This is a genomic window from Streptococcus marmotae (assembly GCF_001623565.1).
GTDB lineage: Bacteria > Bacillota > Bacilli > Lactobacillales > Streptococcaceae > Streptococcus > Streptococcus marmotae.
On sequence record NZ_CP015196.1, the window covers coordinates 1,714,214 to 1,771,884 of the forward strand.

Sequence of the window (57,671 nt, forward strand, 5' to 3'; positions counted from 1 at the left end):
GTAGCGGGTTTGAGTTTGGCAGCGTGTGGTGGTGCTAGCAAGGATACAGGAAAGGACTCTTTAGAAAAAATCAAAGAAAAAGGCACCTTGGTAGTGGCGACCAGTCCAGACTATGCACCGTTTGAGTTCCAAACTTTAGTTGAAGGGAAAAATAAGGTTGTTGGAGCGGATATTCTGTTGGCAGAAAAATTGGCAGAACAATTAGGAGTGAAATTGGAAGTTTCATCAATGAACTTTGATAATGTCCTAAATAGTGTGCAAAATGGCAAGGCTGATATTGCTATTGCAGGACTATCTGTGTCTGAAGAACGTTTGAAGGTATTTGACTTTTCAGAAGCCTATTACAAGGTAAAGGACATGCTCTTGGTAAAACAAGATGCTGTTAAGAGTTTTGGATCGATAGAGAGTTTAGCGGGTAAAAAAATAGCTGTTCAAAAAGGAACAACCCAAGAAATTTATGCAAAAGAGCAATTGAAAGATTCAAGCATCATCTCGCTTACTCAAATGGGAGAAGCTATTAATGAGTTGAAATCTGGTCAAGTTGATGCTGTTTTATTGGATTCTCCAGTCGCATTGGGCTACACCTCTCAAAATAAGGATCTTGCTACTGCAGATATTGCATTTCCAGAGACTGAAGCGAATACAAAGGCTATTGCCATGTCAAAAGATAGTGGCGAATTAAAGACAGAAATCGATAAGATTATTAAAGGGCTTGTGGAGAGTGGTGAGTATGAAACTTACTTGAAAGAAGTTGCCAAATATACAGCAGTTGAATAAACAAAGCCCCCAATCCAGAAGGTGGATTGGGGGTATGTGTGTCTAGCAAAGATACAGAGGTCTCACTCCCTCAGCTAACCTCCGTTACCCCTGCGATTTTTAAGGGGCGAGTTGTGCTCGTTCTATTTCCAGCCTTCCACAATTCTCAATTGTGGAAGCTAGTCAGATGTTGATTTTTATAGAGTGTCAAATATAGTTGCAAGAAAGTTACGATATTGAGCGTTTCTAATCTGGCTATTAAAGAGGAGTGAATCTTAGCGGTTATTATACGTCTTATTTTTTAGTTCCTAGTTCGCTGATTCGCTCGAGGTAATAGGTGGTCAGGCGTGGTATAGTGATACGTGATCCATTTTCATCTGCTTTAATGGTGAATCCTTCTGTTGGAATGGTGTTGGAAGAAAAAAACTAGTCGGTACTCAGCTCCTTCTGGGAGATCCAACGGTAAATCGTAAATTTCCTGGTCATTGAAGTTATTGACCACTAGGATTTCTTCGTCATCGCTATAACGGCAAAAAGCGTAACAGTTAGCTTCTTCTACAATCTTAGCCCATTTAAATCCTTTTTCATGAGCTTGATAGTCATACTTCCAAAAAGCGTCGTGTTTGCGGTAAAAAGTAGTAAGGCTCTTCATCATTTGAGCAAAGGATTGGTGCGTTGGGAAGTCGAGCAAGTTCCAGTCCATTTGAGTATACTCATGCCATTCGCGAATATGGCCCCATTCATTTCCCATAAAGAGTAGTTTTTTACCTGGATGGGCAAAGAAATAACTATAATAAGCACGCGCCAGATGGAATTTGTCTTCGTAGCTACCATTCATTTTGTTGACAATGGAGCCTTTTCCATGAACGACCTCATCATGGGAGAGAGGGAGAATGAACTGTTCACTTTGATTGTAGTACATTCCAAATGTGATTTCCTTGGCATGGTGCTTGCGGAAAATAGATGGCCGTTCCATGTGTTTCAAGGTATCATTCATCCAGCCCAAGTCCCATTTCATATCAAAGCCAAGTCCGCCTTCTTCAAGGGAATGGGTAACTTTTGGATAACTCGATGAGTCTTCAGCGATCATCACCACACCCTTGTATTCGGTATGAATCAAGGCATTGACCCGTTTGATAAAATCAATAGCTGTGTGGTTGAGCTTGTCGTCTTCTGTTTCTCCACGCCAATAGAGGAGGTAAGACAGAGCGTCCACTCGAATACCGTCAAAATGAAATTCGTTTAGCCAGTATTTGATATTGGATAGGAGGAAGGAGCGTGTGACACCTTTTCCAAGGTCAAAATTAGCTGTACCCCACTGCCGGTTTTCTCGGTCGCTCTCAATTTCGTATTCATAGAGCCAGCTACCGTCAAATTGGTAGAGCCCATGGGCATCCTTGCAGAAGTGGAGTGGTACCCAGTCAAGGATAACACCAATTCCTGCTTGGTGGCATTGGTCAATGAGGTATTTTAACTCGTCTGGCTTGCCGTAACGACTAGTTGGACTGTAGTAACCTGTCACTTGGTAGCCCCAAGAAGCGTCTAGTGGATGCTCTGTGATGGGCAAGAGTTCAATATGGGTAAACTGATGCTCTTTGACATAGTCGATGAGCAGGGGTGCTAGCTCTTTATAGGTGTAAAAAGGATTTGCACCGCCTTCAGCTGCAAACTTTTGCTTCCAAGAGCCTAGATGGACTTCATAGACAGAAAAAGGTGCTTCTTTAAAGTCATAGTTGACTCGCTCGTACATCCATTTTTCATCGGAAAATACATAATTAGAATAGTAAGTGGTTGATGCGGTATTAGGACGGAGTTGGCTAAAGAAAGCATAGGGATCTGCCTTATAGAGTTCTCTGCCATCATGGGTCACGATGAGATACTTATAGTCTTCTAGTGACTGCAGGCCATTGATATAGAGTTGAAAAACACCGTCTAGTTCGCGTTGCATAGGATGGGTCTTTTGCCAGTTGTTAAAGGAACCTATGACAAAGACGCTTTGAGCGTTGGGCGCCAAAACACGAAATTCGGTACCAAGGATTGTCTCTTCCTCCTTGATGATGTGGGCCCCTAATTTTTCATAAAGACTGGTATGTTCACCAGTATGTAAATAGTATAGGTCAAGATCTGTGAAGGTCATAAATTTTACTCCCGCATAGTTGATTCGATTATCCTTGAAGCTGAAAAAGCATAGACAGATAACAGTCAACTACTGCGTTATTCTGTTTTTACGAATTCTGCTAAGAGCGACTGGATTTTCTACCCAGCCGCTCTATAGTATGTAGTTGTCAAAGTTTAATATGTTATTTCGTTATAGAGATCAATATAGCGTTTGGCGGATGCTGTCCAGCTGACGTCTGTTGTCATGGCCTGACGAACTAGTTGCTGCCAATCTTCTGGACGATTATAGTAGGTATCAAGGGCCAAATCGTAAACTTGCTTCATATTGTAGGCATCTTTGCCCCAGAAGCTAAAGCCACGCCCTTCTTTGGTTATTTCATTGTAAGGAAGGACGGTGTCGCGCAAGCCCCCGGTCTCACGGACAAGTGGGAGTGTACCGTAATGCATGGAAATCAGTTGGCTGATGCCGCATGGTTCAAACATAGATGGCATGAGAAAGAGGTCACTCGCTGCATAAATCTGGTGTGCTAGAGGCTCATTGTAGCCTTGATAGAAGGCGAACTTATCTGGATGAGCATGCTTGAAGTAGTGGAAGGCATTTTCGATGTCCGCTTCTCCATTTCCAAGAATGACAAATTGTACATGAGCTTGTAAGAGTTGGTTGAGGACTTCTGTCAAGAGATAGAAGCCTTTTTGCCAGGTTAGGCGAGATACGATACCAACTAAGATGACGTGTTCATCTTGCGGTAAGCCAAACTGGGCTTGAAGGGCTAGTTTATTCGCCTTTTTATCGTGAATGGATTTCAGTGAGTAGTGATGTGACAGGTACTCATCTGTCTGGCTATTCCAGGTATCGTAGTCAATTCCATTGACAATTCCTAATAGGTCATGGCGACGCAATTCTAAGACATGTTGCATATTTTCGCCAAATTCTTCTGTCAGGATTTCTTGGGCATAGGTTTCAGATACAGTAGTCACCTTGTCTGCGTAGAGAATCCCTAATTTCATAAAGCTGATACAGTCATCATGGAAGCGTGCGATGCCGTCTACGTAGTAGCTGTAATCCATTCCTAAAGCTGACCAGAGAGCTTGTTTGTTAAAAATTCCCTGGAAGGCTAGATTGTGAATGGTAAAGACATGCTTGATGGCACGAAATTCTTCACGATAGCTATAAAAAGTCCGACATAGAAATGGAATGGCAGCCGTGTGCCAGTCATGGGTATGAATGACATCTGGGAAGAAGTGGAGTGCTTCTAACAAGCGACAGGTCGCATGCTGGAAGAATCCAAAGCGCATGGCGTCGTCATCGTAGCCGTAGAGATCTTTGCGTTCAAAAAAATCACGGTGTTCGATAAAGTAGAAGGTAACTCCATCCAGCACTTGTTGGTAGACGTTGGCCATAGACTGGATATCGCCTGCTCGTACATCAAAACTCGAAACATAGTCAAAGTCTGAGTGATTATTGATAGCGATTTTAAGGTAGAGTGGTAGAACAACTCGGACATCCATTCCTTGTTTGACCAATTCTTTTGGTAGGGAGCCAATTACATCAGCTAATCCACCTGTTTTGATAAAAGGAAGACCTTCTGAAGCGACAAAGAGAACAGATTTTTTGGACATAGTTCCTCCTAGATAACTTGATAGGCTTTTAGATAGGCAGGTGCAGTCGCACTTCCTTTAATGTCAACTGGGTGGATAATAGTAGTTGATTTATCAACAATGGCATTTTCGATATTAGCACCGCTCTTAATGGTTACACCGTTTAGAATGATAGAGTTTTTAATCACAACACCTTCTTCGATGACCACATCCCGGTCGATAACAGAATTTTCTACTTGACCGTTGATATTTCCGCCATTTGAAATCAAGCTTCGTTTGACATCTGCCAGTGGTCCGTAAAGACATGGAGAGCTATCGCTTGTTTGTGTATGGATTGGCCAGTTGTGCTTGAAGAGTAATTTCCGTGTGTCTGGGTCAATGAGGTCAAGCTGCGTTTGGAAATACGCTTCAACAGTATTGATACAAGCAACAAAATCGCGATGGGCGTAGCCGACAATCTTGTATTGGTTGACAACGTCTCGTAAAATGTCTTTAAGCCAGTAAAGAGAAGAAACTTTATTGGCACGTTTGATTAGTTCAACAAAGAGCGTTCGTTTCATGAAGTAGGCTTCAAGGGAAACAGGGCGGTTCTTGTATTTACCGTGATTTTCTTCAAATTCAATAATCCGCTTGTCTTCGCCAAATTTGAGAGTTTGGCAGCCGATGAAGTTCTCCTTGGCATTGGTAACGTTTTTATACAAGACAGTGATATCGGCTTGGGTTGCCAAGTGCTCATCTAGTAATTTTGAGTAGTCTTGGCTGTAGATAAAGTAGGACGGCGCAATCAGGACATATTCCTTGTTTGAATTTTCAATATAGTGGATATGGTCTGAGAAGGCCTTAATATCGTGTTGATAAATTGAATTAAAATCTGTTGCGCTGTTGAGCAAGCGTAATTTTCCACGTTTGCTGTTGATATTGTAATGTTTACCAGTTCCGACGTGCTGAATGGTTGAGCGCATTTTTACAGGCATATAAACCTGAAAATCATTGATTCCAGAGTTGGACATGTTGGACAAAACAAAGTCGATTAAGCGGTAGCGCCCCAGGAAACCAAAGGCTTGAACGCCACGGTGATCCATGACATCTCCAAAATGCACATTATTTCCTTCGATATTGACAATTCCTAATGTATTTCTTAGCATGGTAATCCTTTCTTACTTGCTTATGTTTTTATCAATCAAGAGAATAGAGTCAGCAGTACCGGATAGTTTAGTTCCTTCTGCAATCTTCACATTTTCCGCGACAATGGCATAATCTAATTGCACATTTTCACCAATCGTAGCGCCAGGTAGTAGGACAGAATTTTTTACGGAAGCTCCGTGGTTAACCAGTACATTTGTTGAAATAACAGAATGTTCAACACTTCCTTCGATAATTGCACCCTTGTCGATATAAGCACTACGGACAGTTGCGTTTGAACCGATAACTTGGGCAGGAGAACCAGAATCTTCTGAGTAGATTCTCCAAGATGAATCAGATAGGTCTAAGTCATCGGCATGGTCAATCAAGTCCATGTTCGATTCCCAAAGGCTGTTGACAGTTCCTACATCCTTCCAGTAGCCACGGAATGGGTGAGCATAGAGGCGTTTGCCATCTGCCAAGTATTTTGGAATAATATCGTGACCAAAGTCGTGTGATGACGTATCTAGCTTATCATCTTCAAGAAGATATTTCCGGAGGGTCTTCCAAGTAAAAATGTAAATTCCCATTGAAGCGAGATTGCTTTTTGGCTTAGCTGGTTTTTCTTCGAATTCTTCGATGCGGTACTGGCTATCGGTATTCATGATACCAAAGCGTGATGCTTCTTTCATTGGGACTTCGATAACGGCAATCGTTGCATCTGCTTCGTTTTGGATATGAGTGTCCAGCAATTTATCATAGTTCATCTTATAGATGTGGTCACCAGATAAGATGAGGATATATTCTGGATCGTGCAAGTCAACGAAGTCGATGTTTTGTGTAATAGCATCGGCTGTCCCTTTGTAGAGACCGAATCCTTCAATTTTTTCACTTGGAGGAAGCACAAAGACACCAGAGCCTTGAACGTCTAGTCCCCAGCGTTGAGATTGGGCAACGTAAGAGTTGAGTAGGACAGGCTCGTATTGTGTTAAAACACCAACAATATCAATTCCCGAGTTTGCACAATTACTGAGCGGAAAGTCAATGATACGATATTTTCCACCGAATGCAACAGCAGGTTTTGCAACCTTTTGGGTCAAGCCTTCCAAGCGCGTTCCACGTCCGCCGGCAAGAATCATTGCCAATAATTTATTTTGTGCCAAGATAAATCACTCCTTATATATAAGATAGACTTATTATAGCATAAATAAAAACATAATGGAAGCGTTTTCCGAAAGAATAGACGAATTATTTTCATTTTTTCTTGCGATACGCTTTCACTATGTTTTAAAAAAGTTTTTTTGATGAGTAGAAGCTAGTTTCCATCAAATTTGACTTCTTCTAGGAGATAGGTAATAAATTTTTCGCCCATTTCAGAAAGAGTAGTTTTCTCATGCTGAATGTAGACTAATTCAATCTCGTCATCGTAGTCAAGAGGAATCGAGACAATATTATCACCATTTAAATTGGAATTTAGAATCCCTGTAGCAATCGTGTAGCCGTCTAGTCCGATTAGTAGGTTGAATAGGGTTGCACGGTCGGAGACAACAATTGATTTTTTATGGTGTTCTTGAGAGAGAATCTCTTCTGAGAAGTAGAAAGAATTGTGGATTCCTTGCTCGTAGCTGAGGTAGGGAAAATCTGCCAAATCTTCCAGGCTAATGAGTTCTTTTTGGGCGAGGGGATTGGTCTTGCTGACAAAGACATGGGGTCTTGCTGTAAAGAGGTGGGTATGGCTTAGGCGGTGGTCATCAAGTAGCTTTAAGAGGACATCTCGGTTAAAGCTATTTAAAAAGAGGACACCAATTTCAGAACGGAAATTTTTCACATCATCAATAATTTCCCAGGTCCGTGTTTCCCGTAAAAAGAGTTCGTAGTCTTCCATATCTGTTTCTTTTAGCAGAGAAACAAAGGCGTTAACTACAAAAGCGTAATGCTGTGAAGAGACACTAAAGAGTTGGCGTTTTGCGCCGGGATTTTTATAGCGTTCTTCTAGGAGTTCAGTCTGCTCCACGACTTGTCGAGCATAGGAGAGAAATTCCATACCGTCTCTGGTCAAGGTAATGCCTTTGGGATTGCGGTAAAAAATGTCAATGCCCATTTCTTTTTCTAAATCGCGAACAGCGTTGGATAGGCTAGGCTGGGTGATAAAGAGTTGTTTTGCAGCTTCGTTCATGCTGCCTGTTTCAGCGATTTTAATGATGTAGTGTAATTGTTGGATTCTCATACCTCTATTGTAACATGATTTGACAAAAAAAGGCGAAAAATGTATAATGCAAGATAAGAAAACCTTTAATTGAGTCCAGAGAGGCAAAAAAGGCGAATACAGATACAAAGAGAATAGGTGTTTTCCGTACCAAGCTATTTGTTAGACCAAAGCAGGTCTGTCGGTTTGGAAGGTCATGTTCTCATTCTTTTCGTGTAACCTTGCCTCTGGCAGGGTTATTTTTTGTAGGAGGAAGTATGATTCTAAAAGAGATAATGACCGTTGTTCGGCAAGATTGTTTAGCCCCGAAAATATTTTCTCTGGTTCTAAAAGGAGAAATGGTGAGAGAGATGAAGCCTGGTCAATTCCTTCATTTGCGGGTACCAGATCAGGCCATGCTTCTCCGACGTCCCATTTCGATTTCAGAAATTGATGTTGATCGGCAAGAAGCCCGTTTGATTTACCGAGTGGAAGGTCAGGGAACCGCTGTTTTTTCTCAGATGCAGGCAGGCGATGAGATTGATGTCATGGGGCCGCTTGGAAATGGCTTTTCTCTTGATCATCTAGAATCAGGTCAAACGATTCTTATCATCGGAGGCGGCATTGGTGTCCCTCCCTTGGTGGAACTTGCTAAACAAGCTCATCAAAGAGGAATTAAGGTGGTTTCTGTAATTGGGTTTGCCAATCGTCAGGCGGTCATTTTAGAAGAGGAATTGCAACGCTACGGTCAAGTATTTGTCACGACGGATAATGGTAGCTATGGTCAAAAAGGCTATGTTTCGACAATCGTTGATGACTTGTCCCAAGCGTTTGATGCAGTTTATGCCTGCGGAGCGCCGGCTATGATGACCTATGTGGACCAGCGTTTTGAAGATCATCCGCATGCTTATCTCTCTCTTGAGGCTCGTATGGCCTGTGGAATGGGAGCTTGCTACGCCTGTGTAGTTCGTCCTAAAGGTGGCAAGGAACATGAAAATAAGCGTGTCTGTAAGGAAGGTCCCGTCTTTCCAACAGGTAGTCTTGTATTGTGAGAAAGGAGCATGAGATGACAGAAAATCGTTTGAAAATCTCCCTACCAGGACTTGACTTGAAAAATCCGATTATCCCAGCTTCAGGCTGTTTTGGTTTCGGTCAGGAATACGCAGACTATTTTGATTTGAATTGCCTTGGCTCCATTATGATTAAGGCGACGACCCAAGCACCTCGCTATGGCAATCCAACGCCACGAGTGGCTGAAACGCCGTCTGGGATGCTCAATGCCATTGGTCTACAAAATCCCGGTGTCGATGCGGTTCTTGCAGAGAAACTACCGTGGCTTGCACAGCATTTTCCAGATCTTCCCATTATCGCAAATGTCGCTGGCTTCTCCAATGAAGAATATGCCTATGTGGCTGGAAAAATTTCCCAAGCTAAGAATGTAAAAGCAATCGAACTAAATATTTCCTGTCCCAATGTAGATCACGGCAATCATGGTCTCTTGATTGGTCAGGTGCCAGAATTAGCCTATGAAGCGGTGAAAGCCGCGGTGGCAACCTCCAGCGTGCCTGTCTATGTCAAATTGACTCCTAGTGTGGCAGATATTAGCTTACTGGCAAAAGCAGCAGAAGATGCAGGAGCAAGTGGCTTGACCATGATTAACACCCTAGTGGGGATGCGGTTTAATCTAAAAACTCGCAAGCCAATTATTGCCAATGGGACAGGCGGTATGTCAGGCCCTGCGGTCTTTCCTGTTGCACTAAAGCTGATTCGTCAAGTGGCTCAAGTAACGGATCTTCCTATTATTGGCATGGGCGGGATTGATTCTGCTGAAAAAGCGATTGAGATGATGATTGCGGGCGCTTCAGCCATTGGTGTTGGGACAGCCAATTTTACTGATCCCTTTGCTTGTCCAAGCATTATCGAGGATTTGCCAAGGGAAATGGACAAATATGGTATCACAAGCTTGGAAGACTTGCGCCGTGACATTCGTCAGGAATTAAGAGGAGGACGGCTGTAAATCAGATAGTAGTTGGCTGTATCCAACTACTGCACAGTTGATGTTACCATTGTCCTTACACCGGAAATGAAAAAGACGTGACTTTATGCGCAGTGTCAGTTGACAAACGTTAGATAAATGAGTATACTAGATACAATCAATAATCATTTTATTACCATTATCTTGTGCCATAATGAAATGAAGAGCGATAGTAACAACAAACCTTTAACTCAGTCCAGAGAGGCTAGAAAGGTGTTCATGGTGAAAGAGGGTTTCTCCCTCCTTTTCGTGCAACCTTGTCTAGTTAGACAAGGTTATTTTTGTAGAGAGGAAAGAATATGAGAGAAAAACGTCCAGTGATTGCTCTTGATTTTCCAGATTTTGAACAGGTTAAAGCGTTTTTAGACCTTTTTCCTAGTGATAAAAGTCTGTATGTCAAGGTCGGCATGGAATTATATTATGCGGCTGGTCCAGAAATGATCCGTTATATCAAGAATTTGGGGCATAGCATTTTCCTAGATTTGAAACTGCATGATATCCCAAATACCGTCGAATCAGCTATGCGAGTTCTAGCAGATTTGGAAGTTGATATGACAAATGTGCATGCGGCTGGTGGTGTCGAAATGATGAAAGCAGCTAAGCGTGGCTTGGGGGAATCAGCCATTTTGATAGCGGTGACCCAGTTGACTTCGACTTCTGAAGAGCAGATGCAAGCAGACCAAAATATCCAAAGCAGTTTACAAGAATCAGTCTTACATTATGCTCAAAAGACCTATGAGGCTGGATTAGACGGTGTGGTATGTTCGGCTCAGGAAGCGGCAGCTATCAAGCAAGTGACTTCTGAAGACTTTGTTTGTTTGACCCCGGGGATTCGTCCGAAGGGTGCAGCAGTCGGAGACCAGAAGCGAGTGGTCAGTCCAGCAGATGCCTATCGGATTGGGAGTGACTATATCGTTGTCGGTCGTCCGATTACGCAGGTAACAGACCCTGTTCAAGCCTACCGCGCTATTTATAAAGAATGGAACCAACTATAGAATACAGGAATCAAAAAGGAGTACATGATGACATTATCAAGAGAAATTGCAGCACACTTGCTCGATATTAAGGCCGTATATTTGCAACCAGAAGAACCATTTACTTGGGCTTCAGGCATTCAATCACCAATTTACACAGATAATCGTGTGACGCTTTCTTATCCAGACACACGTACCTTGATTGAAAATGGCTTTGTTGAAAAAATTAAAGAAGAATTTCCAGAAGTGGAAGTCATTGCAGGAACTGCAACTGCAGGGATTCCTCACGGAGCGATTATTGCAGACCGAATGAACTTGCCATTTGCTTATATCCGCAGCAAACCAAAAGACCACGGAGCAGGCAATCAGGTAGAAGGTCGCATCGTGAAAGGGCAAAAGATGGTCGTGATTGAAGACCTGATTTCGACTGGCGGTTCTGTACTTGATGCAGTAGCAGCAGCAGAGCGTGAGGGTGCAGATGTCTTGGGTGTAGTCGCTATTTTCACCTACGAATTGCCAAAGGCGGATGCTAATTTTGAGCAAGCAGGTGTGAAATTGGTTACCCTATCAAACTATACTGAGCTGATTAAGGTAGCCAAGGTACAGGGCTATATCAATGCAGATGGTTTGACATTGCTGAAGAAATTTAAGGAAAATCAAGAAACTTGGCAGGATTAGTTCTGTTTTCAAACATTGTGGAGCTGGACAGTTTATCAGCTCCCTTTTTGTAACAATAGAAATCTTTTATCAAAAATGCTATAATGAGCAGTATGTATCAGTTATTTTTTAAGTATCTGCAAAAAATAATGTGGCTTCTGCTTTTGTTTTGGCTAGCGGTTGTGATTAAGCATTTACTAGCTCTGCCTTGGATTGGGATAGGTCTTACGATCGTTATTTTCCTTCTCTATCTTGTCAAAAAAGAGCTGCTGGGTAAGGCTTATGCCTATGCCATGCGTCATAAAAAAGTCTTGTTGACCCTTGCACTGCTGTTTCAAATTGCGGTAGTGTTATCTGCTAATCTGCTGGTTAGGCGAGATGCTGCGGTAGTCATCACAGGGGCTTTACATCTGATAGAAGAGCAATCAATATCCAATTATCTGACACGAAATCCCAATAATCTGGCCATGTTTTTATATGCTAGAGGACTCTATCATCTGTTTGGAAAGGCGACCATTTGGGTACTCCAAGTTTTAGGAATCCTTTATATGAATGGGACGGCTTATATTCTGTACCGAGTTGGTCGTGATTTCTTTAGTCAGCGAGTTGCGGATATGTTTTTTGGTCTCTACCTGCTCTTACTTGGTTTTTCACCCTACGTCATTCAAACCTACACGGATATTACATCTCTTCCATTTTTGGCGGGCCAGCTTTATATAATGGTTGCCTTGCTGAAAGAAAAATGTTCTGTCAATCAAGGCTTGATTGGGCTAGGAGTAATCACAGCAGTTGCTAGTCTTCTTCGACCAACTGCCCTGATTAGTGTGATTGCCTTTAGTATGGTCTTGTTTTTGAAGGGAAACTGGCAACGGTTTATCCATGCGATGGTTGTCTTGGGTTGTAGTTTTGGGCTAGTCTTTGGTAGCCTGAGCTATGGAATGAATCAGCAGGAAGAAGTAAGGATCATTCATGATGAAACCTTGGCAAAGGGACTGACAACCTTTATCAATCTAGGTTTAACCTATTCAGGAACGGATCAAGAAGATATGAAAAAAGGGTTGTTGCAGTATCTTCCTGTAGAACGTAGAAGTGATTACAATAATGGCATGTTTGCTCAAGTAAACGAAATCAAAGAAATCAAGCGTCGCCTCCATGCCTATACGCCTGTTTCTTTCATGGACCATTTAGGCTACAAGCTGAAAAATACGTTATACGATGGAGCCTTAAATTGGTTGTATACCAAGCCTGAAGATGAGAAAACGCCCTTGATTTCACCACTCTATGTCTATACCAAGGATAATGTGGTTGCAGAAGTTGTTCGCCAGTCAGTTATTCAGTATGACGGGAGGTATTATGTTGCTTACAAAGCGATAAAACAAGTTGTTTGGCTCGTGACCGTTATTGGCTTATTTGGGGCGGTGTGGCGCTATCGGTCAGATGATGTCATGAATTTTTTAAGTTTGGGGATTTTTGGTGGCATTCTATTTCTCATGATATTTGAGGGAGGAAAGACGCGGTATTTACTACAGTTTTTCCCACAGATTGTATTGCTATCAAGCCTTGGCTTAACAAGGATGTTTAAAAAGGAAAGGAAGCTATGATTTCAGTCATTGTCCCTTGCTTTAATGAAGAAGAAGCAATTCCGATTTTTTACCAGGAAATGGAGAAAGTCCGTCAGGAAATGGCGGAAGATTTTGAATACCTCTTTATCAATGATGGCTCTAAAGACCGTACCTTAGAGGTATTACGTGATTTGGCGAGTCAAGATGAAGCTGTCCAGTACCTGTCTTTTTCAAGAAATTTTGGAAAGGAAGCGGCACTTTATGCAGGTCTAAAAGAAGCAAAGGGTGATTTGGTGACGGTCATGGATGTAGACTTGCAAGATCCGCCTGAACTGCTGATTGAAATGAAGGCTATGCTAGACAGCGATGCTGATTTGGATTGTGTTGGAACACGTCGTGTTAATCGAGTTGGCGAGCCACCTATCCGGAGCTTTTTTGCGACTCTTTTCTACAAGTTGATGAATAGAATTAGTCAGGTTGAAATAGTTGACGGAGCTCGTGATTTTCGCTTGATGCGACGCCACATGGTCGATGGAATTTTAGAAGTGTCAGAGTATAACCGCTTTTCAAAGGGGATTTTTGCTTGGGTTGGCTTTGAGACGAAGTATCTGCCCTATGAAAATGTCGAACGTGTGGCTGGTGAGACCAGTTGGTCTTTCTGGAAATTACTGTCGTATTCCATTGAAGGAATGATTAATTTTTCAGAAGTTCCTCTGAATGTCGCCTCCTATCTTGGATTTTTGACCTTTCTCTTTTCTCTCTTGATGATGGGAGTGATTGTGTTTAAAACGCTTGTGTTTGGCGATCCAACAATCGGTTGGCCATCAACGATTTGTATCATTTTATTTTTAGGCGGTTTGCAGCTAATGACTATTGGAATTTTAGGAAAATACGTCTCAAAAGTCTTTCTAGAGACCAAGAAACGTCCGATTTATTTAGTCAAAGAAAGAAGTAAGAAAAAGGAATCATAATGGACCATTCGACCTGGCATGAATTAATCAAACAGCAGCTCCCTGAAGGGTATTTCGGGAAAATCAATCACTTTTTGGATTTTGTCTACGGACAAGGAGTAGTGTATCCGCCGAGGGAAAAAGTGTTTACTGCCATTCAGACCACAGCTTTAGAAGATGTCAAGGTGGTCATCTTGGGGCAGGATCCCTATCATGGTCCCAAGCAGGCACAAGGCTTGAGTTTCTCCGTGCCCAATGATTTGCCAGTACCACCCTCTCTACAAAATATCTTAAAAGAACTGGCAGATGATGTGGGTGAAAAAGTCCAGCACGATTTGACACCGTGGGCGGAGCAGGGAGTTTTACTCCTCAATGCTAGTTTGACCGTTCCTGCTGGACAGGCCAATGGCCATGCTGGACAAATTTGGGAGCCCTTTACGGATGCCATTATCAAGGTGGTCAATCAAAAAGAAAGCCCAGTTGTCTTTATTCTCTGGGGGTCGTATGCACGTAAGAAAAAGTCTTTAGTGACCAATCCTCAGCATTTTGTTATTGAATCAGCTCACCCAAGTCCCCTGTCAGCTTATCGTGGTTTTTTTGGCAGCAAGCCTTTTTCACGAACCAATCACTTTTTAGAAAACAAGGGACTAACGCCAATTAACTGGCTTTTGTAGGAGGAAAGATGGTAAAATTAGCGACAATTTGTTATCTCGACAACGGAAAAGAATGGCTCATGTTGCACCGCAACAAAAAAGAAAATGATGTCCATGCCGGCAAATGGATTGGCGTTGGCGGCAAGCTAGAAGCTGGTGAAACTCCGCAAGAATGTGCTGTGAGAGAAATCTTTGAAGAAACAGGTTTGCATGCAAAGCCCGTCTTAAAGGGGATTATTACCTTTCCAGAATTTACGCCAGACCATGACTGGTATACTTATGTCTTTAAGGCAACAGAGTTTGAGGGTGAGTTGAGGGATTGTGACGAAGGAACGCTTGAATGGGTCCCTTACGAGGAAGTGTTAGACAAGCCGACCTGGGAGGGTGATCACACCTTTGTTTCTTGGTTACTGGATGACAAACCATTCTTTTCTGCTAAATTTAGCTATAAGGGTGAGGAGCTGGTAGACAGTCAGGTGGATTTTTATGAATAAAGGAGTAGACATGTTACTTATCAAAAATGGTCGAGTGATGGACCCTAAAACAGGATTTGATCAGGTGTGTGATGTCTTGGTTAAAGACAAGAAAATCGTGCAAATTGCAAAGAATATTGACGCAGACGCAAGCCGCGTTGTGGATGCGACAGGCATGGTTGTGGCTCCTGGTTTGATTGATATTCATGTGCATTTTAGAGAACCTGGTCAGACCCACAAGGAAGATATTCATACAGGAGCCCTGTCTGCAGCTGCTGGTGGCTTTACGCGTGTGGTCATGATGGCCAATACTAATCCAACCATTTCTACGGTTGAAACCTTGAAAGAGGTACTAGCTTCTGCCGAACGTGAAGCTATTCATATTCATTCGGTGGCGACCATTACGGAGAATTTTGATGGGCAACACTTGACGGATTTTGAGGGCTTATTGAAAGCAGGGGCAGCAGGCTTTTCAGATGATGGCATTCCCTTGACCAGTAGTCGCGTGGTCCGTGAGGCTCTGGAAAAGGCGAAACAATTAGGGACCTTTATCAGTCTTCATGAAGAAGATCCAGAATTAAATGGTATTTTAGGGCTTAATGAAGAAATTGCCCGCAAGCATTTTCATATCTGCGGTGCAACAGGTGTAGCAGAATATAGCATGGTGGCGCGTGATGTCATGATTGCCTATGCAACCAAAGCGCCTGTTCACATTCAGCATTTGTCCAAGGAAGAAAGTGTCAAGGTAGTCGAATTTGCCCAGCAATTAGGGGCGCAAGTCACAGCTGAAGTAGCACCGCAGCATTTTTCTAAAACGGAAAACCTACTCTTGACTCAAGGCAGCAATGCCAAGATGAATCCGCCTTTACGCTTGGAATCAGACCGCTTGGCAGTCATTGAGGGCTTGAAATCAGGAGTTATCTCCATTATCGCAACAGACCACGCCCCTCATCATCGTGATGAGAAAAATGTAGCTGATATTACCCAGGCTCCGTCTGGTATGACAGGTCTTGAAACCTCTCTATCGCTTGGTTTGACCTATTTGGTTCAGGCAGGTCATTTGACCTTAATGGAGCTATTGGAAAAAATGACAATGAATCCTGCTAAGCTCTATCAGTTTGATGCAGGATATTTGGCAGAAAATGGACCAGCAGATCTGACGATTTTCTCTCCAGAACAAGCACGAACAGTTGCGCCTAACTTTGCTTCAAAAGCCAGCAATTCTCCATTTGTTGGAGAGGAGTTAGTCGGTCAAGTCTACTATACCATTTGTGATGGCAAAATTGTCTATGAGGTAGATTAGAAAATAAAAAAACTAAGGACATGGTTTCCTTAGATTTTTTTATTTTGTTTGGTTAGATTCAATCCCCAAGGGACTAGATTTTCTTCTTTTTTGAGAATGCGCTCGATATTTTCTTTGTGTCGGACAATGACAAAGCTTCCTAAAAAGAGAATAACGAGGGTAAAGACGAGGTCGTAGCTGGGAATGAGAAAGCCAATACTTGGAAATAGCAGAGCTCCGACCATACCGAGGAGGGCGCCGATGACACTTGATAAGGATACCATTGACGTTAGGTAAAGCGTAACCGCAAAAACGAGAATGAGGTAAAGGCAAAAGAGGGGAGCAAATCCCATGAGCATACCTGCGGATGTTGCAACAGCCTTGCCTCCCTTAAACTGGGCAAAGAGTGGAAAGGTATGTCCTAGTACTGCCACCAAGCCAAATATAACAGGAGACACTCCTTCAGCATGAAGCAAGATGGGCAGAAGCACAGCTAAGGTCCCTTTTAAAAAGTCTACAATAAAGACCGTAATGCCAGCTTGTTTGCCCAGAACACGGAAGGTATTGGTCGTTCCGATATTTCCCGAGCCATACTCGCGGATATTTTTATGAAAAAAGACTTGGCCAATCCACAAGCCAGAAGGGATTGAACCTAATAAGTAAGCAACCAATAGAAGTATTATCGTTTTCATCATACTCCCATTATACCATGAAATCGCTAGGAGACCTATTCTATAAACCAAAATATCTTGAGGAAAATGTGACAGCGGAAAACAATCACCATTTGCAAAAATAGGAAAAAACCTGTAAGATAATAAGGATGAACAACACAGGAGGTTCCTTGTGGCAAAAAAGGAAATCAATATTAACAATTACAATGATGACGCGATTCAGGTGTTGGAAGGGCTGGATGCAGTCCGGAAACGTCCTGGGATGTATATCGGATCGACCGATGGAGCAGGACTGCATCATTTGGTCTGGGAAATTGTGGACAATGCAGTCGATGAAGCCTTATCAGGATTTGGAGACCGGATTGATGTCACCATTCATAAAGACGGTAGCCTGAGTGTATCGGACCATGGGCGTGGTATGCCCGTTGGGATGCACGCCATGGGGATTCCGACAGTAGAGGTTATTTTTACAGTGCTTCATGCCGGAGGTAAATTCGGTCAGGGTGGTTATAAGACTTCAGGTGGTCTGCACGGGGTAGGTTCTTCTGTCGTGAATGCCCTATCTAGCTGGCTTGAAGTCGAAATTACACGTGACGGAGCTGTGTATCGCCAGCGTTTTGAAAATGGTGGTAAACCGGTAACAGGACTGGAAAAGGTTGGGACAGCTCCCAAGTCTAAGTCTGGCACTAAGGTTCGTTTTATGCCAGATAGCAGTATCTTTTCAACGACTGATTTCAAGTACAATACCATTGCGGAGCGGTTAAACGAGTCAGCCTTTCTCTTGAAACAAGTAACCTTGACCCTGCTTGATGAGCGAACGGGTGAAGAAAGCCAATTCCACTATGAAAATGGCGTGCAGGATTTCGTTAGTTATCTGAACGAAGACAAGGAAACCTTGACACCTGTTCTGTATTTCGATGGGGAAGAGAGTGGATTCCAAGTTGAAGTGGCGCTTCAGTATAATGATGGCTACTCAGATAATATCCTCTCCTTTGTCAATAACGTTCGTACCAAAGACGGAGGAACGCATGAGACAGGGCTTAAGACTGCCATTACCAAGGCCATGAATGATTATGCCAGAAAGATAGGTCTTCTCAAGGAAAAGGACAAAAACTTGGAAGGATCCGATTACCGAGAAGGTCTAGCAGCTGTCCTGTCGATCTTGGTACCTGAGGAGCATTTGCAGTTTGAAGGACAAACCAAGGACAAGTTAGGCAGTCCCCTTGCTCGTCCAGCGGTTGATAGTATCGTATCTGAAAAATTGACCTTCTTTCTTTTGGAAAATGGCGAATTAGCTTCTAATCTCATTCGCAAGGCCATTCGGGCAAGAGATGCGAGAGAGGCAGCACGCAAAGCCCGCGATGAAAGCCGAAATGGCAAGAAAAACAAGAAGGATAAGGGACTCTTATCTGGAAAATTAACTCCCGCCCAGTCCAAGAATGCAGCTAAAAACGAACTCTATCTGGTCGAGGGAGATTCAGCCGGCGGTTCTGCCAAACAAGGACGAGATCGCAAATTTCAGGCTATTTTGCCCCTTCGAGGAAAGGTTATCAATACCGCCAAGGCTAAGATGGCTGACATTCTCAAAAATGAAGAAATCAATACCATGATTTATACCATTGGAGCTGGTGTTGGTTCGGACTTTAATCTGGAAGATGCCAATTATGACAAAATTATCATTATGACCGATGCGGATACGGATGGAGCCCACATTCAGACTCTCCTCTTAACCTTCTTTTACCGCTATATGCGCCCCTTAGTTGAGGCAGGAAAAGTCTATATTGCGCTACCGCCTCTTTACAAGATGAGCAAGGGAAAAGGCAAGCAGGAAAAAATCGCCTACGCTTGGTCAGACAACGAACTCGAGCAACTCCGTAAGGATTTTGGTAAGGGCACTATGTTGCAACGTTACAAGGGTCTTGGAGAGATGAACGCAGACCAGCTCTGGGAAACCACCATGAATCCTGACACCCGTACGCTGATTCGTGTGACTATTGAAGATTTAGCAAGAGCGGAACGCCGAGTATCGGTCCTCATGGGAGATAAGGTCGAACCTCGCCGCAAATGGATTGAAGATAACGTTCGATTTACCTTGGAAGAAGCGACGATTTTTTAATGAAAAGATTACTTATAGCTTATCAATAAGTAGAGACAGAAGATAGGCTTGGAGTGGTTACCTTCAGGAGAAATTGAAAGACCGTAGGTTCTCAACTTGGCATAAAAGCATAAGAGTGCTGACATCTTATAGTATATTAGGCAACTATATAAAAAACAACAAAGTAAGAAAGGAAGGTTCAGTTGATTCTTTACAACTGAGCATGGGACTAATTTTCTAGGAAAAGTTTCGGCAAGCCGATTTGTCCCTTTGTATCTTATGAGTAACATTCAAAACATGTCCCTTGAGGACATTATGGGAGAGCGTTTTGGGCGCTACTCCAAATACATCATTCAGGAGCGGGCCTTGCCAGACATTCGGGACGGCTTGAAGCCTGTGCAACGGCGGATTCTTTATTCCATGAATAAGGATGGCAATACCTTTGATAAATCCTATCGAAAATCAGCTAAGTCTGTCGGAAACATTATGGGGAATTTCCACCCTCACGGAGATTCATCGATTTACGATGCCATGGTTCGTATGAGTCAGGATTGGAAAAATCGTGAAATTTTGGTGGAGATGCATGGAAATAATGGTTCTATGGATGGTGATCCGCCAGCTGCTATGCGATATACCGAGGCACGCTTGTCTGAAATGGCAGGCTTCCTGCTAGAGGATATCGAAAAGAAAACCGTACCATTTGCTTGGAATTTTGATGATACGGAGAAAGAGCCGACTGTATTACCTGCGGCCTTTCCAAATCTTTTGGTAAATGGGGCGACAGGGATTTCTGCTGGATATGCGACGGACATTCCACCGCACAATCTTGCAGAAGTTATTGATGCCGTGATTTACATGATTGACCATCCAACTGCTAAGGTCGAAAAACTCATGGAATTCTTGCCAGGACCTGATTTTCCAACCGGAGCGATTATCCAAGGGCGCGATGAAATCAAAAAAGCCTATGAGACTGGAAAAGGGCGCGTTGTCGTACGGTCTAAGACTGAAATTGAGCAGTTAAAAGGTGGCAAGGAGCAAATCATTGTCACAGAAATTCCTTATGAAATCAACAAGTCTGTTCTGGTTAAAAAGATTGACGATGTGCGGGTCAATAATAAGGTAGCTGGGATTGCGGAAGTTCGTGATGAATCTGACCGAACTGGTTTGCGTATTGCCATCGAACTCAAAAAAGAGGCTAATCGTGACTTGATTTTGAATTATCTTTTCAAATATACGGATTTACAGGTCAATTATAATTTTAACATGGTTGCGATTGACAATTTCACTCCGCGTCAGGTTGGGATTGTTCCGATTTTGACCAGCTACATTGCCCACCGCAAAGAAGTCATTCTGGCTCGCAGCCGCTTTGACAAGGAAAAGGCTGAAAAACGCCTACATATTGTTGAGGGCTTAATTCGTGTCATTTCGATTTTGGATGAAGTCATTGCGCTTATTCGTGCTAGCGAAAACAAATCAGATGCTAAGGAAAATCTCAAGGTCAGCTATGATTTTACTGAAGAGCAGGCAGAAGCGATTGTGACCCTGCAACTTTACCGCTTGACCAATACGGACGTTGTCATTCTGGAGGAAGAAGAAGCAGAGCTTCGCGAGAAAATTGCCTACTTGGCTGCTATTATCGGTGATGAGCGTACCATGTATAATCTCATGAAAAAAGAACTTCGTGAGGTTAAAAAGAAATTTGGCAATCCACGTCTGAGTGAGCTGCAAGATATGGCTAAAACTATTGAAATTGACACAGCAAGTCTTGTGGTAGAAGAAGAGACTTATGTAAGCATTACCAAAGCAGGCTATATCAAACGTACCAGTCCTCGTTCCTTTGCAGCTTCAACTGTAGAAGAAATCGGTAAACGTGACGACGATCGCTTAATCTTTATGAGCCCAGCAAAAACGACTCAACAGCTCTTGTTGTTCACAAGTCTAGGAAATGTTATTTACCGACCTGTTCATGAATTATCTGACATCAAGTGGAAGGAAATTGGCGAACACCTCAGCCAGACCATTTCCAATTTTGAAGTTCGTGAAGAAATCATCTATGCGGAATTAGTAGACAATTTTGATACAGGTGTCTATATTGCTGCAACCAAAATGGGACAAATCAAGCGTGTCGAGCGCAGTGAGTTCAGTCCTTGGCGAACCTATAAGTCCAAATCCCTTAAATTTGCCAAATTGAAAAATGATGAGGATCAAGTGGTGTTTGTGGCACCGGCTCAGCTAGAAGATGTCATGCTCATCACGAAAAATGGCTATGCCCTCCGCTTTACTAGCGAAGAAGTGCCCGTTGTGGGAGCTAAGGCAGCTGGTGTCAAGGCGATTAATTTGAAAGGTGACGATCTGGTAGCAGCAGCCTTTCTAGTGTTAAGTAAGGCCTTCTACCTCCTAACTCAGCGTGGAGCCTTGAAAAAAGTGTCAATAGATGAGATTCCAGCAACTAGTCGTGCCAACCGAGGTTTGCAAGTCTTGCGTGAATTAAAGGCTAAACCGCATCGGGTCTTTATTGCAGGGATGGTTCAAGGAGAAGTAGCTGAGGTTGATTTATTCCACCAAGGAGATAGCTATGACGATCGGCAACTGTTACACGTTATCTCAAACTCCGGCAAGCACCATGAAGTCAATCTTTCAGAACTTTCCTTCTCAGAACGGACCAGCAATGGCAGCTTTATCTCTGATACGATTTCTGATGAAGAAGTCAGTGATGCTTATATCGTATAAGGAAAATCAGCCTTGGGCTGGTTTTTCTTTCGATGAAATTGTCTGAAAATTGAAAACAATGCTTGAAAATCTCGAAAAATGGTGTACAATAGTAAGTACAGAGTTAGAACCTGTATTCACAACTCAGCAACTCTATTCAGGGCTTATTTTTCGCTACTCATCGTTGCTTTTTTTCGAAATACAGTCAGTATTCCTTCAAAAAAACGCCTTGATGATCGTAAAATAAGCTCCCGCTTAGAATGACTTCGCTTATGAATATAGGTTCTTAAAAAGGAGAAATCTATGACCGTATCACTAGACTGGGAAAATCTTGGATTTTCCTATATGAAACTACCCTACCGCTATCTTGCAACCTATAAAGAAGGAAAATGGGATGAAGGAATCCTGACAGAAGATGCAACTCTTCATCTGTCTGAATCATCGCCTGCTCTTCACTACGGGCAGCAAGCCTTTGAAGGATTGAAAGCCTATCGGACAAAGGATGGATTAATTCAGCTCTTTCGACCAGACCAAAATGCCGAACGTCTGCAACGGACTGCTGATCGTCTTTTAATGCCTCAGGTACCGACTGAGATGTTTGTAGAGGCCTGCAAAGCAGTAGCGAGGGCAAACAGTGAGTATGTACCTCCCTATGGAACAGGCGGCACGCTCTATCTTCGTCCGCTCTTGATTGGTGTTGGGGATATTATTGGCGTGAAGCCAGCCGACGAGTATATCTTTACCGTTTTTGCCATGCCAGTTGGGAATTATTTCAAGGGCGGGCTTGCACCGACCAATTTCCTCATTCAAGACCAGTATGACCGCGCAGCTCCGAATGGAACAGGTGCAGCAAAAGTCGGTGGGAATTATGCGGCTTCTCTCTTACCAGGTCAATATGCTAAGAAAAAAGGCTTTTCAGATGTAATTTACCTTGATCCAGCGACCCATACCAAGATTGAAGAGGTCGGTTCAGCGAATTTCTTTGGGATTACCAAAAACAATGAATTTGTCACACCAATTAGTCCTTCCATCCTACCGTCCATCACAAAATATTCTCTCCTATACCTAGCAGAACAGCGATTAGGGATGACAGCAGTAGAGCGTGAGGTCTTGGTGGATGAATTGCCAGAATTTATCGAAGCAGGTGCCTGTGGAACAGCTGCCGTTATTTCTCCCATTGGAGGGGTTCAGCACGGTGAGGACTTCCATGTATTCTATAGCGAAACAGAAGTAGGTCCTGTTACCCGTAGACTCTATGAAGAACTAACAGGCATTCAATTTGGGGATATTGAAGCACCTGAAGGCTGGATTGTAAAAGTGACTGAAAACTAGTGCTTGTACTTGCAAGCTCTAGTCTTTTTGTGTAAAATGGAGAAAGTGAGGTTTGATATGAGTAAAAAAGATAAGAAAATTGAAATTCAACTGGAAGAAAGTAGTGTGCAAGTCAATGGGGAACAGTTTCCTGGTTACACCCTAACCATTGGGAAAAAGGTGATTGGTGAGATTGCGGAATTGGCAGAACACCATTTTGCGGTTGTAAAAAACGGAAATACAGAAAGTTTTTATAAAAAACTCGAAAAAGCAGTCGGAAATGTGATTGAAAATTACAATTTACATCATTAACCTCTTGTAATGGTGACTATTTTATGATAGAATAGTCACTATCGGTACTTGGGAGAGATAGCGAAGAGGCTAAACGCGGCGGACTGTAAATCCGCTCCTTCGGGTTCGGGGGTTCGAATCCCTCTCTCTCCATATCTAAGATACAAAGACCGCGGAAATTGACAGAAAAAATAGGAAATTGGCGAATTGAACATTGTTCAAGAGACAATTTATCTTTTTTTCCGAAATTTCAGGTCGTGTTCAATTAGATAGGATACGAGTGCGTTAAAAATCCCGTATGAAAATAGAAGAGTGACGCTGAGTCTTTAGACTCAAGGAAGTCTGTACTTAAAGCTAGCCACAGCTGTGATCCGGTTAAAACCGGAACAGTTGCGTCTCTTTTTCACTAGGGATTTAGCACGAGTTCAGTTCTAAATGAACTGGATAGTTAGTATCAATTTTGGGGTATAGCCAAGCGGTAAGGCAAGGGACTTTGACTCCCTCATGCGTTGGTTCGAATCCAGCTACCCCAGTCAAGGTATTAGGAAGTTCCTAATTCGTCAAAGATGCTTTTTTGTTTGTCCTTGCGTGTGCCTTAATAAAATATATTTTATGTTGAGTCGGGAGACTTGATTGTCGGAGGTTTTTTTATAATGAACGAATTTGAAGATTTGTTGAACAGTGTAAGTGAAGTTGCACCTGGTGATGTGGTAACTGCAGAAGTATTGACAGTAGATGCTGGTCAAGCGAATGTAGCTATTTCTGGAACTGGTGTTGAAGGTGTCCTAACTCTTCGTGAGTTGACAAACGACCGTGAAGCTGACATCAACGAACTGGTTAAAGTTGGTGAAACACTTGAATTACTTGTTCTTCGCCAAGTTGTTGGTAAAGATACAGACACTGTTACCTATCTTGTATCGAAAAAGCGTTTGGAAGCACGCAAAGCATGGGACAAACTTGTTGGACGTGAAGATGAAGTTGTTACTGTTAAAGTAACTCGTGCGGTAAAAGGTGGATTGTCAGTAGAGTTTGAAGGTCTACGTGGCTTCATTCCAGCTTCAATGATTGATAGTCGTTTCACTCGTAATACTGAGCGTTTTGTTGGTCAAGAATTTGATGCGAAAATCAAAGAAGTTGATCCTGCAGAGAACCGTTTCATCTTGTCACGCCGTGATGTAGTAGAAGAAGTGGCTGCAGCAGCTCGTCAAGAAGTATTTAGCAAATTGACTGTTGGTGAAAACGTAACAGGTAAAGTTGCTCGTATCACAAGCTTCGGTGCTTTCATCGACCTTGGTGGTGTAGACGGACTTGTTCACTTGACTGAGTTGTCACATGAGCGCAATGTATCACCTAAATCAGTTGTAACTGTTGGTGAAGAAGTTGAAGTAAAAGTTCTTGCGATTGACGAAGAAGAAGGTCGTGTATCCCTTTCATTGAAAGCTACAACACCTGGACCATGGGATGGCGTTGAGCAAAAATTAGCTACTGGTGACGTTATCGAAGGTAAAGTAAAACGTTTAACTGACTTCGGTGCTTTCGTAGAGGTATTACCAGGAATTGATGGACTTGTACACATCTCACAAATTTCACACAAACGTGTTGAAAATCCAAAAGATGCACTTACAGTTGGTCAAGACGTGACTGTTAAGGTTCTTGAAGTAAATGCTGCGGATGAGCGTGTATCCCTTTCTATCAAAGCTTTGGAAGAGCGTCCAGCTCAAGCTGAAGGTGAAGAGAAAGCTGAAAAACGTGAATCACGTCCACGTCGTCCAAAACGTCAAGAAAGACGTGATTTTGAACTCCCAGAAACTCAAACTGGATTCTCAATGGCTGATCTTTTCGGTGACATTGAATTGTAATCGAAGACTTGCCTTGTGCAAGTCTTTCGCTTGCCGTCCTTAGTGTAATGGATATCACGTAAGATTCCGGTTCTTGAGATGGGGGTTCGATTCCCTCAGGACGGATTACATAAGATGAAAAGCCTTGATTTCAAAGGCTTTTTTCTCATTATGTGACTTTCAGTCCGTTTCGTTCCGTAGGTGCGAAACAAATGATTTATAGGTAAGTAAGGAGAAACGATGCTACATTTTGAAAATGATTATAATAAGGGAGCGCATCCTGCACTATTGGAGGCTCTTATTGCAACGAATGATTTGGGCTTATCGGGCTATGGTACAGATGAGTATAGTCGTCGAGCAAGCGAGAAAATTCGTCAGGAAACAATGTGTCCTCAGGCTGAGATTACTTTTTTAACAGGCGGTACCCAGACCAATCAAGTGGTTATTGATGCTCTTCTAGCTTCTTATGAGGGGGTGATTGCAGCAGACACTGGTCACATTTCTGTGCATGAGGCTGGTGCAATTGAATTTTCAGGTCATAAGGTACTGACACTGCCTCATCAGGATGGAAAAATTCAAGCAAGTGCTGTCCGCCAACTCTTAGAGACTTTTTATGCGGATGCCAATCACGAGCACATGGTCTTTCCAGGAATGGTTTATATTTCTCATCCAACAGAATATGGAACTCTTTACAGCAAAAAAGAACTGTCAGATTTGGCTACAGTCTGTAAGGACTATCAAATTCCACTCTTCTTAGATGGTGCACGTTTGGGCTATGGATTAGCAGCACGTTCGACAGACCTTGATTTGCCAACGATTGCGGAATTGACAGACGTCTTTTCTATCGGTGGTACGAAAATGGGGGCGCTTATGGGAGAGGCCGTTGTCTTTACCAAGTCTAATCAGCCCAAACATTTTACAACGATTGTCAAACAACATGGTGCACTCCTAGCAAAGGGCCGTTTGATAGGTATTCAGTTTGATCGTTTGTTTACCGAGGATCTCTATCTGCAATTAGGAAGTCATGCCATTACCATGGCTGAGCAGTTGATTGGAATATTGGAAGAAAAAAGCTATCGCTTCTATCTTAAATCTCCCACCAACCAGCAATTTTTATTATTGACAGATTCGGAATTAGAAAAATTAGAAAAAGCTGGAGTCTGCTATGGATTTTGGGAAAAATATGATGCTACCTATAGCGTTATTCGCTTAGCAACCAGCTGGTCAACCACTCAGGAAGATATAGACGCATTAGCTCAGATTTTATAATGTGATACGGGCAGAAAGATGAGTTTCTTCCCATTCTCTCTGTGTTTACAGTCACGACAAAGGCATAAAGAAAGTATCGTTTTCAGAAATCATTTTTTAATTGATGGTGTTAGTATTCAGAAAAAACGATAGGACAATTAAGTGGTTAACGAGAGAAAAGTTACTATTTTTTCAAAAAAGTTATGAAATGGGTAAAAAAATTGTACTTATCAAAAATCAGGATAGGTGCAATTTTTCATGCGTTTGTCCTGGTTTACAGTTTTTTTCTGTCTATCAGGCGCTAAAATTTGGTATAATGAGAAAATAGATGAAATGAGGATAGATGATGATTTATTTAGATAATGCGGCGACCACGCGTCCTTATCCTGAGGCTCTTGCAACCTATACAGAAGTTGCTTCAAAAATTTGGGGGAACCCATCCAGTTTACATCAGTTGGGGAGCCAGGCAAGCCGAATTTTACAGGCTTCTAGGAAGCAAATTGCAGACCTTATAGGTGTTCTGCCACAGGAAATTTTTTTTACTTCTGGTGGGACAGAAGGGGATAATTGGGTCATCAAGGGGGTTGCCTTTGAAAAGAGGCAGTTTGGCAGACATATCATTGTGTCTGATATTGAACATCCTGCGGTCAAGGAATCTGCACTTTGGCTGAAAACACAAGGATATGAAGTGGATTTTGCTCCCGTTAATCAGCAAGGTTTTGTCGATGTGGAGAAATTGGCAACCTTATTACGTCCAGATACAATCTTGGTCTCCGTCATGGCAGTCAATAATGAGATTGGCTCGATTCAGCCCGTTCAGGCTATTTCAGATTTACTCAAAGATAAGCCAACGATTTCCTTTCATGTAGATGCCGTACAGGCCTTGGCTAAGATTCCGGTGGCTACTTATTTAACGGAGCGTGTTGATTTTGCCACTTTTTCCAGCCATAAATTTCATGGTCTTCGAGGTGTCGGCTTTGCTTACATTAAAAATGGAAAGAAAATTACCCCTCTGCTAGCAGGTGGTGGGCAGGAAACAGACAAGCGTTCCACAACTGAAAATCTAGCAGGGATTGCAGCAACAGCTAAAGCTCTTCGACTAGCAATGGAGCGGCAGGAAGAGTTTACCCACAAAACTAGTCAGATGAAGCAAGTGTTGCTCCAAGGATTATCCGCCTATGAAGATATTCGAATTTTCTCCGGTCAAGACCAGTTTGCCCCGCATATTCTGACCTTTGGTCTCAAAGGGGTTCGGGGGGAGGTCTTAGTTCATGCTTTTGAGGAGTATGGTATCTATGTTTCAACGACCTCAGCTTGCTCATCTAAGGCAGGAAAACCCGCTGGAACGCTCTTATCCATGGGGGTTCAATCTCAGCTTGCTACAACAGCCGTTCGCATGAGTTTGGATTTAGAAAATGATATGAGCCAAATAGAGCAGGTACTGACGACCTTTAAAATCATTTATGAACAAACGAAAAAAGTAAGATAGAAAGAGAAACTATGCAGTATTCAGAAATTATGATTCGCTACGGAGAATTGTCTACCAAAGGCAAAAATCGGATGCGGTTTATCAATAAACTCAGAAATAATATTCAGGATGTCTTATCCATCTATCCAGCAGTCAAGGTCATGGCAGATCGCGATCGGGCCCATGTTTATCTCCATGGAACCGACTACAAGCCAGTCGCAGAAAGCCTCAAACAGATTTTTGGAATTCAAAATTTTTCGCCGTCTTATAAGATTGAAAAATCTGTTCCAGCCTTGATTGCTGCGGTGCAAGAAATTATGATGGACATCTACCAAGAAGGAATGACGTTTAAGGTCTCTAGCAAGCGGAGCGACCATGGCTTTGAACTGGATAGCCGTGAACTCAATCAAACCTTGGGAAATGCCGTTTTTGATGCGATTCCCCATGTTCAAGTCAAAATGAAAGCTCCAGATATTGAGTTGCGAGTGGAGATTCGTTCAGAAGCAGCCTATATTTCCTATGAAACCATTCGTGGAGCAGGGGGCTTGCCTGTCGGAACATCTGGCAAGGGCATGCTCATGCTGTCTGGAGGAATCGATTCGCCAGTAGCTGGTTATTTAGCTCTTAAACGTGGTGTGGATATTGAAGCAGTGCATTTTGCCAGTCCTCCTTATACCAGTCCAGGTGCGCTCAAAAAAGCACAAGATTTGACACGGAAATTGACCAAGTTTGGTGGGAATATCCAATTTATCGAGGTTCCATTTACAGAAATTCAAGAAGAAATTAAGGCAAAAGCGCCTGAAGCTTATCTCATGACCTTGACACGTCGTTTCATGATGCGGATTACCGATCGAATTCGAGAAGAACGTGGTGGTCTTGTGATTATCAATGGGGAAAGCCTAGGACAAGTGGCTAGTCAGACCTTGGAAAGTATGCAGGCCATTAATGCTGTGACCAATAGCCCTGTCATCCGTCCTGTTGTGACTATGGACAAGCTAGAAATCATTGATATTGCGGAGAAAATCGATACCTTTGAGATTTCCATTCAGCCTTTTGAAGATTGCTGTACCATTTTCGCTCCAGACCGTCCAAAGACCAATCCTAAGATTAAAAATGTAGAGCAGTACGAGAACCGTTTGGATGTTGAAGGACTAGTAGAGCGGGCTGTTCGTGGGATTATGGTGACAGAAATTACCCCTCAGGCAGAAAAAGATGAAGTCGATGACTTGATTAGCGATTTGTTGTAGGAGAAATAAAATAAACTTGAAATGAGATAAAGGAGTTTTATGAAAAAAGGTGCATTAACAGGATTGCTCCTGTTTGGAATATTTTTTGGTGCGGCAAACCTCATTTTTCCGCCCTCTTTGGGAGCCTTATCAGGCGATCAGTTTTGGCCTGCGGTAGCAGGATTTGTTGTATCGGGAGTAGGGATTGCGGTTTTAACATTGATTATCGGAACCTTAAATCCCAAAGGCTACGTCTATGAGATTTCACGGAAAATCTCTCCGCTATTTGCGACGGTGTATCTCGTAGCGCTTTATTTGGCGATTGGCCCCTTCTTTGCCATCCCTCGGACAGCAGCAACCTCATTTGACATGGGAATTGCTCCCTTGTTGAGCAATGGTGGAAATACTTTAGCACTCTTGATCTTTACGCTATTGTATTTCCTAGCTGCCTACGCTATCGCTTTACGTCCGTCAAAGATTTTAGATAGCATTGGGCGGATCTTAACCCCTGTTTTTGCTTTGTTGATTATTATCTTAGTGGTGATGGGTATCTTTAAATATGGCGCTAACGCTCCTTTGCCAGCCAGTGAGGCTTATACAGCTGGAAAAGCATTTGGAACAGGATTTATTGAGGGATATAATACGTTGGACGCTTTGGCTTCAGTTGCTTTTAGTGTTATTGCGGTCAATACATTGAAGCAATTTGGGCTATCTAGCAAAAAAGAGTATATGACAACGATTTGGATTGTTGGTATTTTAGTGGCACTGGCATTTAGTATCTTATATATCGGCCTTGCTTATCTTGGAAATCATTTCCCAGTACCGGCAGATGTTATGGCTTCAGATGCTAATAAAGGCGTCTATATTTTGTCACAAGCGACACAACATATTTTTGGGCCAGCAGCTCAAATTTTCCTAGCCTTGATGGTGACAGTGACCTGCTTTACAACGACAGTAGGATTGATTGTATCTACAGGTGAATTTTTTGCAGAACGCTTCCCACAACTTTCTTACAAAGTGTATGCAACAGTCTTTACGTTGATAGGATTCGCTATTGCAAATCTTGGCTTAACGAAGATTATTGCCTACTCTATACCAGTATTATTGGTCTTATATCCAATCACGATTTGCATTGTCTTGATTATTATTGCCAATAAATTCTTTCCGCTTTCCATACACGGAATGCGCTTGACAGTAGGGATTGTACTGTTTATGTCCCTTCTTGAAGTCCTCGCTGGAAAAATGGGTTGGACAAGCATCAGTATTTTCTTTACGAATCTTCCTCTAGGAGCTCAGTCTCTAGCTTGGTTACTGCCAGCTATTACAGGGATTACCCTCTCTCTATTTCTACCCCACAAACAAGAAAGTGAAGAGTTTGAACTATAAAAAATGAGTTGTCACATAACTGAGGTAAAAGACAGTGAGATGAGGGAGTTAGGTGTATGTTTCCCGTAATTTACAGAAGAAATCGCCAAATCCCCAAACTAACTTCATTTTAGAACTTTTGGGAAATTACGCACAGAATAAAAGCTAAATTCTCAAACTAACTTCCATAGCCTCTTAAAGTGGCAGTTAGTCTGATAAAAACGTTAAAAACCAGTGGAAATCCATGTCAGAGTAAGTTCCACTGGTTTTTATAATTGTTGATTTATGGTTTTTTTAGGCGAATGGTAGTTGAAAAAAAGAGCGCACAAAAACCCCTCATCTGAAAGCGTTTCAGATTAAGTTCCGCTATGGTGGAAGTTAGTGTGAGACGTTTGAGTGGATTTTATTCGGTTCGTTTTTAGGATTTATGTTGCAATACTTTAGGAGACTGGCAGACGTCTTCAGCGGGAATTAAGGAAATACCGAGAAGCTTAGCCAGTTCTTCGTCATAGGTAAACGTAAAAAGTTCATAAGCTGACTTTCCATTCAAAGCAGCACGTTTCACGCTATTGACATGCGAACAGACCAGGTTGATATCGTCCTGAGTTAAGGTATCAAAGCTCGTTCCTTTAGGGAGAATATCTCGAATGAGGGTATGCTTCTTCTCGATTCTTGCTTTCTGGTCAGACCGGTTAGGATCACAGAAGAAGAGGTTTACCTCTCCTCTCACGTCCATTTCAATATCATCGACTCTAGCGAATTCCCCACCATTGTCAGTTAGGATAACAGGGAATAACTCATGGAAATCTTTCCCTGCTTGAAAGAAGGCCTTCTTGATCTCGTAGAGGTGCTTAGCGACTTCAGGGGCAGTTTTATTGTCCAGAAGTCTAGCGAAGATAAAGTTACAGAAAGAGACATTGAAAGTGAGGAGCAGTTTTCCACCAATACGTCCTATAACCGTGTCCATTTCTAACCAAGAAGTTAGTTGGTTATGGGTCAAATACTTTTGGAAGTCCTCATAAGACCGTCCTTTTTTCGCTTCTTTAGGGATAGAAGGTAGAGTCGATTTGCGTCTTTCTTTGAATTTTACGGCCCTAGCGAGATCAATAGGAGCGATAGAAAGATATCCTTTACGGATGTGTCGATAGACGGTTGAGGAGCTGACATCAAGGTTATGAGTTTTAAGGATGTGATAGATGTGTTGTCCCTTTCTCACCCCATCTGAAATGATTTTATCCATGTCCCAGAAGGTTTGAGAATCGAGAGGTGTTCCTTCACGAGCCTCAACGAGAGTTTGTTCGTATTGTTTTTGAGCTTGTTTGGCGAAGTAGAATATTTTTTATAGCCACAATTTTGTCTTCTCTTAGGGCAAGCGTTACAGACAAAAGGAGCTTTATCAAGGAGAGGACAAGGAAGCCCATCACTAGTAGATGTTCTGATCTGTCTATTACGTTTGACTTCTTTGGAAACAGTAGTAGGATCTTTAAGGATGAATTGTGCGATGTTTTTGAAGGATTCTCCTCTTTCTAATCCTAGCTGGATATCATTGCGGTCTGAGAGGGTAAGGTGTTTGTATTTTGTCATCGTAAGAGCTCATTTCTAACCCAAACGTCTCAGACTTAATTCCACCATAAAAATCCGTTTTAGACTAACTTCCGCTTCGAAAACGAAAGTGGAACTTACTTTGGGAAATTACCCACAGAATAAAATTGTATTTATTGAGCGAAAATACTTGTCAAATCCCTTTAAGAATGATAGAATGAAAATGTTGACTATGCACAGCCTGTGCAACCGCTCGATCATCGTTTAAGAGGTTCGTCCCACGATGCTAGGCGAGTCTTCACAAAAAATCCGGGGTAAGTCCCAAAGTATCATAGGAGGTGCATAATGAGCACATACGCAATCATTAAAACTGGCGGAAAACAAGTTAAAGTTGAAGTTGGTCAAGCAATCTACGTTGAAAAATTGAACGTTGAAGCTGGTCAAGACGTTACATTTAACGAAGTTGTTCTTGTTGGTGGTGAAAAGACTGTTGTCGGAACCCCACTTGTAGCAGGTGCTACTGTTGTTGGAACTGTTGAAAAACAAGGAAAACAAAAGAAAGTTGTTACTTTCAAATACAAACCTAAAAAAGGTAGCCACCGTAAACAAGGTCATCGTCAACCTTACACAAAAGTTGTTATCAACGCTATCAACGCTTAATTTTAGCCTGGCGCAACAACACTCATCACAGAATATTGGAGGACTAACATTATGTTAAACTTGAATCTTGCTAACTTGCAACTATTCGCCCACAAAAAAGGTGGAGGTTCAACGTCAAACGGTCGTGACTCTCAAGCAAAACGTCTTGGAGCTAAAGCGGCTGACGGTCAAACTGTATCAGGTGGATCAATTCTTTACCGCCAACGTGGTACAAAAATCTATCCAGGAGCTAACGTAGGTCGTGGAGGAGATGACACACTTTACGCTAAAGTTGAAGGCGTAGTACGTTTTGAACGTAAAGGACGCGATAAAAAACAAGTATCTGTTTACCCTATTGCGAAATAAAAAGGTCCGCTGGACCTTTTTATCATTTTCTATTGAAATAATACTCTCTAAAAAAACAAAATCTAATTAGGAAATGAAATCATAGGTAGAACTAGAGTACAATAAGTTACGTGACGGAAGAAGTTGATTTTAGCTCTTTTTACGAAAATCTTATGAGTTTTTATTGTGCACTTATATTGTAAATTCAAGCTATAAAAAAGTGAGACCAACTGTCGCTTTTAAAGTACAGTTGGTCTCACTTTTTGCATGGTGTCAGAGTTCTTAATAGGAGACGTCAAAAAACAGTGATTTTTCCTTTCCTAGCTTTCAAGTCTGACATTTTTCATTGAAATATCCTTTCCTGTGTTTAGAGTCTGTTATTTTTTCTAAAAATTTTCTGACAATGTTCTAAGTTTCACTTTTTCAGATGAGAAAATCTTTTCTAGACAGGAAATCTTAATTTTTTGTCTGAGAATGCTCAGTCCTAGATAGTGGTCTTGCTTAGTGGTTTTCTCGTTTTCTTTTTTAGATAAAGAGTATAGGACTGATAATCACCTTTTTCAAATGATATAAAGAGTCCGGCATTTTTTAAGTCACTACCGGTGTAAGATTGTCCATCGGAGGTGATGTAATATGCATTGTCGTCTAGGTATGGAATTCGTAATAAATATCCTGTTTGAGATACAGAGTAAGTATTTCGAAATGCGACGAGGTAGTAGTTTTCTTTCTCTTCGCTTTCAAATAGCCAAGCAGTCGCATTATGATCAAAAGGAGACAGTAAACGGTAAAATCGACTGGTTTGGATCAGCTGACGTAATGATTTGTATCGGTTAATATGGTGTGCAATGACGTGATTATCCTCTAGTGAGGTTTGCAAGATATTGAGTTCATAACCCATATTGGTCGAATCTGCTAAATCCATGCGTGTTTGTAATGGTGTAGTGCGGTTGGTTTGATGATTTGGGACTGCTGAGACGTGGCCAGTTAACTGATAGGGATGAAAGAGATAACTAGCTCCATATTGAATAGCTTGACGATCGAGTCCGTCGGTGTTATCGCTAAGCCAAGTTTGTGGGAAATAATACAACATCCCAAAGTCTAGCCGTCCGCCACCACTGGAACAATTTTCAAAGAGCAAGTTAGGAAATTGTTGTGTAAGGTAATTTAATACACGGTATAAACCAAGCATATAACGATGAGAAAACTCTTTTGGTAGGAAGTGAGCAAGTTGACTTTCATTTTCAACCAAATGTCGGTTCATGTCCCATTTAATATAATCAACATGATAGGTCTCGATAAACGTGCTCAATGTTTGAATGAGCCAGTCTTGTACCTCTTTTTGTGTTAAATCAAGGACATATTGATTTCGGCCATAGTAGGCTGGGAAATAAGGTGATTTAACAATCCATTCGGGTTTTTCTTTACATAATTGGCTCTGTGCAGAAATCATTTCAGGTTCAAACCAAATACCAAATTTCATACCTTTCTGTTGGCAGGAATTTACCAGAGGTGTGAGATCGTTTGGGAATTTTATTGGATCAACATGCCAATCTCCGAGTGAAGTTTTGCTAGAGTTACGTCCAATAAACCAGCCGTCATCTAGCACAACAGCTTCAAAGCCAAGCTGATGTGCTTGTTCAATGACCTGTAACATTTGTTCTTCATTGACATCAAAGTAGGTCATCTCCCAACTATTGATCAAAATAGGAGCTATTTCGTTTTTGAACTGAGACGGGAGTAAATGATGGCGAGTAAAATGATGGAATTGATGTGACATACCGTTAAATCCAGCATCACTGTATACAAGAACGGCTTGAGGTGTTGAAAAACATTCTTTTGGACCAAGTTTCCAAGAAAACATCTCTGGATTTAATCCAATTTGAAGTCGTAATTGATCGTACTGGTCTCTTTCAATCAATTCAGTGTGATTACCGCTATAAATTAAAGTCAGTGCCCGCACTTCTCCATAACATTCATGTGCTAAATCAGAGATTGCGATAAATGGTGGATATTGTGGGCCACTAGCTCCTCGACTGCTTCCAATTCGAAATTGTCCATGAGTAATTGAAGTATGTTGCAATTGGAACTCTTTCTGATGAGAACCATAGAAGCTAGTGAGTTGTTGACCTTGATAGAGAGTATCGATTGTGGCACTAGCAAAGTGTTGAATTTCAATCTCATCGCTAGATAGATTTGTCAGTTTGCTAGAACGGATGATGGTATTATTATCTTTAAAAATAGAGTAGAAAAGGTCTAGTTGTACCCGTGAAGTTGAATCGATTAATGTTAAGACAAGTGTTTTTGCTTCATCAATGCTTGCTCTTGCATGAGGTAAATCTGGTAGATTTGGAACTCCGTTAAAAATGTTATAGGAATGAAAGATAGGTCGAAGCGTTTCGGATTGGTCAGCTAAACGGAGTTTTAATCCCGCTTCTTTATAATCTCCCATAAAAGATAGAGGACATTCCTGGGGAAGAAATTCAAAAGATTGATTATCTTGCTCCAAGGATTGGAAACTAGCAAAGGTTTTTTTGTAGCTGGGAAGTCGGTTGGCTCCGGAATAGTTCCTAACGGATTTTCCCCAATAGCGATGAATGAGGTAACGATTGTCCAGTAGTTCAATGATGTAGCTGATTGATTGATTGGTCAGGTGGAAGTAGTTCGTAGTAGAATCAAATGTGATGGATAACGTCATGTTTGTATTCCTTTCGATAGGTGGTTGGTGCGATTGCGGTTTCTTTTTTAAAGAATTTTGAGAAGGAGAGAGCATCCGAAAAACCAACGGAATGTGCAATCGTATTGATGGGATACGATGTCTCGATGAGCAATTCTTTGGCTTTTTTTATTCTGAGTGTAGAAAGATATTGCTTGGGAGAAATTCCTGTTTCTTTTTTAAAGAGATGAGCCAGATAATTGGGATGGATTCCTATGAAGTCAGCTACATCTGCAATTTGAACAATTTCATGGTAATGTAAATCCATGTAGTGTCGTGCAAGAGTTGAGACTTGCTGTTCAGAAACTTGATCCAGAATTCCAATTTCTTCGACTAATTTTCCTAGTAAAGTATACATGAAGCCATTGATTTTTAAAAAGGAGCTGAAAGTATTCTCAGAGACATCAAGCATTTGATTGATGAGGGCTTCATAATCTTCCGCATTTTTGCAATCAAAGACAAACTGATGTTGTTTCGATGCTTGGTAGATAAAATTAGACTTGATTCCTAAAAATCCTATCCAGGAATATTTCCATGGATTGTCTGTATCAGCAGTATAGCGAAACCAGTAGCCGGCAGGAATGATAAAGAGTTGGTTTTGCTGGATAATGTAGTGCTTCTCTTCAATTTCAAAAGTTCCCTTGCCCTCTTTAACAAAGAGTATGACGTGATAGTCACGGCTTCGTAAACTGTAGGAATGATTAGGGCGACAGTATTCAATGCCGCTACTATACAAAATGAGGTCTGAAATATGTTTATTATTGAAATCGGTAAATCTATCTGTATATTGTCTTAAATAATGTTCCATACATTTTAGTATAACGAAAAATCAAAAATAGTCTAGTTTATATGAGATTTTTCCATATTCTTGTATAAAATTTCCATAGAATTCCAATCTGTTATCCGTTAAAATAATAAGCAACAACTAGTTGAAAACGCTTTGAAATAAAAGGGAGGAATCTTTGGAAAATCAATATCGGAATGTATTTCATTTGGAGCCTGGTAAAGGCTTGTTAAATGACCCTAATGGGCTTGCCTTTTATCAAGGAAAATACTATGTTTTCCACCAATGGAACCGCTTTGAGACAAATCATTCTTACAAAGAATGGGGGCTGTTCACTTCAACAGACTTATTAGAATGGACACACGAAGGAAGTGCGATTTTACCTGACAGAAGGGAAGATAGTTCAGGTGTCTATTCAGGCTCTGCCATTATTGTAAACCAAGAATTAAGAGTATTTTATACAGGAAATAGCAAAGAAAAGGGACAGAGAAAATCGGTGCAGCTACAAGCCATTTCAGATAACGGGAAGACATTTGTCAAAGGCCATATTGCGACTCTAACCCCTTCTCATTTTACAGAACACCATCGTGATCCCTATGTTTGGCAAGCAGAAGGGAAGTTCCATATGATTGTCGGAGCACAAGATAAGAAAGGAAGAGGTTGCATTGCTTATTATCAATCAAAAGATAGTGAAAGCTGGCAATATCAAGGTATTTTCTTTCAATCAGATGACTTAGATCAAATGGCAGAATGCCCCAATATAGCTGATATGGAATCAAGTCAAATTCTATTAGTTTGTCCACAGAAACGAGATTTAGAACAAGATACAGATCTTTCTAGTTATGCAGGCTATTACATCGGAAGCGTAAAAAATGGAGAATTTTTTCCTCATACGGATATTCAAAAAATGGATGAGGGATTTGATTTCTATTCGCCACAGGTGTTCCGAGATCCTAGGGGACGACAGTTGATGTGGGCTTGGATGAGTAGGATGACGCAAGAAGAGGAATTAACTTGCCCAACTCAGAAAGATGGTTATTTGCATTGCTTAACGATGCCGAGAGAGTTAAAGCTTGTCAATCAGCAGCTATATCAACTACCTTTAGAAGAATATATGCATCATCGAAGGTTAGTAGAAATGATTACAAGTTCAGAGTATGAAATAGTAGCTACCTCGGGTATGGACATTCTTGAGTTAACTTCAGAAAAATCGATGGATGGATTAAAAGTAGAGATTGGTCATCAAACTGTTTGGCTATCCTATGACAATCAGCAACTGACCCTTAGTCGTAAGAGTTGGGTAAATGATTCAGTACAAGAAAAAACAATTTTCTTAGAAAATTTACGGACGATGCAACTATTTATTGATCAATCAGCACTAGAAATTTTTATCAATCAAGGAGAGAAAGTGATGAGTTTGCGCTATTTTAATAGTGATCCTAAAAAAAATTATCATTTCAAATCTTCGAATGATATAACAATACATTGCTATAAAATGGAGAAGGAAAAACATGGATAATAAGACATTAGCAAAAGAAATTTTACACTATGTCGGTGGAGTAGACAATGTGAAATCTGCTCAACATTGTGCTACGAGACTACGAATCATCACAAAACATCAAGACTTAGTCAATGTAAAGGCTATTGAGGACTTGGATAAGGTTAAGGGAAGTTTTTATAATTCAGGACAGTATCAAATTATATTAGGAACAGGTTTGGTAGATAAGGTTTATGAAGAGTTTATGCCGTTAATTGGTCAAAGGCAAGCGGGAAAAGTCGAGGATGAATTGCTAGAGACAGAAAAATGGACGTTTAAACGAGCTATTCGAATTTTTGGAGATGTATTTGTTCCGATTATTCCAGTTCTTGTTGCAACAGGTTTATTCATGGGGGTACGAGGTCTTTTGACTCAGGATACTATTTTGTCCTTTTTTGGTATGACAAATAAAGATGTACCCGTCGAATTGATTCAATTTACCCAGATTTTGACAGATACTGCTTTTGCCTTTTTGCCTGCCTTAGTTGCTTGGTCAACCTTCATCATCTTTGGTGGAACTCCTATTTTAGGAATTGTACTTGGTTTGATGTTAGTCAATCCAGTTTTACCAAATGCTTATTCAGTTGCTTCAGGTGATGCAGAACCAATGGTTTTCTTTGACTTCTTGAAAGTAGTTGGATACCAAGGCTCAGTTTTACCAGCCTTTGTGACAGCTATTGCTGCAACAAAGATTGAAAAAGGATTTAAAAAGATTATTCCAGACTCATTGGATTTAATTTTGCGGCCATTCCTCACTCTTTTGACCGGATTAATTCTTGGGATAGTTATTATTGGACCTATTTTTCATAGCGTAGAAATTTATGTGCTAAATACAGTTGAATTTCTTCTAACCCTACCTTTTGGTATTGGTGGTTTAATCTATGGAAGTTTTGGACAATTACTGGGAATTTTAGGGATTCATCATATCCTCAGCTTACTGGAAATCAATATGTTGGCACGTGATGGATGGAATTTACTGAATCCTATTGGAACATGTGGGAATGTGGCACAAGCAGGAGCAGTACTAGCAGTTGGCATGAAAACAGTTTCTACTAAAATGAAACAAGTTGCCTATCCTTCAGCCTTATCAGCAGCTCTTGGAATTACTGAACCAGCTGTATTTGGTGTAACCTTGCGGCTTGGTAAGCCATTCATCATGTCAATGATTGGAGGAGGAGTTGGGGGATTCTTTGCTTCGATTTTCCAATTGAAAGCAACAGGTCTTGGCTTGACTGGAATTCCTGGAACTTTGCTGTATTTGAATAATCAATTGCCACTATATATTGTGACAAATCTTATTGCATTTGCAACGGCTTTTGTTTTAACGTGGACAGTTGGCTATAAAAAAGAAGAAACAGTATAAAAAGGAGCGGCATTGGCTCCTTTTTATACTGTTTCTTTTTCTCCATCATCAACTGCTTTGAGATGACGGAAGCGTGGACTAGTTTCCGCTAGAAAGGCAGGAGAGCCTTCCATTTCGAGTTGCCCATTTTCGAGGAAAATAACACGGTCAGCATATTCGATCCCCTTTAAATGGTGGGTAATCCAGATAACGGTTTTACCTTTTAGCTCCTCCATAAAGGTTGTTAGGAGTTGTTTTTCGGTAATGGGATCAAGCCCAACAGTCGGCTCATCGAGAATAACGATAGGTGTTTCTTTTAGAAGAATGCGGGCAAGGGCAATTCGGTGCCGTTCTCCCCCTGAAAAACGCAGACCAGCTTCGTCAACCATGGTATCCAGTCCTTGTGGTAAGGCCGCAACCATTTCCTTTAGGCCAACACGCTCAAGAACATGCCAGACTTGATCGAGACTAGCCTTTTCATTTCCAAGGCGGATATTATTGAGCAAGCTCGTCCGAAAGAGATAGGGTGCCTGCTGGATAACGCCAATGTAGGCTGGAATAGCTTCGCCAATAGTAGCTACTGGTACACCACCCAGGGAAATGTCTCCTAAACTAGGCTGTAAATCTCCTCTCAACAGAGTTGCAAGGGTACTTTTTCCAGAACCACTCCGACCTAGAATGGCCAGCTTTTGTCCTTGAGGAATGGTCAAGGACAGTTGGTCAAGGACCAGTCGTTCATCACCAGCATAGTGAAAGCTGAGATTGTTTATCTCAAGAGTATAAGGAGCTTGCGGTTGCTGATTTGTTGTCGATTCAGGTCGTAGGCTAGGAAGAGCATTGAGCCGTTCAATTGAGTCCGCATAACTGTTTGTTTCTTGACTGGCAGCAGATAATCCTGCAAAGGCATCGATAATGGGAAGAAGCGATAGGACAAAGGCTGCAACCCAATTGGCTGCCCCTCCATGATGACCAGTAAAATGACTTCCCGCCCAAAGGAAAGTAGCAAGAATCAATCCACCATAAGCTACTTCAAATAGAAGTGCTCGCTTATTTTGGAAGGATTTCATCTTAGCTTGGACTGCCATCAGTTGGTCTTGTGAATGTTCATGGAGTGCAACATATTCTTGTCCCCGTTGGCTGAAAATCCAGTCTGAAATTCCCAAGACATTGTCAGTTAATTCTGTATACAGGCCATTTTTTAAGGCTTTTTCTTTTTGCTGTCTTGCTCCATTAACGAGAACAGAAACCAGAGGAAAGAGAAAAATCAGAATGGCCAGATAAAGGAACATGAAGAGCGCGAACCGCCAAGAAAAGAACCCCAACCCAATCACGATAAATAGGTAGAGAATCCAAGCGATAACTGTTGGGAAAATGGTCCGCAAGTAAAGATTTTGTAGGTGATTGATGTCTTCTGCTAAGAGTCCAATCACATCTCCCAAACGAAAATCACGTTTAATGAAAATCGCATCCTGTTCCAAGGTCTGATAGAGCTTGAGCCGGAGTTGCGAGGTCATTTTGAGAACCCAATTGTGGCTCGTCAAACGTTCCAAATAGCGGAAAACTGGTCTAGCAATCCCAAAGGTTCTAGTCAGAACAATCGGAATATAAACGAGGAGAATATTGGTTGGTAGAGAGGCAGATTTACTAATCAGAAAGCCTGAGATGAACATCAGAGCACCTGCACTAAAGAAGGTCAGAAAACCAAGAAACAAGGCAGCAACTAAGGCTAGTTTGTATTGTTTGAAAAATGGTTTGACCCAGTGGTCATCTTTCATGACACGAAACAAAGGAATATTAGTCATGACTTCCTCCCATTGCAGTTTTTAGGTGATAGAGTTTGCCTTTTTTGGCTAGGAGTTCTTCGTAGCTTCCCATTTCCACGATTTGTCCTTGATCTACGACCCAGATAGTGTCCATTTGGTGGAGCCAGTGAAGGCGGTGAGTGGCGAGTAAGACCAAGCGGTTCTCCATCAATGGTAACATTTTTTCCTTTAGTTCCAGCTCGGTTTCAATGTCAAGGTGGGCGGTTGGCTCATCGAGTAGGAGAATACGACGCTCTTTATCAAGAAAGGCACGGGCAAGAGCAATCCGCTGTGCTTGACCGCCACTTAGAGGACGAGCCCCATTTCCGATACGGGTGCCAAGACCTTCAGGTAGACTAGCCACCAGTTCATCCAACCCGACAACTGAAATCGCCTCTCGTACCTCCTCATCGCTGGCTGAAGGGGTATAGAAGGTGATGTTGTCACGAAGGCTCATTTCAAAGACATAGGGATTTTGTGGGATGTAAAGGAGTTGCTTACGCCAATCTTCCTGATCAAGGTTAGTGACTTTCTGCTGGTCTATCCAAATGTTGCCCTCGACAGGTGCTAGGAATCCACTCAAGAGATTGATAAGACTAGACTTCCCAGAACCACTCATGCCGATAATACCGATTTTTTGATAGCCTGTGAGAGCAAGTGATGTTCCTTCAAAAAGTTTTTTATCCTCGTAGGCCATGGAAATCTGATCCAATGCTAAGCGACTGTCTCTCGTCCATGGTGCCATGCTGATTTGTTCCTTGCGGATACTTGTGGTATTCAAGATTTCTTGAATACTTTGCATGGCATTTTTTCCGTCTAAGGTAGCGTGGTAGTCACTTGAAAAATCACGCACAGGTAGGAAATATTCTGGAGCTAAAATGAGAATAGTTAGGGCTGGAAAAAGCAGCATTTGACCGTTGATCAATCGAAGCCCCAGAAGAACTGCGACTACCGCAATGGATAAGGTGGTAAAGAAATCAAGAGCAAAAGTGGATAAGATTCCAATGCGTAAGGCACCCATGGTTGCTTTGCGGAAATTTTCACTGGTTTGGTAGATGTTCTTGGCATAGGGCTTGCTGCGACCGAAGAACTTCAAGGTATCAATACCTCGTAGCGTATCCAAGAAATGGTTGGACAAGAGCTGGTATTGTTGGTACTGACGGTTGGCTCTTGCTTGTGCCGCATATCCCAAGATAATCATAAATAGGATGATAATGGGAAATACAACGAGGAGAACCAGACCAGATTCCCAGTCTAAATAACAGATATAGGCTAGAATAATCCAAGGAATGATGCTCATATTCATCATCTTATTGAGAATCAGGTGCAGGTAATTTTCGACCAAAGAAATGCCGTCTAAGGTCATGGTGATGACATTTCCTGAACCTTCTTTTTGAACGATATGCGGTCCCAATTCAAAGAGTTTCTGGAACAGGTTTTCTCGTAGGAGACGCGCCTGTTGACTAGAAAAAGCATCCAACCGCTCATCCTTGAGGTAGTTTATGCCATGTCGCCCTAGATAGGAGAGAAAAAAGCATAGGATAGGCCAAAGTTGATTGTTTAGAGCTTGTCCCTCCCAGACACCCGTAATGGCCTGACTAATACCTGTTGCCTGTCCGATAATAAAGATTGCCTGAAGGATGTCTAATCCTGCAAGCAATCCTAATAGTTTATGAACACCGGACAAGCGCATCACAGCTTTATCCAGCATGGTGTTCCCCCGTTCCAACGACTGGTAGCTTAATCCGTTTTCTAAAGATATAGTAAGTCCAAGCAGTATAGGCTAAGACAAAAGGTACTAAGGTTAAGGCTACCATTGACATAATGCTAAGTGTGTAAGGGGAAGATGAAGCAGATGCAATGAGCAAATCGTATTTTGAACTGATTGAGCTAATCATGACACGTGGGAAGAGTCCTTGGAATAATAGGACAACAACGGTCACCAAGGAAAGTCCACTAGCAAGAAAAGCTGTCATTTCAGCCTCTTTGAGGACAGATACATGAGCCACTAGAGTAAGAAGGACAATAGCCACTACCAATACCAAGGTTGGTACAAGGTGTAGTGCAAAGAAGTCTGTCTTAAAAAAGAGCAGGGTCGCAAATGCTACCAAACCAAGATAGAGTACAAGATAGAGTTTCTTGGCATAGTCACGAGCACGAGTGCGGATATCGCCTTCTGTTTTTAGGCTGATGTAGTTTAAACCATGTAGATAGGTCAAGAGTACCATAGCGACTCCACCAACTAGTGAGAAGAGGTTGAAGTAGTCGCCAAAATGAGCAGACATATTGCCATTTTCATCGAGGGGCATTCCTTGAATGAGGCTGATAAACATCACACCAAAGAAGAAAGGAACGATGAAGGAGCCGATAGACAAGGTCCAGTTCCAGCGTTGCTTTTGCGCGGCAGGAACTTTGTGGCGAAATTCAAAGGAGACACCACGGATAATCAAGCCGACTAAGATGACCAACAAGATGAGATAGTAGCCGCTGAATAAAGAAGCATACCAGTAAGGGAAAGAAGCAAACATTGCTCCACCCGCAGTGAGTAACCAAACTTCATTGCCGTCCCAAACAGGGCCAATGGTCTGTACAATCTGATCTTTTTCCAGCTCATTTTTGGCGAGTGATTGCACGGCCATTCCTACTCCGAAGTCAAATCCTTCAAGGAAGAAGAAGCCTGAAAAGAGTAAGCCGATGAGAAAGAACCATAACAATTGTAAATTGCTCATGTTTAGAATGCCTCCTTATTAAATGTATCAATGGAAGAATAGCCACCGATGTGCAATCCCTCATGTTCAGGACCCTGGTGCAATTCTCGAATGACCAATTTGATCATGGTTGTTGCTAGACCAGTGAATAAGATAAAGTAGACGATATTGGAGACAGTCAGAGAAGCAACAGATACATTTGGTGACACACTTTGTTCAATCGTAAAGAGACCGTAAACTGTCCAAGGGTAACGACCTTGCTCTGCCACAACCCAGCCGAAGGTATTGGCTAAAAATGGTGCAAAGGTTGTGAGAGCTATTAGCCAGAGCATCCATTTCTTTTCATAGAGGATTGGATTTTTCTTTCTGGTCCAAAATAGTCCCAAAGCAGATACAAGGAGCATTAAGGTTCCAAAACCGGCCATGATACGGAAACCGTAAAAGAGGAGATTGACCATTGGGAAGTAGTTGCGATCCCCATATTGAGCAATCAATTCTTCATTGGCTGTATCCATTCCTTTAACGGCACCAGACATCTTATGGTAAGACAAGATACTAAGCATATAAGGAATTTTAACACCAAAGACTTGTTTGTGTTTGGCTTCATCTGCCCAAGCAAGGACAGTCCAAGCAGCAGGGTCGCCAGAATCTTCATAGTCCCCTTCCATGGCTGCAAATTTCATTGGCTGATCTTCGATAAGGGCTTGCATTTGCGCATCTCCAGCTCCAAGTACAGAGAGAGAGCCAATAAGAGAAATAATCAAACCAATACGAATAGATTTTTTATAGAGTGCTTGAGTAGTTTCAGTTAGGCTGTTTTTTTTCAAGAGACGGAAGGCTGCCATTCCAGCTACGAGAATACCGCCCATGGTAATAGCACCTGTAATAACGTGGCTGTATTCGTAGATGAACTGTGGGTTGGTAATCAAGGCACCAAAATCTGTCATCTGGGCACGACCATTGACGATTTCATAGCCGACTGGGTGCTGCATGAAGCTGTTGGCAATCAAAATCCACATCGCTGACATCAATGAGCCAAATACAACTAACCAGATGAAGGTAGCATGTAATTTCTTGCTGATTTTTTTGTTGTCCCAAGTGAACATCCAGAGTCCTAGAAAAGTGGATTCCATGAAAAAGGCAAAGAGGGCTTCGACCGCAAGCGGTGCTCCGAAGATGTCACCAACAAAGCGGGAATAGTCAGACCAGTTCATTCCGAATTGGAATTCTTGGATAATCCCTGTCACCACACCGACTGCGAAACTGAGCAGCATGATATTGCCCCAGAATTTCGTTAATTTTTTGTACTCTTCCTTGTTGGTCACCACATAGCAGGTTTCCATGATAGCCACCACGAAGGCTGTACCAATGGTAAATGGTACGAAGAAGAAGTGAAAGATAGTGGTCATCGCAAATTGCAGACGAGCCAAGGTTTCTATCGTCATAATAACCTCCAATTGAGGAGCTGAACAAAGGATTCAGCTCATTCCTAAAATTTTTATTTGTATATGATTCGTTTCTTGCTTAATGATAGAGGTCAAAGCGACCGTGTGCTACCAATTCCTTCAATCCTCCCATATCCAGAAGTGATTTGTTCATGATAGCTTTTTTGATAACAGAGGCGGGGTAGCCCTTGACTTTTTTATCAAAAGCAAGACCAAGTGCGTGGGTGTTGCCGATAGAGGCAACTGTTCCCTGTGATTGATAGACAAACTCTTCAAGCGGTTCGCCCTTTAATTGATGTTGTAGATTTTTGGCGACATGTTTCCCCATTTGGGTTGCAATCTGAGCAGTTGTTGGGTAAGGGCGACTGGTTGTTGGATCCATAAAGGCGGACACATCTCCGACGATATAGACATTGTCATGGTCAGGGGAACGCAAATCATTTGTTACGACAACACGACCGCGGCGTTGGTCAAAGCCAGATTCAGCTATGACAGGACTGCCGCTGACACCTGTTGTCCAGATGATAGTTGAAGCAGCGATAGCCTGTAGCTCTTCTCCTGTTTCGGCTGTCGCATAAAGAACTTGACCTGGTGTAATCTCTTTAATCATGCAGCCCGTCATGAGACGAATTCCTAGTTTGTCAATCAACTGCAGGGCATAGGCACGCAAGTCGTCATCAAACATCGGTAAAATACTAGTTGCTGCTTCTACACAGATAATCTCAATCTTATCTGAGCTAACTCCAGCAAGGTCTGCATAGCGCTTGCGTTCATCGACAAATGCTCCTGCTAGCTCAATACCTGTAAAACCAGCCCCGCAGATTAAGAGGCGCAGATGATTTTCATCTTTGGTTTCACGATAGGCAGCCATTTGATGTAGAATATGCTGATGAATGGCTTCTGCAGTTTCAATATCTACCATTTGTAGGGCATTTTCCATAGCCCCCTTAATGCCAAATGTTTCAGAGGTAAAACCGAGCGCAATGACTAGATAATCGTAGGAGAGTAGACCGCTTGTTTGTAACTGAACTGTTTGTGTTTCGCAATCAATAGTCAAAACCTGATCTTGGATAAAGGTCACTCGCTGAGAATCGATGACCTCTTGAATTGGAAATGAAATCTTTCTACTTGGTTGAGAACCAGCTGCAACCTCATGTAATTCAGTCGCTTCATAGTGATAGGGATTTCGATCGACTAAGGTGATATGAACATCACCTGCTTCTTTTTGTAAGGTACGGACAGCTTTCAAGCCAGCATAGCCCGCTCCTAATACTAGAAATTCTTTCATAGTATCTACTCCTTTCTAAAGTAAACCGATTCCCAGTGCATAAGTGAGAACTTGGACGGTAGAACCCAAGGCTAAAATCTTGATTGCACATGGAAAGGTTTCTGATTTAACTTGTTTTTTCCATAAGAGCTTGGTCTGTTGCACGATAAAGGGCAACAAGAGTAAGCTGAGTAAACTCGTTATCGGAGCAATTCCTAAAAAGATCTGACAGACAATAGCGAGTAGCGCCATTCCATTTGCAATCGCAAATAGAGAGAGTCCTCCTTTGATTCCAATATAATGAACCAAGGTATAGCGGTGATTTTGCTCATCTTCTTCCTTATCGCAGAGGTTATTGGCCAACATCAGATTGGCAATCCAAAGGGTATTGGGAAGAGAAATCAGAAAAATCTGTGCAAGAGCCCTGAAGCTCCAATCAAAGTCAGGAGATGTATTGAGGTAGACACAGATGAGACTGATCATAAATCCCATTGTAAAGCCAGAAAATACTTCTCCTAAAGGCAGACTCGATAAAGGTTTTGGACCGGATGAATAAAAGATTCCAACAGCGTAGCAAAATCCTCCCATGATGAGTAAGGGCCAACCAACAAACCATGCTAAGATCAATCCAATGAGGAGTGAGACAGTAAAGAGGAGCAACATGAGTCCTTCTACTGAGCGCAAGGATAGGTTTTCCCGCCCGATGATATTGGTTTTTGCTTGATAGGCTTTGTCCAAGGCGTGCCGATAGTCGTTGTAATTATCCCATACATCGACAAACATGTTGAACAAGAGCATCGCGATAAAGTACCAGACAATATAGAGGGGTTGTACTTCTCCGTATACATAGTAGCTAAAACAAATTCCAATTAAAAAGGGCAAGATACTCGCTGTTTTTGCTTTGATTTCCACCAACTCCAAAAAAATTGGTAAGGTCATTATCTCCACCTTTCTATCACATCTCTTAACCCTATTATTATATAGGAAAAGAGTCAAAATTGGAAATAATTAAAACTAAAAAATGAACAAAATACGGAAATTGTCAAAATGAGTTTTGACAGAATTGTATGAGTTGTTGGAAAAATTACATTTATTACTAAAATGGTACAATTTTAGTAATAAAAAATACTTTTTCATACCATACTGCGAATAGATAAAATAAGGAGATGTAAAAATGGTAAAAAGGAAAAAATTAAATTATGTTAAAGTAAGTGTTGCGACTATCGCACTTGTATCTGCCGGAGTTTTGACATTGACATTCTGTCAGCCAAAGGGGACAAAGAAGGCTGTTTCTACAGCCTCCTCAATCAGTCTAAGCAGTAAGAAAGTAGTCGTAGCCAACCCCTCATCGAGCAAAGAAAAAGTAAGCAGGAAGGAAGAGGTGAAAAAAGCGGCAGAACAGAATCAAGCTTCGACTCCAGCAGCTTCAGATAGGAAAGCTAAGGAGGAGGTGCAAGCTCAAGTTTCTGGAATAGACGTTAGCGCCTTAGCAAAGGGAGATTTTTCAAGTGTTACTGGAACCTGGTCAACCTATAGAGGAACAAAACTTGTATTTAACAAAGATGGATTGGTTGCTCTACAAGGAGATGAGGGAGAAGTGTCAACTGCTGTAACCTTGTCTAGTGGTTCGGTTACGGATAAGCGGTATGAAGCAGGAATCGGAGTACCTTATAAATGGGGCGCAGCTATCAGCTTTATCCCAGCAGGGGTGCCAACCTCAGGGGATAAAATTGTCTATCAACAAGACTGTATCCTCATTGCTCAAAGCGTTAATGACGAGTACGAGCCATTTTACAAAATATCAGATTCAACAGACATTCCAGAAGAAAGGAAGATTGCTTCAACAGAATCACAGGAGGAACAACCAGCCGAGACTCACCCGACCGAAACGGAAGGGAAGACAGACAGTAGTGAGGTTGAGGCGGAATCACACCAATAGTCATAAAACATCAGATTTTTCTGGTGTTTTTTGCTATACTAGATATACATCAGGAAAAAGAAACAAGGAGAAAACATGCAGACACTAACATGCCCTCATTGTGGGGTTGCCTTTCAGGTCAATGAAACAGAATACAGCCAGTTATTGTCCCAAGTTCGTGGGGCAGAATTTGAAAAAGAATTGCATGAGCGTTTGGCGCGTGAGACAGAATTGGTTGAGGAAAAGGCCAAAAATGACTTACACCGCCAATTAGCTGAGCGAGATAAAGAAATCGTAGAGCTGGCTGCCAAGTTGGAACAGGCAGAAAGTAAGACAGAACTGGAAATTCGCTCTGCCTTGTCCCAAAAGGAGCAGGAAATCCTGTCTCTCGAAGCTCAGGTAGAGAAAATTCGTCTGGAAAAGGATAATGAGTGGCAACTGGCTCTCGCTTCAATGGAAAAAGAACGTGATGCGGTTAAGACCAAGTTGCTCTTGCAGGAACAAAAGCAGGAATTGGCCTTAGCCACGACCAAGCAGGAGTTTGAACTCCAATTAAAAGCGGCGAATGAGCAAGTTGAATTTTACAAGAACTTTAAGGCCCAGCAATCCACTAAGGCAATCGGAGAAAGTTTGGAATTGTATGCAGAAGCAGAATTTAACAAGGTTCGTCATCTGGCCTTTCCCAATGCCTACTTTGAAAAGGATAATCTAGTGTCTAGCCGTGGATCAAAAGGTGATTATATTTACCGTGAAGTGGATGAGAATGGGGTAGAAATTCTCTCTATTATGTTTGAGATGAAAAATGAAGCCGATGACACGGTGAAAAAGCACAAGAACGAAGATTTTTTCAAGGAATTGGACAAGGACCGTCGGGAAAAGGACTGTGAATATGCGGTTTTGGTGACTATGCTTGAAGCTGATAATGACTACTACAATACAGGGATTGTTGACGTCAGCCACAAATATGAAAAGATGTATGTTGTCCGGCCCCAGTTTTTTATCCAGCTGATTGGGATTTTGCGCAATGCAGCCATGAATGCCCTCAAGTACAAGCAGGAATTGGCTCTGGTCAGAGAACAGAATATCGACATCACCCATTTTGAAGAAGATTTGGAAGTTTTTAAAACGGCCTTTGCCAAAAACTACCAGTCTGCTAGCACTAATTTCCAAAAGGCGATTGATGAGATTGACAAGGCCATTAAGCGCATGGAAGCGGTCAAGGCTGCTCTCACAACCAGTGAAAATCAGTTGCGTCTTGCCAATAATAAATTAGAAGACGTTTCCGTCAAAAAGTTAACCCGAAAGAATCCGACTATGAAAGCTAAGTTTGATGCCCTAAAGGAGGAGTAATGATTCGTAGCTACAAAGAGAAGGATGTTCTAGCGTGTCAGTAGTTACTACTAGAGTTGGGCTATCCCAGTCAGATTGAAGAGTTAAATGAGCGTTTGTCCTCCCTTTTGGCACAACCAGACTACGAATTGTTAGTCTATGAAGAAGAAGGACAGGTGCTTGGTCTAGTTGGCTATGCCAAGATGTACTTTTTTGAAAGAAATGGTGCTTACTTGCGGATACTAGCCTTGGTTGTTGATAGTCAGTATCGCAATCAAGGAATTGCAACAGCCTTACTCGATAGGGTCAAGCAGATTGGTAACGAATCAGGCTGTCAGACTCTAGCCTTAAATAGTGGTTTGGGAGAGGAGAGACAGATAGCCCACCGGTTTTATGAACACTATGGCTTTGAGAAAACCTCAGTTGGGTTTGCTTATCCATTGTAAGAAACAAGAAGTGTGAAGCAAAGAAGCTGGCAATCTGGTTTTATGAACCTTGACAAGCGAGAGTGAATTTTTTTGTTCAACCTCAATTCCATTTCTATGCTATAATAGTTCTATGCTTTCAGGAATTATCAATGTAAAAAAAGAAGCGGGGATGACCTCGCATGATGTGGTATTTAAACTACGTAAGATTTTAAGAGAAAAGAAGATTGGACACGGCGGCACCCTTGACCCAGATGTGACAGGGGTCTTGCCAATTGCGATTGGAAAAGCGACCCGCCTCATTGAATATATGCAGGAAGAAGGGAAAGTCTACGAGGGCGAAATCACGCTTGGCTTTTCAACGACGACAGAAGATGCGTCTGGTGAAGTGGTGGAGCGGACTGCAATTCCGACGACTTTGACGGAAGAAGAAATCGACCAAGCTATGCAAGGATTTGTCGGGACAATCACCCAGATTCCTCCTATGTATTCGGCAGTTAAGGTCAATGGCCGCAAGCTCTACGAGTATGCAAGAGCTGGGGAAACAGTTGAGCGACCTGAGCGTCAGGTAGACATCTATCAGTTTGATCGGATTAGCCCACTCCTTTTTGAAAATGACTGTGTACGCTTTTCCTTTCGTGTGCGTTGTAGTAAAGGGACTTATGTGCGTACCTTGTCCGTGGACTTAGGAACTCAGCTTGGTTTTGCTAGTCACATGTCTCATTTGGTGCGGACAGGTTCTTCAGGCATGGTGATTGCAGATGCGCTGACCATTGAAGAAATTGCCCGCTTAGTGGAAATGGATGATGCCACATTTTTGCAACCGATTGAGCAAGGAATTGGTGATATGCCAAGAGTTTTGCTGACGGAAGAAGAAGTAGCAGATGTAAAACATGGGCGTTTTGTGGTACTAGATAGGTCAGAAGATGTCATTGCAGCTTTCTTTGAAGGGCAATTGGTTGCCATGTTAGAAAAAAGAGAAGGTTCCTATAAGCCTAGAAAGGTTTTTATCTAGGTCTTTTTCAGAGCTTTATGATACAATAATACAATGATGAAACGGATAACAATAAACGATTATAAAGACATTCAGCCCCAAGGAGACACCGTGTTGGTATTGGGGTATTTTGACGGCATTCATTTAGGACATAAGGCCTTGTTAGATAAGGCGCGTGCAATAGCAGATCAACGTGGCTTGACGGTAACTGTTCTGACCTTTCCAGAGTCACCTCGTCTGGCTTTTACTCGCTTTAGTCCTGACTTACTTCGTCATTTGACAAGTGCAGAGCGCCGCTTCCAGTTATTTGAAGAGTACGGTGTTGAACAACTGTATCTGACAGATTTTACCAGTTCCTTTGCTGCAACAACACCTGAAGCGTTCATTGAAAACTATATTAAAGGATTGCAGGCTAGTGTTGTGGTAGTTGGCTTTGATTATCATTTTGGAAATACTAGAGCAACGGTTGCAGAGTTAAAAGAACTATTTGACGGTGAAGTAGAAGTGGTTGAAGAAGTCCAATTAAATGGTGAAAAAGTATCTTCTACCCGGATTCGCAAGGCTGTCCAAGAAGGAAAGATATACGAAGCCAATCAATTATTGGGCTATCCTTTTGAGACAAGAGGGATTGTTGTCCATGGTGATGCAAGAGGGCGGACGATTGGTTATCCAACAGCGAACCTTGCACCACTTGATGCGGTTCACTTACCGGCAGACGGTGTTTATGTTGCAGATGTTGTCATTGCTGGGCAACGCTACCGCGCCATGGCGAGTGTTGGGAAGAATGTGACCTTTGATGGAACAGAGTTACGCTTAGAAGCTCATATTTTTGGCTTTGAACGCTATATTTATGGCGAAAAAATCACGATTTATTGGCTAGAAAAAATTCGTGATATGATTAAATTTGATGGCATTGATGCCCTTATGACACAAATGAAGGAAGATGAGCGAACGGCGCTCACTTGGAAGGACCATGATTAAGAAAATCATAAATGACTCGCGCTATGAAGTTGTGATGATTGTGATGGCAGTGCTCTACGTAGTGCTGATTGGCAGTGAAATGTTGGCCCTTGTTTCCTCTCAGAGCCTATGGTATCATGTGTTTGATACTCTATTTTGGGGGATTTTTGTTTTTGATTACAGCAGTAATCTCTATTATGCAGAGGATAAAGGTGAGTATGTCCGAAAGAACCTTCTTGATCTGATTGCCATCCTCCCATTTGTTCAGCTTGCGGCCTTTTTCAGAATCGGTCGCATTGCCCGCTTTGCAAAATTATTTAGGGTGCTCAAGTTTACACGGCTGATTGCAGTATCCAGTAAGCTGTGGGATGTTCTGCGCAAATTGATGAATACTAGCGGTTTGTATAAAATCTTGGCGCTCAATTTTGTAGCAGTCATGGTGGCCAGTCTTGTTTTATCGATTGTTGAAAAGCAATCCTTTCTAAATGCACTCTGGTGGTCTATCGTGACCACAACAACCGTTGGCTATGGGGATATTGTGCCCCAGACAGCCATTACCAAAGCCATTGCGATTTTGCTCATGCTGATTGGAATCTCGACCTTTGGGATGGTCACGGCGATTATTACTCGCTTCTTCGTTGATAGCGAGCGAGATGCCAAAATTGACGAGCTTACCTTAAAAATAGAAGAGCAAAATATCATCTTGCAACGCTTAGAAGCGAAAATAGACGTGCTATCACAGGACGGACATGGGTAAAATCTCAATTTTATCTTGTAAAAAGCGTCTATCTAGTGTATAATAGGGTGAGAGAATGATACAGAAAGGTATGCTAATGATTACACTATTTTTATCGCCAAGTTGTACAAGCTGTCGAAAAGCTAGAGCATGGTTAACCAATCATCAGGTGCCTTTCTCAGAACATAACATTATGACAAGCCCCTTAACGACAGAGGAGTTGAAAAATATTTTGGCTCTGACAGAAAATGGGACAGATGATTTAATTTCAACGCGCTCAAAGGTGTTTCAAAAGTTAAATGTTGATGTAGAGGAGCTCTCTATTTCAGAGTTAATTGAATTGATTGCGGCTTACCCGAGCTTACTCAGACGTCCCATTATTTTAGATGAAAAACGGATGCAAATCGGATTTAATGAAGATGAGATTCGAGCCTTTTTACCACGGAAGTATCGCAAACAAGAATTGAAAAATGCAACGTTAAGAGCAGAGATAGGACAAGGATAGATATGGAAAAGAATTATTCATATCCACTTGATTTTTCGTGGAGCACAGAGGAGTTATCCTCCGTGCTTTCTTTTTTGAATCAGGTGGAAAAGGCTTATGAAGGTGGGGTGACTGTTTCTGCCCTTCTTGAAGCCTACAATCAATTTAAAACAGTTGTGAAAAGTAAAGGGGAAGAACGTCGAATTGACCGTGAATTTGAAGAGGTTTCGGGCTATTCAACTTATCGGGCAGTCAAGCAGGCAAAGGAGCAAGGGAAAGGAGTGCTTTCTCTTGGAAGATAAATATCAGTTTGCAAAAGAGCTTGTTTTAGAAGCGGGAGAATTTTTAAGACAGCATTTAGAGGATGACTTGATTATTGAAGAAAAAGAGCATTTTACGGATTTGGTCACCCAATTAGATAAGACTGTTCAGGAGAGTCTAACAGCAAAGATTCTGGAGCGTTATCCAGAAGATTGTGTTCTTGGCGAGGAGAGTCCAGATCATTTGCCCTTAGGTCAAGGAAAGGTTTGGGTGATTGATCCTATTGATGGCACGACAAATTTCATCGTTCAAAAGGCAGATTTTGCTGTTTTAGTTGCTTATTTTGAAGATGGTCTTGGTCAATTTGGTCTGATTTACGATGTGATAGAAGATAAATTGTATCATGGTGGCGGTCAATTTCCAGTCTACGAAAACGATCGTCTCTTACCTTCTTTTCAAAACAAGTCTTTGAAAGAAAGTCTGATTGGCCTTAATGCAGGTCTTTATGCTCAAAATTATGCAGGATTAGCGGATATGGCAGATCACACTTTGGGAACACGTTCAATCGGTAGTGCAGGGATTAGCTTTGCTCATGTTTTGACAGGCCGTTTACTGGCTCAGGCTTCCTATATCTATCCTTGGGATTATGCTGCAGCAAGTATTTTGGGGGAGAAGCTCGGCTATACCATGATGACAACAAGTGGCAAGAAACCAGCTTTTTACGGTCGTGAGTATATTATTTTTGCCCCAACTGAAAAAATAAATGAAATAAAAAGGTATTTACGGTGATGGTATTACCAAACGATTTTATAGAGAAATACGAACAACTGCTCGGTGCACAAGCACCAGCCTTTTTTGACAGCTTTCAGGAAGAAGCAGTAGCAGGCTTTCGGACAAATCCCTTAAAAGAAACACAGCGGCCATTTGAACATCCGATTAATCAGATGCCCTGGTCTTATTATGGAAAGGTATCGGGTCGATCGGTCGAACATGTCACTGGTTTAGTCTATTCACAGGAGCCAGCAGCACAGGTGGTAGGACAGGCAGCCGCTCCTCAAGAGGGCATGAAGGTCTTGGATTTAGCTGCTGCACCTGGAGGAAAAACGACTCATCTCTTATCCTATTTGGGCAATACAGGCCTTCTTGTCAGCAATGAAATTTCCAAAAAACGCTCGAAAATCTTAGTGGAAAATATCGAACGATTTGGAGCTCGCAATGTCCTAGTGACCAATGAATCAGCTGAGCGCTTGGCAGGAGTTTTTGCAGATTATTTTGATCTGATTGTCTTAGATGCACCTTGTTCGGGTGAGGGGATGTTTCGCAAGGATCCAGGAGCGATAGACTATTGGTCAAGCGACTATCCAAGTGAGTGTGCGGAGTTACAAAAGGAAATTTTAAGGGCTGCGATGGACATGCTGGCCCCAAATGGTCAGTTAATTTATTCAACCTGTACGTGGGCACCGGAAGAAAACGAAGAGATTGTTCAATGGTTGCTAGAACACTATGAAGTGACGTTAGTGGATATTCCCAAAATCAATGGTATGGTAGAAGGAATCGGCTTTTCAGAGACGGCTCGAATGTATCCTCATCTGTTTAAAGGCGAAGGTCAGTTTGTGGCTAAATTTCAATACCATGGCGAGAAGGCTTCAAGCAAGAAGTTAAAAGGCAATCAGTCGAATCTCAATCGTGAGCAGAAGCAATTATGGCAGGAGTTTTCACAAGGCTCTCTCATGTTTAAGGCAGAAGGAGTCTTGCAGGTCTTTGGTGATGAGCTCTATCTTCTCCCACATGGTTTGCCAGATATTTCAAAGTTGAGAATTGCTCGAAATGGTTTGCATTTGGGAACCTTTAAGAAAAAGAGATTTGAACCAAGTTTTGCTTTAGGATTGGCCTTACGAAGCGACGAGGTCAAGTACCGAGTCGAGATTTCAGAGGAAGACTTTTTCCAATATGTCGCTGGACAAACCCTTGCGGTTTCAACAGAATTGACCAATGGTTGGTACCAAGTTTCAGTGGCTGGAAATGGTTTAGGTTTTGCAAAAGTTGTCTCAGGAACGCTCAAAAATTCTTTTCCAAAAGGGCTGCGTTTTTCATCAAAATAAATGGGTTAGAAATACTTTGCAAGTTAGAATGTTATATGATATAGTGGAATTGTGGAACTTTCGTGTAAATGAGATGTAATTGCAGGGAAAGCCACGCAAAAATGAAAAGGAAAAAGAAAAAATGAAACAAAAGCGTAAGCTTGGCCTCATCGCCTTATGCCTTTCAGCGAGCCTTAGTTTGTCTGCTTGTGCTTCATGGATTGACCGTGGAGAATCCATTACAGCAGTTGGATCGACCGCTCTTCAGCCCTTAGTTGAAGCAGCAGCTGATGAATTTAGCATTGAAAATAAGGGCAAAACAGTGAATGTCCAAGGTGGTGGGTCTGGTACTGGCCTATCTCAAGTTCAGTCAGGTGCTGTTCAGATTGGAAATAGTGATGTCTTTGCTGAAGAAAAATCAGGAATTGATGCGAGCCAGTTGGTCGATTACCAAGTAGCTGTTGCAGGCATTGCTGTCATCGTGAATAAGGAAGTTAATGTCAAGGATATTAGTCTTGATCAGCTCAAGAAGATTTTTACAGGTGATATTAAAAATTGGAAAGAACTAGGTGGAAAAGATTTAGAGATTTCCATTATCAACCGAGCAGTCGGTTCTGGTTCACGAGCAACCTTTGATACGGTTGTGATGAAAGGGGAAGAAGCAGCACAGAGTTTAGAACAAGACTCAAACGGAATGGTCAAATCAATCGTTTCCCAGACTCCGGGGGCGATTTCCTATCTTGCCTTCTCCTATATCGATAACTCAGTAAAGACAATTCAGTTGAATGGTTTTGAACCTACAATGGACAATGTTGTTACCAATGATTGGCCAATCTGGTCTTATGAACACATGTATACCAAGGGTGAAGCGACTGGCCTTGAAAAGGAATTTCTAGACTATGTCATGTCTGAAAAAATTCAAAAAGGAATTGTTGTTGATATGGGTTATATTTCAGTCAATGATATGAAAGTAACCAAGAGCGCAGACGGTACAGTGAAGGAGAAGAAGTAAGCATGAAAAATGAAAAACTTGCCAAAGAATTGCTGTCCCCTTCTAAAAATTCTCGCTTAGAGAAATTTGGAAAGAGCATTACCTTTCTTTGCCTAGCCTTGATTGTATTCATCGTAGCGATGATTTTACTCTTTGTTGCCCAAAGAGGTTTGTCGACCTTTTTTGTGAATGGTGTCAACATCTTTGAATTTTTATTTGGAACAGTTTGGAAACCAGCCATTAAGTCCTTCGGTGCTTTTCCAATGATTGCTGGATCCTTTATTGTGACGATTTTATCTGCCCTTATTGCAACACCTTTTGCTATTGGAGCCGCTGTATTTATGACTGAGGTATCGCCGAAATATGGTGCCAAGATTTTGCAACCAGTTATTGAACTCTTGGTTGGGATTCCATCCGTTGTCTATGGATTTATTGGCCTTCAGGTCGTGGTACCTTTTGTCCGCTCCATTTTCGGTGGGACAGGTTTTGGTATTTTGTCAGGGGTTTTTGTCCTCTTTGTCATGATTTTGCCAACGGTGACCTTTATGACGGTTGATAGCTTAAAAGCAGTGCCACGTCATTATCGTGAAGCAAGTCTTGCCATGGGAGCTACTCGTTGGCAAACAATTTGGCGTGTGACCTTACATGCAGCCAAGTCTGGTATTTTTACTGCAGTTGTCTTTGGAATGGCTCGTGCCTTTGGTGAAGCCCTTGCAATTCAAATGGTCGTAGGAAATTCAGCAGTTGTACCAACTTCTCTAACAACACCGGCTGCAACTC

Annotated in this window: 48 protein-coding genes, 3 tRNA genes, 2 pseudogenes and 1 other annotated feature (2 of these 54 running past the window's edge); of the genes and pseudogenes, 38 read left to right on the forward strand and 15 right to left on the reverse strand. The window is 41.9% G+C overall.

The annotated features are described in order from the left end of the window. A protein-coding gene (locus tag A4H00_RS08510; protein ID WP_418080445.1) for a transporter substrate-binding domain-containing protein crosses the window boundary here: on the forward strand, nucleotides 1-777 show its 3' portion. 39 nt of this gene lie to the left of the window's left edge; only the last 777 of its 816 coding nucleotides appear in the window; its start codon lies beyond the left edge, outside the window; the stop codon is at nucleotides 775-777. Nucleotides 778-1,050: 273 nt separating this feature from the next. On the opposite strand, the pseudogene glgB reads toward A4H00_RS08510, so the two are convergent. The 5 genes and pseudogenes from glgB to A4H00_RS08535 all read right to left on the reverse strand — a co-directional run bounded on the left by glgB (nucleotide 1,051) and on the right by A4H00_RS08535 (nucleotide 7,822). Further along, nucleotides 1,051-2,893: pseudogene (glgB, locus tag A4H00_RS08515) on the reverse strand (1,4-alpha-glucan branching protein GlgB). A gap of 155 nt (nucleotides 2,894-3,048) precedes the next feature. Continuing rightward, nucleotides 3,049-4,494: a glycogen synthase GlgA gene (gene glgA / locus A4H00_RS08520; RefSeq protein ID WP_067089536.1), complete on the reverse strand. Its 1,446-nt coding sequence runs from the start codon at nucleotides 4,492-4,494 to the stop codon at nucleotides 3,049-3,051. A gap of 8 nt (nucleotides 4,495-4,502) precedes the next feature. Continuing rightward, nucleotides 4,503-5,618 carry a glucose-1-phosphate adenylyltransferase subunit GlgD gene (gene glgD / locus A4H00_RS08525; RefSeq protein ID WP_067089540.1) on the reverse strand — a complete coding sequence of 372 codons (1,116 nt, stop codon included), beginning with the start codon at nucleotides 5,616-5,618 and terminating at the stop codon, nucleotides 4,503-4,505. Nucleotides 5,619-5,630: 12 nt separating this feature from the next. Further along, complete coding sequence (locus A4H00_RS08530) at nucleotides 5,631-6,758, reverse strand: glucose-1-phosphate adenylyltransferase (RefSeq protein ID WP_067089543.1); 1,128 nt, start codon at nucleotides 6,756-6,758, stop codon at nucleotides 5,631-5,633. Nucleotides 6,759-6,910: 152 nt separating this feature from the next. After that, the gene (locus A4H00_RS08535; RefSeq protein WP_067089547.1) at nucleotides 6,911-7,822 is read right to left on the reverse strand and encodes a LysR family transcriptional regulator; all 912 of its coding nucleotides are present in this window, start codon (nucleotides 7,820-7,822) and stop codon (nucleotides 6,911-6,913) included. A 236-nt stretch (nucleotides 7,823-8,058) separates the two neighbouring features. Here A4H00_RS08535 and A4H00_RS08540 point away from each other — a divergent pair, with 236 nt between their 5' ends. From A4H00_RS08540 to A4H00_RS08580, 9 genes are all read left to right on the forward strand, one after another. Further along, nucleotides 8,059-8,832 carry a dihydroorotate dehydrogenase electron transfer subunit gene (locus A4H00_RS08540; protein ID WP_067089550.1) on the forward strand — a complete coding sequence of 258 codons (774 nt, stop codon included), beginning with the start codon at nucleotides 8,059-8,061 and terminating at the stop codon, nucleotides 8,830-8,832. A 14-nt stretch (nucleotides 8,833-8,846) separates the two neighbouring features. Beyond that, nucleotides 8,847-9,797, forward strand: coding sequence for a dihydroorotate dehydrogenase (locus tag A4H00_RS08545; RefSeq protein WP_067089554.1), 951 nt, complete (start codon nucleotides 8,847-8,849; stop codon nucleotides 9,795-9,797). A 317-nt stretch (nucleotides 9,798-10,114) separates the two neighbouring features. Further along, nucleotides 10,115-10,810: an orotidine-5'-phosphate decarboxylase gene (pyrF, locus tag A4H00_RS08550; protein WP_067089557.1), complete on the forward strand. Its 696-nt coding sequence runs from the start codon at nucleotides 10,115-10,117 to the stop codon at nucleotides 10,808-10,810. Nucleotides 10,811-10,837: 27 nt separating this feature from the next. Next, on the forward strand, nucleotides 10,838-11,467 hold the full coding sequence (gene pyrE / locus A4H00_RS08555) for an orotate phosphoribosyltransferase (RefSeq protein WP_067089560.1): 630 nt from the start codon (nucleotides 10,838-10,840) through the stop codon (nucleotides 11,465-11,467). A 92-nt stretch (nucleotides 11,468-11,559) separates the two neighbouring features. Next, entirely contained in the window at nucleotides 11,560-13,047 is a 1,488-nt protein-coding gene (locus tag A4H00_RS08560) for a glycosyltransferase family 39 protein (RefSeq protein ID WP_237334197.1), read from the forward strand. Continuing rightward, nucleotides 13,044-13,979, forward strand: coding sequence for a glycosyltransferase family 2 protein (locus A4H00_RS08565; RefSeq protein ID WP_067089567.1), 936 nt, complete (start codon nucleotides 13,044-13,046; stop codon nucleotides 13,977-13,979). The genes A4H00_RS08560 and A4H00_RS08565 overlap by 4 nt, the downstream gene beginning before the upstream one ends. Further along, on the forward strand, nucleotides 13,979-14,632 hold the full coding sequence (locus tag A4H00_RS08570; protein ID WP_067089570.1) for a uracil-DNA glycosylase: 654 nt from the start codon (nucleotides 13,979-13,981) through the stop codon (nucleotides 14,630-14,632). Before A4H00_RS08565 ends, A4H00_RS08570 begins: the two co-directional genes overlap by 1 nt. 8 nt (nucleotides 14,633-14,640) lie before the next feature. Next, a complete protein-coding gene (locus A4H00_RS08575; protein WP_067089573.1) occupies nucleotides 14,641-15,105 on the forward strand; it encodes an NUDIX hydrolase in 465 nt (154 codons plus the stop codon). Nucleotides 15,106-15,115: 10 nt separating this feature from the next. Further along, nucleotides 15,116-16,387, forward strand: a complete 1,272-nt coding sequence (locus tag A4H00_RS08580) for a dihydroorotase (protein ID WP_067091584.1) — start codon at nucleotides 15,116-15,118, stop codon at nucleotides 16,385-16,387. A gap of 29 nt (nucleotides 16,388-16,416) precedes the next feature. Here the strand turns inward: A4H00_RS08580 and plsY are convergent, their stop codons facing one another. Next, complete coding sequence (plsY, locus tag A4H00_RS08585) at nucleotides 16,417-17,061, reverse strand: glycerol-3-phosphate 1-O-acyltransferase PlsY (RefSeq protein WP_067089576.1); 645 nt, start codon at nucleotides 17,059-17,061, stop codon at nucleotides 16,417-16,419. 148 nt (nucleotides 17,062-17,209) lie between these two features. Here plsY and parE point away from each other — a divergent pair, with 148 nt between their 5' ends. The 12 genes from parE (at nucleotide 17,210) to brnQ (ending at nucleotide 30,609) form a co-directional block, all read left to right on the forward strand. Further along, the gene (gene parE, locus A4H00_RS08590) at nucleotides 17,210-19,153 is read left to right on the forward strand and encodes a DNA topoisomerase IV subunit B (protein WP_067089581.1); all 1,944 of its coding nucleotides are present in this window, start codon (nucleotides 17,210-17,212) and stop codon (nucleotides 19,151-19,153) included. A 258-nt stretch (nucleotides 19,154-19,411) separates the two neighbouring features. Next, nucleotides 19,412-21,862, forward strand: a complete 2,451-nt coding sequence (gene parC / locus A4H00_RS08595) for a DNA topoisomerase IV subunit A (protein WP_067089585.1) — start codon at nucleotides 19,412-19,414, stop codon at nucleotides 21,860-21,862. Between the two features lie 282 nt (nucleotides 21,863-22,144). Further along, a complete protein-coding gene (locus A4H00_RS08600; protein ID WP_067089589.1) occupies nucleotides 22,145-23,173 on the forward strand; it encodes a branched-chain amino acid aminotransferase in 1,029 nt (342 codons plus the stop codon). 57 nt (nucleotides 23,174-23,230) lie between these two features. After that, nucleotides 23,231-23,464, forward strand: a complete 234-nt coding sequence (locus A4H00_RS08605; RefSeq protein WP_067089592.1) for a DUF2969 domain-containing protein — start codon at nucleotides 23,231-23,233, stop codon at nucleotides 23,462-23,464. Nucleotides 23,465-23,515: 51 nt separating this feature from the next. Beyond that, nucleotides 23,516-23,596, forward strand: a tRNA-Tyr gene (locus tag A4H00_RS08610). Between the two features lie 308 nt (nucleotides 23,597-23,904). Continuing rightward, nucleotides 23,905-23,976, forward strand: a tRNA-Gln gene (locus tag A4H00_RS08615). 120 nt (nucleotides 23,977-24,096) lie between these two features. After that, on the forward strand, nucleotides 24,097-25,302 hold the full coding sequence (gene rpsA / locus A4H00_RS08620) for a 30S ribosomal protein S1 (protein WP_067089595.1): 1,206 nt from the start codon (nucleotides 24,097-24,099) through the stop codon (nucleotides 25,300-25,302). Nucleotides 25,303-25,335: 33 nt separating this feature from the next. Further along, nucleotides 25,336-25,407, forward strand: a tRNA-Arg gene (locus A4H00_RS08625). A gap of 114 nt (nucleotides 25,408-25,521) precedes the next feature. Continuing rightward, nucleotides 25,522-26,550, forward strand: coding sequence for a threonine aldolase family protein (locus A4H00_RS08630; RefSeq protein WP_067089600.1), 1,029 nt, complete (start codon nucleotides 25,522-25,524; stop codon nucleotides 26,548-26,550). 325 nt (nucleotides 26,551-26,875) lie between these two features. Further along, nucleotides 26,876-28,018 (forward strand): cysteine desulfurase family protein, encoded by a 1,143-nt coding sequence (locus A4H00_RS08640; RefSeq protein WP_067091588.1) that lies wholly within the window; start codon nucleotides 26,876-26,878, stop codon nucleotides 28,016-28,018. 11 nt (nucleotides 28,019-28,029) lie between these two features. Continuing rightward, entirely contained in the window at nucleotides 28,030-29,244 is a 1,215-nt protein-coding gene (thiI, locus tag A4H00_RS08645; RefSeq protein WP_067089607.1) for a tRNA uracil 4-sulfurtransferase ThiI, read from the forward strand. A 39-nt stretch (nucleotides 29,245-29,283) separates the two neighbouring features. Further along, nucleotides 29,284-30,609 carry a branched-chain amino acid transport system II carrier protein gene (gene brnQ, locus A4H00_RS08650; protein ID WP_067089612.1) on the forward strand — a complete coding sequence of 442 codons (1,326 nt, stop codon included), beginning with the start codon at nucleotides 29,284-29,286 and terminating at the stop codon, nucleotides 30,607-30,609. 397 nt (nucleotides 30,610-31,006) lie between these two features. Here the strand turns inward: brnQ and A4H00_RS08655 are convergent. Next, nucleotides 31,007-32,172 (reverse strand): annotated as a pseudogene (locus tag A4H00_RS08655) (IS30 family transposase). 195 nt (nucleotides 32,173-32,367) lie between these two features. Continuing rightward, nucleotides 32,368-32,438 (forward strand) — a sequence feature (ribosomal protein L21 leader region). Nucleotides 32,439-32,475: 37 nt separating this feature from the next. Between A4H00_RS08655 and rplU the strand changes: the two are divergent. Together rplU and rpmA are read left to right on the forward strand one after the other, a co-directional pair. Then, entirely contained in the window at nucleotides 32,476-32,790 is a 315-nt protein-coding gene (gene rplU / locus A4H00_RS08660; RefSeq protein WP_008808969.1) for a 50S ribosomal protein L21, read from the forward strand. 51 nt (nucleotides 32,791-32,841) lie between these two features. Continuing rightward, nucleotides 32,842-33,135: a 50S ribosomal protein L27 gene (gene rpmA / locus A4H00_RS08665; RefSeq protein WP_067089616.1), complete on the forward strand. Its 294-nt coding sequence runs from the start codon at nucleotides 32,842-32,844 to the stop codon at nucleotides 33,133-33,135. 463 nt (nucleotides 33,136-33,598) lie between these two features. Here the strand turns inward: rpmA and A4H00_RS08670 are convergent, their stop codons facing one another. Both A4H00_RS08670 and A4H00_RS08675 read right to left on the reverse strand, forming a co-directional pair. After that, nucleotides 33,599-35,809, reverse strand: coding sequence for an alpha-galactosidase (locus tag A4H00_RS08670; protein WP_067089621.1), 2,211 nt, complete (start codon nucleotides 35,807-35,809; stop codon nucleotides 33,599-33,601). Then, a complete protein-coding gene (locus A4H00_RS08675) occupies nucleotides 35,787-36,635 on the reverse strand; it encodes an AraC family transcriptional regulator (RefSeq protein ID WP_067089626.1) in 849 nt (282 codons plus the stop codon). Before A4H00_RS08675 ends, A4H00_RS08670 begins: the two co-directional genes overlap by 23 nt. Nucleotides 36,636-36,789: 154 nt before the next feature. On the opposite strand from A4H00_RS08675, the gene A4H00_RS08680 reads away from it, so the two are divergent. Then, nucleotides 36,790-38,130 (forward strand): glycoside hydrolase family 32 protein, encoded by a 1,341-nt coding sequence (locus A4H00_RS08680; protein ID WP_082815627.1) that lies wholly within the window; start codon nucleotides 36,790-36,792, stop codon nucleotides 38,128-38,130. Next, entirely contained in the window at nucleotides 38,123-39,511 is a 1,389-nt protein-coding gene (locus A4H00_RS08685; RefSeq protein WP_067089629.1) for a PTS transporter subunit EIIC, read from the forward strand. The genes A4H00_RS08680 and A4H00_RS08685 overlap by 8 nt, the downstream gene beginning before the upstream one ends. A gap of 23 nt (nucleotides 39,512-39,534) precedes the next feature. Here the strand turns inward: A4H00_RS08685 and cydC are convergent, their stop codons facing one another. From cydC to A4H00_RS08715, 6 genes are all read right to left on the reverse strand, one after another. Continuing rightward, entirely contained in the window at nucleotides 39,535-41,292 is a 1,758-nt protein-coding gene (cydC, locus tag A4H00_RS08690; RefSeq protein WP_067089634.1) for a thiol reductant ABC exporter subunit CydC, read from the reverse strand. Next, nucleotides 41,285-43,003, reverse strand: coding sequence for a thiol reductant ABC exporter subunit CydD (cydD, locus tag A4H00_RS08695; protein ID WP_067089637.1), 1,719 nt, complete (start codon nucleotides 43,001-43,003; stop codon nucleotides 41,285-41,287). The genes cydC and cydD overlap by 8 nt, the downstream gene beginning before the upstream one ends. Beyond that, complete coding sequence (gene cydB / locus A4H00_RS08700; protein ID WP_067089642.1) at nucleotides 42,993-44,021, reverse strand: cytochrome d ubiquinol oxidase subunit II; 1,029 nt, start codon at nucleotides 44,019-44,021, stop codon at nucleotides 42,993-42,995. The genes cydD and cydB overlap by 11 nt, the downstream gene beginning before the upstream one ends. A 2-nt stretch (nucleotides 44,022-44,023) precedes the next feature. Next, nucleotides 44,024-45,445: a cytochrome ubiquinol oxidase subunit I gene (locus A4H00_RS08705; RefSeq protein WP_067089647.1), complete on the reverse strand. Its 1,422-nt coding sequence runs from the start codon at nucleotides 45,443-45,445 to the stop codon at nucleotides 44,024-44,026. 79 nt (nucleotides 45,446-45,524) lie between these two features. Continuing rightward, the gene (locus A4H00_RS08710; protein WP_067089650.1) at nucleotides 45,525-46,733 is read right to left on the reverse strand and encodes an NAD(P)/FAD-dependent oxidoreductase; all 1,209 of its coding nucleotides are present in this window, start codon (nucleotides 46,731-46,733) and stop codon (nucleotides 45,525-45,527) included. A 15-nt stretch (nucleotides 46,734-46,748) separates the two neighbouring features. Next, nucleotides 46,749-47,651: a prenyltransferase gene (locus A4H00_RS08715; protein WP_067089654.1), complete on the reverse strand. Its 903-nt coding sequence runs from the start codon at nucleotides 47,649-47,651 to the stop codon at nucleotides 46,749-46,751. Between the two features lie 235 nt (nucleotides 47,652-47,886). On the opposite strand from A4H00_RS08715, the gene A4H00_RS08720 reads away from it, so the two are divergent. From A4H00_RS08720 to pstC, 12 genes are all read left to right on the forward strand, one after another. Next, entirely contained in the window at nucleotides 47,887-48,651 is a 765-nt protein-coding gene (locus A4H00_RS08720; protein ID WP_067089656.1) for a DUF6287 domain-containing protein, read from the forward strand. A gap of 75 nt (nucleotides 48,652-48,726) precedes the next feature. Beyond that, nucleotides 48,727-49,980, forward strand: a complete 1,254-nt coding sequence (locus tag A4H00_RS08725; protein ID WP_067089660.1) for a DUF2130 domain-containing protein — start codon at nucleotides 48,727-48,729, stop codon at nucleotides 49,978-49,980. A 56-nt stretch (nucleotides 49,981-50,036) separates the two neighbouring features. Beyond that, nucleotides 50,037-50,405: a GNAT family N-acetyltransferase gene (locus tag A4H00_RS08730; RefSeq protein WP_099092168.1), complete on the forward strand. Its 369-nt coding sequence runs from the start codon at nucleotides 50,037-50,039 to the stop codon at nucleotides 50,403-50,405. Between the two features lie 112 nt (nucleotides 50,406-50,517). After that, entirely contained in the window at nucleotides 50,518-51,399 is an 882-nt protein-coding gene (truB, locus tag A4H00_RS08735) for a tRNA pseudouridine(55) synthase TruB (RefSeq protein WP_067089663.1), read from the forward strand. Nucleotides 51,400-51,435: 36 nt separating this feature from the next. Next, nucleotides 51,436-52,359, forward strand: a complete 924-nt coding sequence (locus tag A4H00_RS08740) for a bifunctional riboflavin kinase/FAD synthetase (protein ID WP_067091593.1) — start codon at nucleotides 51,436-51,438, stop codon at nucleotides 52,357-52,359. Beyond that, a complete protein-coding gene (locus A4H00_RS08745; RefSeq protein ID WP_067089668.1) occupies nucleotides 52,352-53,095 on the forward strand; it encodes a potassium channel family protein in 744 nt (247 codons plus the stop codon). Before A4H00_RS08740 ends, A4H00_RS08745 begins: the two co-directional genes overlap by 8 nt. Before the next feature lie 76 nt (nucleotides 53,096-53,171). Then, entirely contained in the window at nucleotides 53,172-53,579 is a 408-nt protein-coding gene (locus tag A4H00_RS08750; RefSeq protein ID WP_067089671.1) for a Spx/MgsR family RNA polymerase-binding regulatory protein, read from the forward strand. Between the two features lie 2 nt (nucleotides 53,580-53,581). Beyond that, the gene (locus A4H00_RS08755; RefSeq protein ID WP_067089684.1) at nucleotides 53,582-53,860 is read left to right on the forward strand and encodes a UPF0223 family protein; all 279 of its coding nucleotides are present in this window, start codon (nucleotides 53,582-53,584) and stop codon (nucleotides 53,858-53,860) included. Then, nucleotides 53,850-54,608 (forward strand): inositol monophosphatase family protein, encoded by a 759-nt coding sequence (locus tag A4H00_RS08760; protein WP_067089689.1) that lies wholly within the window; start codon nucleotides 53,850-53,852, stop codon nucleotides 54,606-54,608. Before A4H00_RS08755 ends, A4H00_RS08760 begins: the two co-directional genes overlap by 11 nt. Then, the gene (locus tag A4H00_RS08765; RefSeq protein WP_067089693.1) at nucleotides 54,608-55,921 is read left to right on the forward strand and encodes an RsmF rRNA methyltransferase first C-terminal domain-containing protein; all 1,314 of its coding nucleotides are present in this window, start codon (nucleotides 54,608-54,610) and stop codon (nucleotides 55,919-55,921) included. The genes A4H00_RS08760 and A4H00_RS08765 overlap by 1 nt, the downstream gene beginning before the upstream one ends. Before the next feature lie 121 nt (nucleotides 55,922-56,042). After that, on the forward strand, nucleotides 56,043-56,912 hold the full coding sequence (locus A4H00_RS08770; RefSeq protein ID WP_067091596.1) for a phosphate ABC transporter substrate-binding protein PstS family protein: 870 nt from the start codon (nucleotides 56,043-56,045) through the stop codon (nucleotides 56,910-56,912). Nucleotides 56,913-56,914: 2 nt separating this feature from the next. Continuing rightward, nucleotides 56,915-57,671, forward strand: the 5' portion of a protein-coding gene (pstC, locus tag A4H00_RS08775; protein WP_067089696.1) for a phosphate ABC transporter permease subunit PstC. 161 nt of this gene lie beyond the right edge of the window; 757 of the gene's 918 nt are visible here — the first part of the coding sequence; it begins with the start codon at nucleotides 56,915-56,917; its stop codon lies off the right edge, out of view.

Bases quoted from the DNA above. Each gene is read 5' to 3' on its own strand.
- glgA (WP_067089536.1), bottom strand. From the start codon at position 4,494: ATGTCCAAAAAATCTGTTCTCTTTGTCGCTTCAGAAGGTCTTCCTTTT.
- glgD (WP_067089540.1), bottom strand. From the start codon at position 5,618: ATGCTAAGAAATACATTAGGAATTGTCAATATCGAAGGAAATAATGTG.
- A4H00_RS08535 (WP_067089547.1), bottom strand. From the start codon at position 7,822: ATGAGAATCCAACAATTACACTACATCATTAAAATCGCTGAAACAGGC.
- A4H00_RS08540 (WP_067089550.1), top strand. From the start codon at position 8,059: ATGATTCTAAAAGAGATAATGACCGTTGTTCGGCAAGATTGTTTAGCC.
- A4H00_RS08545 (WP_067089554.1), top strand. From the start codon at position 8,847: ATGACAGAAAATCGTTTGAAAATCTCCCTACCAGGACTTGACTTGAAA.
- pyrF (WP_067089557.1), top strand. From the start codon at position 10,115: ATGAGAGAAAAACGTCCAGTGATTGCTCTTGATTTTCCAGATTTTGAA.
- pyrE (WP_067089560.1), top strand. From the start codon at position 10,838: ATGACATTATCAAGAGAAATTGCAGCACACTTGCTCGATATTAAGGCC.
- A4H00_RS08560 (WP_237334197.1), top strand. From the start codon at position 11,560: ATGTATCAGTTATTTTTTAAGTATCTGCAAAAAATAATGTGGCTTCTG.
- A4H00_RS08565 (WP_067089567.1), top strand. From the start codon at position 13,044: ATGATTTCAGTCATTGTCCCTTGCTTTAATGAAGAAGAAGCAATTCCG.
- A4H00_RS08570 (WP_067089570.1), top strand. From the start codon at position 13,979: ATGGACCATTCGACCTGGCATGAATTAATCAAACAGCAGCTCCCTGAA.
- A4H00_RS08575 (WP_067089573.1), top strand. From the start codon at position 14,641: ATGGTAAAATTAGCGACAATTTGTTATCTCGACAACGGAAAAGAATGG.
- A4H00_RS08580 (WP_067091584.1), top strand. From the start codon at position 15,116: ATGTTACTTATCAAAAATGGTCGAGTGATGGACCCTAAAACAGGATTT.
- plsY (WP_067089576.1), bottom strand. From the start codon at position 17,061: ATGATGAAAACGATAATACTTCTATTGGTTGCTTACTTATTAGGTTCA.
- parC (WP_067089585.1), top strand. From the start codon at position 19,412: ATGAGTAACATTCAAAACATGTCCCTTGAGGACATTATGGGAGAGCGT.
- A4H00_RS08600 (WP_067089589.1), top strand. From the start codon at position 22,145: ATGACCGTATCACTAGACTGGGAAAATCTTGGATTTTCCTATATGAAA.
- A4H00_RS08605 (WP_067089592.1), top strand. From the start codon at position 23,231: ATGAGTAAAAAAGATAAGAAAATTGAAATTCAACTGGAAGAAAGTAGT.
- rpsA (WP_067089595.1), top strand. From the start codon at position 24,097: ATGAACGAATTTGAAGATTTGTTGAACAGTGTAAGTGAAGTTGCACCT.
- A4H00_RS08630 (WP_067089600.1), top strand. From the start codon at position 25,522: ATGCTACATTTTGAAAATGATTATAATAAGGGAGCGCATCCTGCACTA.
- A4H00_RS08640 (WP_067091588.1), top strand. From the start codon at position 26,876: ATGATTTATTTAGATAATGCGGCGACCACGCGTCCTTATCCTGAGGCT.
- thiI (WP_067089607.1), top strand. From the start codon at position 28,030: ATGCAGTATTCAGAAATTATGATTCGCTACGGAGAATTGTCTACCAAA.
- brnQ (WP_067089612.1), top strand. From the start codon at position 29,284: ATGAAAAAAGGTGCATTAACAGGATTGCTCCTGTTTGGAATATTTTTT.
- rplU (WP_008808969.1), top strand. From the start codon at position 32,476: ATGAGCACATACGCAATCATTAAAACTGGCGGAAAACAAGTTAAAGTT.
- rpmA (WP_067089616.1), top strand. From the start codon at position 32,842: ATGTTAAACTTGAATCTTGCTAACTTGCAACTATTCGCCCACAAAAAA.
- A4H00_RS08670 (WP_067089621.1), bottom strand. From the start codon at position 35,809: ATGACGTTATCCATCACATTTGATTCTACTACGAACTACTTCCACCTG.
- A4H00_RS08675 (WP_067089626.1), bottom strand. From the start codon at position 36,635: ATGGAACATTATTTAAGACAATATACAGATAGATTTACCGATTTCAAT.
- A4H00_RS08685 (WP_067089629.1), top strand. From the start codon at position 38,123: ATGGATAATAAGACATTAGCAAAAGAAATTTTACACTATGTCGGTGGA.
- cydC (WP_067089634.1), bottom strand. From the start codon at position 41,292: ATGACTAATATTCCTTTGTTTCGTGTCATGAAAGATGACCACTGGGTC.
- cydD (WP_067089637.1), bottom strand. From the start codon at position 43,003: ATGCTGGATAAAGCTGTGATGCGCTTGTCCGGTGTTCATAAACTATTA.
- cydB (WP_067089642.1), bottom strand. From the start codon at position 44,021: ATGAGCAATTTACAATTGTTATGGTTCTTTCTCATCGGCTTACTCTTT.
- A4H00_RS08705 (WP_067089647.1), bottom strand. From the start codon at position 45,445: ATGACGATAGAAACCTTGGCTCGTCTGCAATTTGCGATGACCACTATC.
- A4H00_RS08710 (WP_067089650.1), bottom strand. From the start codon at position 46,733: ATGAAAGAATTTCTAGTATTAGGAGCGGGCTATGCTGGCTTGAAAGCT.
- A4H00_RS08715 (WP_067089654.1), bottom strand. From the start codon at position 47,651: ATGACCTTACCAATTTTTTTGGAGTTGGTGGAAATCAAAGCAAAAACA.
- A4H00_RS08720 (WP_067089656.1), top strand. From the start codon at position 47,887: ATGGTAAAAAGGAAAAAATTAAATTATGTTAAAGTAAGTGTTGCGACT.
- A4H00_RS08725 (WP_067089660.1), top strand. From the start codon at position 48,727: ATGCAGACACTAACATGCCCTCATTGTGGGGTTGCCTTTCAGGTCAAT.
- truB (WP_067089663.1), top strand. From the start codon at position 50,518: ATGCTTTCAGGAATTATCAATGTAAAAAAAGAAGCGGGGATGACCTCG.
- A4H00_RS08740 (WP_067091593.1), top strand. From the start codon at position 51,436: ATGAAACGGATAACAATAAACGATTATAAAGACATTCAGCCCCAAGGA.
- A4H00_RS08745 (WP_067089668.1), top strand. From the start codon at position 52,352: ATGATTAAGAAAATCATAAATGACTCGCGCTATGAAGTTGTGATGATT.
- A4H00_RS08750 (WP_067089671.1), top strand. From the start codon at position 53,172: ATGATTACACTATTTTTATCGCCAAGTTGTACAAGCTGTCGAAAAGCT.
- A4H00_RS08755 (WP_067089684.1), top strand. From the start codon at position 53,582: ATGGAAAAGAATTATTCATATCCACTTGATTTTTCGTGGAGCACAGAG.
- A4H00_RS08765 (WP_067089693.1), top strand. From the start codon at position 54,608: ATGGTATTACCAAACGATTTTATAGAGAAATACGAACAACTGCTCGGT.
- A4H00_RS08770 (WP_067091596.1), top strand. From the start codon at position 56,043: ATGAAACAAAAGCGTAAGCTTGGCCTCATCGCCTTATGCCTTTCAGCG.